This is a genomic window from Sulfurovum sp. (genome assembly GCA_026990595.1).
Taxonomy (GTDB): domain Bacteria; phylum Campylobacterota; class Campylobacteria; order Campylobacterales; family Sulfurovaceae; genus Sulfurovum.
Genome location: JALXCZ010000008.1, coordinates 115,344 through 173,014 on the forward strand (window position 1 = coordinate 115,344; position 57,671 = coordinate 173,014).

Sequence of the window (57,671 nt, forward strand, 5' to 3'; positions counted from 1 at the left end):
TGTTCTTTTTAGGGTATTTGCCAATATTTGAACCCATTTTTTTCTAAAGATCTTACTTTTTTTTCGCTTTTTTCCAAGCGTGTGAATAGTGAACGATTCAATAGAATACGAAACTGTATCTTCCAAAAGAATTATGTGTATATCTATACCTCTTTTCTGAAACATATTTGCGAGATTAAGCACTACCCGTTCCGCCCCGCCACCTGTCAGATTAAAAATTACAAACCCTATGCGTTGAGGTATTTGGACTTGATGTAACATCTACTGTTCCTTCAGTAATTTTACATACTGTTCAAAGATCGATACTTTACTAAATCGTTCAAGTTCATTCATATCAATTTCTATACTGCTTTCTAAAGCCTCATCTATCTTTTTTGCCAATGCTGCTGAATCATTTACAGGAACAAGCCAATGTGAAAGTGCTCCAACCAATATTTCTTTTGGTCCAGTAGGGCAATCTGTGGAAACAACAGGTGTTCCCAAAATAAGAGATTCTATCATCACTGTCGGTAAACCTTCCCGTTCTGAAGAGAGAACAAGTAGTTTTGCATGTTTCATATATTTATAGGGATTTTGCTGAAAACCTAAAATTTCCACTCTATTTTCAAGCCCGTAAGCCTGTATCATCGCTTGAGCTTCTTTCGTTTTTGCAGCTAAAATAATTAATTTGACTTGAGTTTTTGTTTGCCTGAGTGCTTCAAACAATATATCATAACGTTTTTGTCTTCTAAATGCTGATGGAGCTATCATATACGGCTCAGCCATATCAAGCACTTCCTTTCCTTTTTCTACAATAGATTCAAAATCAAAAGGATTATAAATTGTTTTTGCCTCAAGATAATCTATATTTAGTACATCAAGTTCTGGGATAATAGACTTTGCTACAGTAATAAGCTTTTCATTTTTATATAGCCATTGATATACTTGCAATTTTTTCTTTGCCCTTTTTTTTGTAAACTTTTCAAGTTCTGTTTTATAAGACATATGAATAACAAAATACTTATTTTCATGATCCAAGTATTTTACAACCCTATCTGCTCTTGGCAAATTAGAAATGATCAAATCGAATTTTCCAATTTTTTCCATTTTTGACTTTAAAATTTTTGCGTAGATACGATCTCCTGCTTTACCCAAAATTTTATATACATCTTTCCCTTTTGATAATGGTATGATTGGAAAATTATATTCAGAAGTTTTGTACTTTTTTACATTATCCAAAATAAATAATACAACAGAAAAATTGTTATCTTCAAATAATTTTGCTTGTGCCAAAGCAACCTTTTCAGCCCCGCTTCCTGCCAAATTCGTGACAACAATACCAATTCTTTTCATAAACATCCTTTTAATTGATCTGCTAATTTTTGCATATATTTAACTGAAGATGTTACAGAAGGAGGATAATCTTTCAGATCGGATAACTCCTCTATTTTAGATCTCATAATACACTTTCCCTCTTCAAACTTTTCCAAAATTTTTTGATAATCATTTTCAGGCTCTGCCTGCTTTGGCACTAATGTGACTACAGCTTTCCCTGATGACACCGCCTCACTGACCATCGAAGCACTCTCTTCTGTTACATAAACCTGTTGACTCAGTGTAAGAAATACCCCTACTGTCTTTAATGGTTTTTTGTGATAAGCAATGAACATTTCACTCTTCATCTGCTCCTGCATCTTCTCTTCAAAAATTTCAGGTGTTCTACGGGAAGTTGTTATCAGCCAATTTGTTTTAGCAGCCGTAGCATTAACAAAAGCAATAAGATGGTCTATCTCTTCTTCAGTATAATGGTACCCGGAACCATCTCCACCTATCAGCAGTGTATGGTAAGAGACATTTGGATCAAGTCCATACTTGATACAGAAATCCTCAGGATTACCAGTGTAGGGCAATGTCGGTGCCACATCAAGCACTATCTGGTTATTAAAACCAAGATCAAGTACTGTCAATACTTTTGTAAATAGTTTATTATCAAGTTTTTTGGGGTTTCCTATGAAGAGTGTAGTTGCACCAAACCATAGTCCGATCAAAGCATTCAAAAGAGAAGTGTCTTTCCCTGAAGAGATGACAACTTCAGGATGCTCGGAAAGGTCAATCTCTTCATAAAACCAAGAGATATTTTCCGGTCGAAACATATGTGTAAGTATCCATTTTCCCAATAAACTGTTTAGCAGCATACGCAAAAGGTATTTGCTAAACTTTTTTACCTTTACTTCAACATAACGTACTTCAACCTCTTCAATCTCCTTGATCGCTTCAGCTACAGCAAGACTCTGATTGTAGTGTCCTGGTTTCCCATCACTTAGAACTAAGACTCTCTTCAAGCATTTCTCCATATAATAATATTAATTTCTCATACATTTTTTCATATATGAACTCTTCTTTTGCAAATTCAAAACATTTCTCAAAGTTTTTTAGCACATCCGTATAATGTTTTTTAACATAAACTATTTTATCTTTCAAATCCTCACTTTTGGCTTTTTCCAACACATACCCTTCAGGCAATATCTCACTCATATCAGCTACATCTGTACTGATTACTGGTTTTTGAAGCAATAATGCTTCTGCCATTACATACGAGAAGCCCTCTTTATGTGATGTGATGACAAGAAGATCACTTTGTGCCAATAAATCAAGTGCATCACTCCTATATCCAGTAAATATTACCTTTTCTTCAATTCCTAATCCTTTTGCTTGCTTCCGCAAAGTAATCTCCTGCTCTCCTTCGCCAATCAATACCAATTCAACATCAATGTCTTTAATCGCATCAAGCAGAAGAGCGAAATTTTTGACTTCAACCAATCTCCCTATTGCACATATAGTGAATTTTGAATGGTTTATCCCTGTCCCGGACATACTATGTTGCTTTGGAAAGTCAACACCATTATAAATGACATGTTTATGTCTATGGTTTATGGGTGCAAGCACTGCTTTTGAAACACCTATGATATAATCGAACTTTTCATAATTTTTGATTTTTTTCTTTTTACTATGCACTGTCACTACAGTTTCAATAGACGATTGAATCCATTTTGAAATACTTGCCACAATATCAGCCGCTTTACTCGCATGTGCATGTAGGATATCAGGATTAATGTCCCTAACCATTCTCCATAACCTGAATAGAATAAACGGGTTTTTCCGTCCTTTGGAAAGATCAAGAGAATGGAAAAATACTTTTTCATCAAAACGTTCACGATATTTTTCATGAGCGATCACATGTAACTCTTCTTCTTGAGCCAAAGCATTACACAGTTCCTCAAAATGTTTTTCAAGTCCCCCCTCTTCATTACCCGCCATAACCTGAACAATTTTCATTTTTTTACTCCTCTTTTGCCTGTACGCAACTTAAGAAGAAAAGCTAGAAAATTATCTTTCCCACTAACCGTAATACGCTTGAGTAAATAGGGATTGGCAACTTTTATATTATCAATGCCAATATTTGTGGTAGTAGCATTACTGTATCCCGCATCTCGTACGAGTTTCCAATCGTCCTTCTTATAGAGCCCAAAAGGATAACAGAATGACTCACACTCAACATTGAAACTCTCCTCAATCTTCTCTTTTGATTCCCTGATCTCACTCTCCTTCCTCTCATCATCCAATTGTACAAGATTATCATGCGTCAATGTATGGGAGCCTATTTCTATCAACTCACTTTGAATCATCTCTTTGATCTGATCATCCGTAAGCTTGGGTTCTCTCATCAATTCACCACTGCTATTTTTAGCTTTACGTTTGCTTGACCACTCCCTGTTATGTCTATCTACAACCAGATAAACCGTCGCTTTGGCACCATACTTTTTCAGGATAGGCAATGCATGGATATAATTGTCTTCATAACCATCATCAAAGGTAATGGCTACAGAACGTTTAGGCAAGTGATCCTTTTGAACAATCAATTCACTCATTGTAAAAAAATGCCAGCCGTTCTCAACTAAATATTTGATCTGTTTTTCAAACATTCGGGGAGAGACTCTCAACCCTTTGAACTTGCCTCCCGTATGTTCTTTGATCATATGATACATCAAGATACGGGGATACTGGTAAGTTACAGGTTTCCCCCACCATGCATAACGATAGGAATAATATAAAATGACTAATAAAATTGTGATAATAATAGATATTGACATGCTACTCTTTTATATTATTCAATGATGCGCATTCTGTTTTATTATATTCAATAAATCCGTTACCTCCGTCAATAGATGTACCCTGAATATAATAGTTACTATCATCATTGGGATTTTCAACCTTATACCCCAAGGTATTAGCTACCAATTTACCTAATGTATAATGATTAAAACATCCTTCATCAGCATATTTGTGTTGAAGGGTTTCATCAATACCGTTAGAATATATAAGTATGGGAACTTTTGCCACTTCTTTGCTTAAAAATGCATGCCCGTATCGCCCTTCTTCTTCTGGAAGCCCCATCATCTCTGCATGATCAGACGTCATAAACATCACACTGTTAGGCATTTTTTTTATTCTATTGACTATCTGATTAATAATGTAATCTGTATAGAGAATTGAATTATAGTAGCTATAAAGCATATGCGTATGGAAATCTTTGGTTTCAAAAGGATATTTATAAAATGCCTTCGGGGTGGAATCTTCATACGGTGAATGGGAATTTCGTTGATGCAGAATAATAAAATTCTTTTTTGAAAAATCTATCGTATCCAATGCTTTGACCAATGCCTCATCTTTACCAATAAAACGCTTCACTACATCCGCATCACTGACATAAGGTGCCATAATATTAAGTTTCTGTGTTGTCAGGTAATAAACATTATATCCCTTACTTTTGGCAAGATGCAACAAGTTTGTAGCATTGTTTCCAAGTAAAGCGACATTCTCAGGCTCTCTTTTCAATAAGAAAAATGTAGGTACCGCTGTTAAAGTATCAACACCTGAAGCATATCCTTTCCTATAGATAAAATTTTCATCTTTTTTTAATCTATCTAGATGTGGAGTATCCTCTACCTTTGCACCAAATAGATGCATATGCTTACTACCAAGACTTTCCCCCATAATAACAATAATATTTTGTGGTAGTTTTTCATCCAAATTTTGAATGATATAGGGTTTAAAAAGCTTTATCTTTTTACTTTTCAAGAGATATTTCGGTATCTCTTTACCTATAAACAGGGAGATACTGTTTAGTGCATTCACAATAGATATAGTATGGTTATTTGGCATCATGCTTGAAATGTTATGTCGTTTATAGGCAGAATAAGGAAGCAATAACAATAACAACACCAGTAAAATAGCTGTATATTTCACCTTAATCACTTTGTTGTCACTTTTAACGATTATCCAATATCCGATCACAACCTGCATTGCCCAAAGGACTACTGGTAATATCATATATTGAGAAACACCTTCTACACTCTCCTTCACTTCAAAAAACTGTGTAAAGAAAAACATAATCTCATAATGCATCAATAGCCCATGAAAAAATGCATAATGCACAAGTTCAATAAAAGACAAAAATGTAAAAAAGATAAAAAAGATCATCTTAACTCTCAAAGAGCGCATAGTTAAAATCAAAGCACTTACTACAAAAATCGCAAATACTCCCCTCCATGTTTTTCCTGAAGACACAACAAAATGACTTTCATACATGGAATACACAATATCTGGTAAAAGCAAAACCAGGGTTAAAATCATAGAAAATAATAAATGTTTTCCCAGTGTATATTTTACTTGTCTATCCAAGAAGTACTCCTAAAAAATTTGTGTATTATAACCTGTTTTTTATATGCTTTTGTATACATCCACTATCTTTCCAACCATTTGTTTTAATGAAAAATTATGATCAATATACATATAACCGTCAAACTGAAGTCTTTTGGCATCCTCTATTTTCCGAGCCAGTTCCTGACTTGAACCAACGGTATAGAAATAACCATTTTCACCTTTTCTAATAATATCTAAAACTCCACCATGTTCTGTAGCAACTACCGGTGTATTCATGGCAATTGCTTCTGCTACACTCCTACCGAAACTTTCAGGTTTTTTAGAACTGCTGACCACCACATCACTCAGGGCATAGATCTCTGCTACTTGGCTCTGGCTTCCTGTAAAAATAATATGCTCTTCTATATTCAATTCTTTTACCAATGTTTTGAGAGATTCAAAATAATTTTGCTTGTCTTCACGTACTCCACCTACGACCAGACCTATGACATTAGGTATTGTATCTTTGGCTAGGGCAACAGCATGAATGAATGTCTCCAGGTCTTTTAACTGGGTGATCCTGCCTACTGAAGTGACAATAGTTTTATCATTTAGATGATATTTTTGTATGAAGGCATCTATAAAATCATGATTTACATTCTCAGGGTTGAATTTTTCAAGATCAATGCCTCTTGGGATCACAGTGACCTTTTTTTCATCTGTATGATAATGCTCTTGAATATAAGACTTGATCGCACTGCTTACACAGATCACGCTGTCACCTTTGGTCATAACAGCACTGTAGGCACTTACACTGTTAAACCCGTGTACCGTTGTTACAAAAGGCAGTTGCAGCTTCTTGTTTGCCCAATAGGTCAGCCAGGCAGGTACACGACTTCTTGCATGTAAAATATCCGGATTGCACTCTTTAAGCAGTTTACGCAGTTTGATCATTCTAGAAAAAGCGGTGAACGGATTTTTAGAACAAATATCCAAAGTAATATGCTTCCCGCCATCTGCTTCTATCTGCCTTGTAAGTTTCCCTCCTGCACTAATAACTATGCTCTCATGTCCCATTTTTAGCAACTCTCGGCTCAGCTCCATAGTACCGCGTTCTACACCACCTTCATTCAGCTCCGGTAATAATTGTACGATCTTCATAGACTCACCTTTTGAAGATATGTTCCAAAATCTATTTTTCTATTTCGATTCTTTACCGTACCGTCATAAATATGCAAATAGCCCTCTTTTTCCAAGCTTTTTATAAAACGTTCAAACTTATTGGTTTTTTGGCTCTCCAACGGCAATACGATCACATTTGTTCTACCATAGGAAACCGCCTCCGAGATCATAGATGTACTGTCTCCTGTAATGAACACTGTCTCGCACTGTTCCAAAAAATCAGGGATAGGATTGATCCTCTTCTTTGAAAAGATCACCTCATAGCCAAAATGATATGACTCTACTAATTGCTCTACCGCCTCAGATGTTCTCGGTGAAGTTGTAACAGCGATCTCATATCCTTGATAATGCTTTATAATAAAATCAAGTTGAGCCTGGAGCTTCTCTTTTGACATTGTAAATATTTTATTGTTACCGCCTATAACGATTCCTATGGACTTTTTTTTGGCTTTATATATCCCTTGAGGCTCAACATAGGCAAAATTTGCAGGGATCTCTATAATATTTTCCTGCTTTGGAGACATGTCATGGATTTGGGCAAAAATAATGTCAAAATCATATTTGTAACCTTGCGGAAGCATCATTACTACTGATTTTGCTTCTAACTCTTTGGCAAATACTTTAACCATATAGTAGGTTAAGGAACCTGTTCCAACAACCATTTCATATGCATTGTGAGGCAGCATCACAGAACGAAACAAAAACTTGGTTTTTAATCCCAGTTTATCTAAAATATATGTAAGTGGTTTACTCCAACTGTATTTAGGCAGTACTTCCATGACATCATACGGCACTTCCAAATACTTTGCCAATGCAACTGATTGATTGAGATGTCCCATACGTCCGTCATTGAGAATAAGTATACGATTCATAATCGCCACCTATTGTGCATCCAGAACCATTGTGCCGGGTATTCTCTGATCATCTCTTCTATTTCCAAATTGTATTTTGCTGTCATTAATTCCAGTTTCTTTTCTTTATCTTCCACCTCATCTGCTACATAATCAATAGGGTCATTAATGATAAGTTCATATGTTCCATCACTCTGTCTTGCAATAAAAACAGGTATGACTAAAGGATCAAATTTTAATTTAAGCATTGCCACGGACAATGTCGTTTCTGCTGGCATACCAAAAAAATCCACTTTGACACTGTTTAGATGACCTGATTTCTGATCTATAAGTAATCCAACTGCATTCCCTCGTTTTAGTACTTTTGCCATAGAAAGCATTGCATTGTCTTTGCTTGTTGCATGGTTTCCATACTTGTTTCTAAACGGGATTGTAATATTTCGATCAATTAATTTATTGTTTCCTTCTCTTCCTATGGCAAGCATAGGTAAACCGTATTTGGCTAAAAAGTGTGCTGCTAATTCCCAGTTGGAGAAGTGAGCTGTCATAACGATCACACCTTGAGGACTATTTTGGGAGATATATTCTAATTTTTCTTTTGCCTCTGCAAAATTTTTAATAGATCCATCAATATCAAACCGATCTACAAACATCAAAAGGATCTCTGAAACTGTTTTGGACAGTTCCGTATAAACCTCTTTTGAGAGTGTTTTTATCTCATCTGCACTTTTTTCAGGGTAGGCATTAGAGAGATTGCGGATTGTTAGATTTCGTCGTTTACCGTCTAATTTATAGAGTAACCGAGCTGTTGCTTTAAAAAAAGCATAAATAAATGATCTTGGTGCGATCTTAGCGATCCATAACAATAGTTTCACCAGTATGTATTCAACTTTTTCTCTCATTGGTAACCTATAGATTGTATTAAAACCTTATTTTACCCAAATAGACTAAAGGAGCATATAATACCTTTCAATTTAATTTGCTATAATCACGGTTACTAATACGACTGCAAAGGAATGATCTTCGTGATAGGAATTGTCGATTATAATATGGGAAACCTTGCCTCTGTCATCAATGCTTTCAAAAAAGTCGGTGCAGATGTTCAGCTTGAGAGTAATCCTGCAAAACTGGATGAATATGATAAACTTATCCTTCCGGGGGTAGGTGCATTTGGCGATGCGATGGATCATTTGAAAGCAAATGGTATGGATGTAGCAGTTAATACATTTGCTTCAAGCGGAAAGCCTTTGCTCGGTATCTGTTTGGGAATGCAACTGCTTTTTGACAGCTCTGAAGAATTTGGTTCTACCCAAGGTTTAGGGCTTATCCCCGGAGAAGTTGTAGCATTTGACGAAAGTAAGTTTGATCAGCCGCTTAAAGTACCTCATATGGGCTGGAATGAACTCTTCCGAAACAACGTAGGGGCAGACCCAAGTGTCTGCCCTTTGTTTAATGATTTGCCAAATGATTTCTACCTTTATTTTGTTCACTCATACCATGCTGTATGTGATGACAAATATGCCATAGGCAAAACACACTACGGTTACGAATTCGTAAGTGCAGTACAGAACGGAAATATTTACGGCATACAGCCACATCCGGAAAAAAGCCATGAAAATGGACTTAAAATTATAGAAAATTTTAGCAAACTGTAGGGTGTTGTACCCTTACAACACCACATTGATGTATGAATTTTATTAAATCGGTGTTGTCAGGAGACAACACCCTACAAGGAATAAACATGACAATACTTCCCGCGATCGATTTAAAAGACGGTAAAGCAGTAAGATTAAGCAAAGGACTGATGGATTCAGCCAAAATATACTCAGATGAGCCTTGGCAGGTTGCCAAAAAATTTGAAGAGCTCGGAAGTGAATGGGTACATCTGGTTGATCTTAACGGTGCCTTTGCTGGGAAACCTGAGAATTTGGAACAGATCAGAAAAATAAGAAAAAACTGTAACCTTAAGCTGGAACTTGGCGGCGGTATCAGGGATGAAGAGACGATCAAAATGTATCTTGATCTTGGTATCGACAGGTTGATCCTTGGTTCCATTGCTGTAAAAGATGCACAATTCGTGAAAGATATGGCTGCCAAATATCCCATCGTTGTTGGGATTGATGCCATTGATGGTATGGTAGCAGTGGAAGGATGGGCTGAGACTTCGGATATGAAAGCAACTGAGCTGGCCCATGAGTTTGCTGCCTGCGGCGTACAGGCGATCATCTGTACCGATGTCGGCCGTGACGGAATGATGACAGGGGTAAACATTGCATTTACCAAAGCTATACAGGAAGCTTCAGGACTTGAAACCATTGCTTCGGGAGGACTTAAAGATATGACAGATATTCATGCCCTCATTGAAGCAGGGATCGATGGAACTATTGTAGGTAAAGCTTTCTATGAAGGTACCTTGGACTTAGAAGAAGCATTTAAGGCAACAAAATAATGAATAAAACCTATTATGAACTAACGATTACTTTAGATAACAACTTTGAAGAGTTCATTGCCGACTTTATTGCCAACATCGCAGGAGATGGTGTCGAGTTGGGCAAAGGAAAGATCATAGTACGAAGCCAGTCTGATTTAACTTTTGTTAAAGATGCTCTTGTATCTTTAGAAGGTACTTTAAATGGTACAATCCACATGGATTATACTTTAAAAGAGAAAGAAAATGTAGACTGGATCAAAACCTATCAGGAATCGATACAACCAATAGAAGCAGGCAGGTTTTATATCTTCCCTTCCTGGTATGCACCTAAAGAGGGTTTGATCAATATCAAGATTGATCCTGCGCTTGCTTTTGGTTCAGGGCACCATGCAACTACTTTTTCATGTTTGGAGGCCATCAGTATTTATGTAAAACCCAAAGATCGTGTCATAGATGTTGGATGCGGCTCAGGTATTTTGGGACTGGCTTGTAAAAAACTGGGTGCAAATATAGAACTTTGTGATACGGATCCCCTTTCAGTAGAAAGCTGTAAAGAAAACTTTAAACTCAATGTTGAGAATTATGATAAACTTTGGGAAGGTTCTGCAAATAAAGCAGAGGGCACCTATGATGTAGTTATAGCAAATATCATTGCAGATGTATTACGATTTATTGCAAAAGATCTAAAATCTGCACTGAAAGAGGATGGATACCTAATACTTTCAGGTATCTTAGATAAAAAAGAAGAACTGGTCAAAGAGTCATTTAAAGACTTAACCTTAGAAAACAGAACACTGAAAGATGAATGGGTAACACTTATTTATAAGAAATAACTAGTAAAATCGCACAAGTGCGATGAGCTCACTGCTGAAGTGGTCTCAGCGACAGCATAGCAAAGATGAACTTTGTTCATTTTGCGTTATAATAAATCACAAGAGTGGGTCACACTTGTATATAAAAAGGATAGTAATTAATGGCTAATCAAAACAATCAAAACAATCAGAACGATAATAATAATAATAATAATTTTTTTAACAACAATCCCCTGCTTGCATTTGCAATATTTTCTATTGTGATCATTCTGATCTTCAAATCTTTTGTTGGGGAAGGTGAAGGGTTAGGCAGTATGCTTAACACTCAAAATGTATCTCTGACGAAACAGGTCAAATATTCCGAGATTAAAAAAGAAATTGAAGATGGTAATGTCAAAAGTGTTAAACTCACACCTACAAGCATAGAGGCTATCAGTGAAAAAGATGGACACAAAATACGCTATGTCGCACAAAATGTACCTACCTATGATGAGAAGCTTATTCCTCTTCTTGAAAAGAAAAAAATCTCTTATGAAGGTGTTATGGGAAATGGGTTAATGTCTGAATTGATTAGTATGCTGCTTCCTATACTTATCTTTTTCGCTATTTGGATCTTCCTTGCTAAAAAAATGTCAAAAGGTATGGGTGGAGGTATTTTAGGTGCTGGAAAAGCGGACAAACTCATAAACTCAGAAAAACCCGATACGCGCTTTGATGATGTACAGGGGGTAGAAGAAGCAAAAGATGAAGTCAAAGAGATCGTTGATTTCCTTAAATTCCCGGAACGCTACATAGAGCTTGGAGCTAAAATACCAAAAGGTGTGCTGCTTGTTGGACCTCCCGGTACAGGTAAAACTCTTTTGGCAAAAGCAGTAGCCGGGGAAGCATCTGTTCCGTTCTTCTCCGTAAGCGGTTCAGGCTTCATTGAAATGTTCGTAGGAGTAGGAGCAAGCCGTGTACGTGACCTTTTTGCCCAAGCTAAAAAAGAAGCACCTTCCATCATCTTCATTGATGAGATAGATGCCATCGGTAAAAGTAGAGCCAGTGGTGGACAGATGGGTGGAAACGATGAGCGCGAGCAGACACTCAACCAGCTTCTTGCAGAGATGGACGGTTTTGGTACAAATACTCCTGTTATCGTACTCGCTGCCACCAACAGACCTGAAACTCTGGATGCTGCATTGCTTAGAGCCGGACGCTTCGACAGACAGGTACTTGTTGATAAACCTGATTATGATGGACGTCTGGCTATCTTAAAAGTACACTCCAAAGATGTAAAACTGGCTTCCAATGTTGATCTGGAGATCGTTGCGAAACAAACTGCAGGTCTTGCAGGTGCAGATCTGGCAAATATCATTAATGAGGCTGCACTTCTTGCCGGAAGATTCAATAAAAAAGAGATTGAACAGTCTGATCTTCTTGAAGCAATTGAGAGGTCATTTGTCGGTCTTGAGAAGAAAAACCGTAAGATCAATGAAACAGAAAAACGCATTGTTGCCTATCATGAAAGCGGCCATGCACTTATGGCAGAGTTAAGTAAAGGTGCTACACGGGTTACCAAAGTCTCAATCATTCCTAGAGGACTGGGTGCTTTAGGCTATACACTGCATCTTCCGGAGGATGAGGATAGATTCCTAAAACAAAAACATGAACTCCTTGCTGAAATAGATGTACTTCTTGGCGGACGTGCTGCCGAAGACGTTTTCATTGGCGAGATCAGTACCGGTGCAGGAAATGACCTTGACCGTGCCACTGCTATTTTAAAAGACATGATCTCTGTTTACGGTATGACTGATGTTGCCGGACTCATGGTACTTTCCCGTAGTCAAAATTCTTTCCTTGGTGCCGGAGCAGTAAGTACTGACTACAGTGAGAAAATGGCTGAAAATATGGACAATTATATTCGCAATACACTCAATGAACGATATGCTTTTGTAAAGAAAACACTGAATGAATATCACCAGGCGATTGAAAATATGGCTGCTGTACTTCTGGATGTTGAAGTCATCGAAGGTAAAAAAGTACGCCAGATCATTGAAACATATGAGAAAGAGAATCATATGCAAAGCCGTCTGGCACATAAAGTACCTGGAGAAAAGGCAGAAAAAGATTCAGAAAAAAATGCTTCTGAAGATAAAAATGATCATAAGAATGAAGAAGACGCTTCTGAACATAATGAGGAAGAACCAAAATAACCTATGAAAAAAGCAAATCTTATCTATATCCTACCGAATCTCTTTACTGCAAGCAGTATTTTCGTAGGAGTGATAAGCATTGTAGAGGCAAGTAAAGCACATTTTATTCTTGCTTCATGGCTTATACTTTTAGCACTTGTTTTTGACGGTCTTGACGGTCGGATCGCACGTATGACCAATACTACAAGCCGATTTGGTGTCGAGTTTGATTCACTGGCTGACATCATCTCTTTTGGTATTGCTCCATCAATGCTTCTTTATTTTTTCATAGGCGATGAATATGGGCGTTTTGGCATACTGGTCTCTGCACTTTATGTCATTTTCGGAGCTATTCGTTTAGCCAGATTCAACATCTCTACAGCAAAAACAGACCCCAATGTATTTATAGGACTTCCCATACCTACAGCAGCAGTCTTTATCTCTATGTGGGTATTGCTGTTCCATAAATATACTTTGGAAAACTATAGTATCATGCTTCTCTTTTTGGCACTTGGCATAGCTATACTTATGGTCAGCAATTTTAGATATCCTTCATTTAAAAAGATCCAACTGGACAAGCCAATGGTTTTTAAAACGATGATACTTCTCATGCTTACAGCATCTCTGCTTTATCTCTTCTCAGCAGAAGGCTTTGCACTTGTCATACTAGCCTATACACTTTACGGTCCTATCCGTGCACTGCGAAACCTAACGATCAGAAAGATAAAAATTAAAAGATAATTTTTATCACTTGTAATTTATTTTAATTTACTGTATACTTCTTAAAAATTAAACAGGAGAACCTTATGAAAACCATTATTCATACAAACACTATTTTCAGTAAAGACAATTCTCTCCTGCTACTGCTCACACTTTAATAGTCTAACTATCCACTTTTTTATATAACATAACATTCTTTTCTAATACCTAACTAAGATTTAGGTAAAATTAGATAATTTTATACATATCAATTTTTTAGGAAGCGGGAAACAAACTCTCCACTTCCATATATCGATATGTTTTTATAAACAATAAGGTTAATACAATGAGTATTGAAACAATAAAAATATTTGACACAACATTAAGAGATGGCGAACAGAGTCCAGGGGCTTCCATGAACACTGAGGAGAAAATCCAGATCGCTGCACAATTAGAACGTTTGGGAGTAGACATCATCGAAGCGGGATTCGCAGCAGCAAGTCCAGGAGACTTTGATGCCATAGAAAAGATCGCACAGCGTGTAAAAAACTCAACGGTATGCTCATTGGCACGTGCCATGGACAGTGATGTCAAAGCAGCAGGTGAAGCCATAGCCAAAGCAAATATGAAGCGTATTCACACCTTCATTGCAACCTCTAAAATACACATGGAATACAAACTCAAAATGAACCCTGACGAAGTCATCAAACGTGCAGTTCGGGCAGTTGAATACGCACGCACCTTTGTAGAAGATGTGGAGTTTAGCTGTGAAGATGCAGGACGTTCAGATATCGGCTTTTTAAAAGAAATTTCCGATGCGGTTATAGAAGCAGGAGCAAGCACGATCAACCTACCTGACACTGTAGGATTCAGACTTCCATTTGAGATAGGTGCCATGGTGAAAGAGATAAGTGAATACACCAAAGGCAGAGCCATCATCTCCGTACATAACCACAATGACTTGGGCTTGGGTGTTGCAAACTCTTTAGAAGCTATTATACATGGTGCCAGACAGGTTGAGTGTACCATTAATGGACTGGGGGAAAGAGCAGGAAATGCTGCCTTGGAAGAGATCGTGATGGCGCTTAAAACGCGTTCAGACGTTTTTACCAATTTTAAAACCAACATCAATACAAAAGAGATCTACCCCTCATCAAGACTTATTGCTACTATCACAGGGATAGAACCTCAACCCAATAAAGCTATTGTTGGAAAGAATGCTTTTTCACATGAAAGTGGTATCCATCAGGATGGTGTCTTAAAAAATAAAGAAACGTATGAGATCATCACACCGGAGAGTATCGGATTGATCAAAGATGATACGCTGGTCTTGGGTAAACACTCCGGGCGTGCAGCTTTTAAAGACAAGTTGGCAAAACTTGGTTTTACTTTGGATAATGATGCATTGAACAGCTCTTTTGAGCGCTTTAAAATTTTGGCAGACAGAAAAAAAGAGATCTATGATGATGACTTAAGAGCATTAGTCACCAATGAAATGACCAAAGCGACACAAGTCTATGAATTGATCTCTTTACAGTTGATGGATTGCTCAGGCGGTGTACCCTCTGCTGCGGTGAAGATCAAAAAAGAGAATGACGAAATCATCGAAGCAGGTATTGGAGAAGGTACCATTGATGCTGTATTTAAGACCATTGACCGCATTTCAGGATACAACGGAAAACTGGAAGACTACAAAGTCAAATCTGTCTCAGAAGGCAAAGATGCCTTGGCAAATGTCACTGTAAAAGTTTCTTTCAATGATGAACCTGCCATCATAGGACATGGTTTGAATATTGACACTATGCTGGCAAGTGCCAGAGCCTACATTGGTGCTTTAAATAGTTACTTGAGCATGAAAGGAAAGTTAAAAGAGAGACCACATAAGGTCATGTTGTAACGCGTAGGGTGTTGTCCCCTGACAACACCTTTGCTTTGGATAAATAACACCTTCTTTGATACTGGGTGTCATCGGTGCTGTGAGGGCACAGCACCCTACATATAAGGTCTCAATACCTCTGGAATCTCAATACTTCCATCTTCATTTTGATAATTCTCCATGATCGCAATAAGTGTACGACCCACGGCCAGAGCCGAACCGTTCAGTGTATATACCAGTCTGTTCTTCTTCCCGTCTTTAAAACGTATTTTCGCACGTCTAGCCTGAAAGTCCTTTGTATTGGAAATAGAGCTTATCTCACGGTATCTGTTTTGCCCGGGGAGCCATACTTCAAGGTCAATGGTCCTTGCCGCAGAAAAACCAAGATCACCACCACAAAGTTCTACAACTCTGTGAGGTAGTCCTAGTGCCGTAAGTATATCAGAGGCGTTCTGAACCATCATCTCAAAAATCTCATCAGACCTATCAGGATGGGCAATGGCAACCATTTCCACTTTATCAAACTGATGTTGACGGATCATCCCGCGTGTGTCCCGCCCTGCTGAACCTGCTTCTTTACGGAAACACGGTGTATATCCTGTCATCAGTACCGGCAGCTCTTTTTCAGAGAGTATCTCATCATTATACATATTGGTAAGTGGTACTTCTGCTGTTGGGATAAGATAGAGATCCTCCCCTTCTATTTTAAAGAGATCATCTTCAAATTTGGGAAGCTGCCCTGTTCCCTGAAGCATCTGTGCATTGTTCATAAACGGTACACAAAGCTCTTCAAATCCTTTTTCTCTGTTGGTATCAAGGAAGAAGTTTATCAACGCTCTTTCAAGCCTTGCCGCATCACCGCGAAGTACTGAGAAACGGCTCTTTGCAAGTTTTACACCACGTTCAAAGTCTATCCACCCGTTCTTCTCTGCCAGAGCCCAGTGTTCTTTAGGCTCAAAATTGAACATTTTTGGCTCCAGTACTCTTTTTAACTCTACATTATCTTCTTCATCCATACCTTCCGGCACAGAGTCATCCGGGAAATTCGGAACAGCAAGTGCCACTTCATAAAGTGCTTCTTCTGCCTCTCTTGCTTTCTCCTGTAAAGGTACCATAGCTTCTTTATTTGCATCTACTTTTACCTTGAGCTCAGTAACATCTTTACCTTCACGCATATACTGCCCAAAAAGTTTTGACATACTGTTCTGCTCTGCTTTTGCAGATTCCAAAGCGGCATTGGCTTCTTTTAAAGTTGTAAAAAGGGTTTGAAGATTTTCAAGTGTAGCATTCTCTACACCTTTTTTCTGAAGTTTGGCACTGGCTTCTTCAAAATTGTTTTGGAGATATTTTAAGTCTATCATGAAATTTACCTAAGTTTGAAATATTTATGGAATTATAGTAGAAAGTATTAAAAAAATACAAATTTAAAAAACTATTGAGAGTATACTCTCAATAGTTAGATTTAAAAACTAAACTCTTTATCAACTTCACAATCAGATAAGACAAATGTTCCATCTTCTCCATTATTTGAAGTTGTCACTTTGTATCTTACATAAGGTCGTACACATGCATTTGGATCATTTTTTTCCAATGAAATAATAGTTATATTTTTACTTTTCTTTATTTCACAACTAAAAGTCGAATTCATTAATACCCATGTATCCTCTGTTCCAGTTTCAACTGTTCCATAAAGTGTTACTGTTTCTGTTGTACCTTTTGTTATAGTTTTTGTAATACCTGTAAGTCCAAAAGGACTATGTTTATGTAATGTTTCAAATTTAACTTCTCCACCTCTTAGCTGTTTACCTGTTTCAGGATTCTCACTTATCAGATTGACAAGGATTCCTACACGTTTACCAGGCATATAGGCTGCCGGGTATTTGACTGTAACAAACGTTTTTCCTTCAGCATCAAGTCTATATGTACCATCTGTAGAATCAACTTTAGTTTCATATTCAAGATATTCATCACTACAAATATCATTACGGTAGTTATGTCCAACTGCAAATCCAAGTGCGGTATAGTTTTCTCCTTCATATGTATCTGATAAGATCAACTTACTGGCACTGGATATACTATCTATTTCCCATTTCCCATTTACCTCATAAGTACGTACATTTCCAAAGATAGCTACAATATCTCTATTGAGATCTATTCCTTTTAAACTTACAGGATCAAATGCACTAAAAGGTGCTTTACCTACTACATCTAAATTTACTTGATTATTTTCTGTTACATTTGCATATACAGCAGGAGTATTTTGTCCGTAAATAATACGATCTCCATTTGCATCTTTTGCATATCCTGCCATAACACCCACTGATATTGTAGGTGATGTATTTATATTGTTGTTATATTTGTCAGATGCAGAAATTAAAAACTTTTGTTCAAACCATTTTGTATCAGGATTATATGCTGTTCCGGCATCAGTAATAGACAACGCTGTGGGAGGTCCTGATAATACAGTAATTGCATATGTCTTTGTTAATACTCTAGCAAATCCTTTTTTGTTCTTGTAATTAATAGTAATTTTAATATCAGAAAGTCCAGAAATCTCTTTTGCTGCTTTCAAGTATAGATTTATACTACTTTTCCCTGTAATTTCAAGTTTACCTACCGCTGCTCCTACAGCATCACTAGGATCAATCAATTTAAGCACATCCGGTTTATTTGATTCAATAGTAATCTTCTCTACCTGATTTGCAGGAATTACTGTTTGTGTATCTTTATCTATTAAAGATACAACATAAAGTTTTCTTTCATCAAGTCCTAAAGTATTACCTCCATCTGCAGTTACAAATGTCATACCATAATTTACAAAATCATTACCTACATCTGGTGTATCATTATTATCTGGTGGTGTTATTGTACCGGTTGTCAAATTAATCGTTACACTATCGCAAACAGCATTATCGGACTCCATACAAAACTTTACATCAAAACTACTATCTGTGATTGTATCAGGTGCTCTGTATGCAAAAGTTGCATTCCCCTGCTCATCTGTTACTACAGTTGAAGTGAAGAAGGAACCATTAGTTACACTATTATTGATTTTTATTTTCTCATTTGCAAGTGCTGTTTTACCCAATGCGAGATGCACAATGACAGATTTTTCAACATTCGATGTATTAATATCCAAATTTTTACTTGCAGGATCAATGATCGTCAGGACACTTTTTAAGGTTCCATCTATAATAGACGTTGCATTAACATCAACTCGAGCTGTCGTAAAAGAACGTGTTGCAGTCTGTCCATCTGCTGCTAGTGTATTGGTTCCGCTTAACTGATATGAAGTAGGTACACACGACGGGTCTGTCAATGTTCCTGTCAAAACAACATCTTTACTCGGTGTAGTTGAATCCAAAGAAACAGTATCAGGATTTGCCGATACAGAACCCGAGACAAGGGAACATCCGCCTAAAGATATATCCATACTATTAAGTGTAGCGACTACACTGCTTTCATACGTACTTGTCACTCTCACATTTGCTGCTATATTGCCGCTATTTTTGTCTACAGTAATATTCTGCAATGTTGTAGTGATTGTACCTTTTGTATTGCTTCCTCCTGTCCCATCTGGTTTACTGTTACTACCACACGCAGACAAAATCAAACCTATGACAAGCATAAATGCATATATACTATTTTTTTTCATTTTTCATTCCTTCTATGAATTCAACTATTCCATCATTAATAAAGGTAGTTAATACCAAATACCACGCCACCGGTATGATCAAATTTATCAGCACTTGACAGTGAATATCTGTATCCAAGATCTACATCAATATGTTCCATTACTTCAGCTACAAAACCGATCTGTGCACCATAAAGAAATCCACTTTCATCAATATCAGTACTTTCATAATTCATATATCCGGCATTCACTCCTAAATAGGGTTTGAAATAACTCTGTTCTTCTGTTGAATTAAGGAAGAAATAATCAACGGACACCATTAATTTTTCAGTATTCTGATCCCCCTCATCAAAGTAGTTTAAAAGTAGCATGCTTCTCCACTCATCTAACTGTGCTCCTACACGCAAACCATATTCAACACCAGTTTCTTTATGATCAAGTTCTCCAAAAATACCCCCAGTATCGCCTTGAACTTCTGTTGCACTTACTTCCAGACCAATGAACTTCTCACCTTCTGATATATCTCTTGCATAAAGTGAACTTCCCATTACCGCACATAACGCTACAATCGCTATTTTTTTTACCATGATAAACTCCTTGTCCTTGTTTAAATTATACATTTATAAAAATGCTTATGGCACAAGGATAACATATTTTTATATTTTTTAAGATTAAATATTTTAAAATATTACAGAAATAACTTATCATTGCAATATATTTGACCTATCGTCTAAAATATATCAATCTCTCATCTTTGCTCAAACTTTTGCATGATTATATGATAAAAATGTCAAAAAATGTCAAACTAATACTAAAAACCATAGTTGGAGGATAAATTATTTTTTAAAGATTTTGTATAATGATAAAAGTGGTAGTAAGAGGGGGACTTGAACCCCCGACCTCCGGCTTATGAGACCAGCGCTCTAACCAGCTGAGCTACCTTACCACTAATGAAGAGACGGAATTTTAGCTAAAGATGGCTTTATTGTCAATAGTTTTTTAAAAAAGTTACAAAAAAAGGTTTTTAAACTAGCTAAAAGAGTATTGTTTAGTCATAGTGACTCATATATATTAAATAATTTAGAATAACCTACTTGACATTTTTATAAAAAATGACTACAATATCACCATTAAAAAATAACATACAAATAAAGGAGCTGATATGGCATTTATACCATTAGCAAATCGTGTTCTTGTTGAAAGAGAAGAACAGACAAACACAACGGCATCAGGTATTATCATCCCTGATACAGCAAAGGAAAAACCTTTACAGGGGAAAGTGATCGCAGTAGGTCCGGAAGCAAAAGAAGCTGGGATATCCGAAGGTGATACCGTCGTTTTTGCTGACTTTTCCGGTATGGAAATAACGATAGAAGGGTCTGAGTACCTTATCTTATTAAGCAAAGAGATCTTAGGTCTTATAAAATAAATAGGGAGTAATAATTATGGCAAAAGAAATATTTTTTTCAGATACAGCAAGAAATGGACTTTATGAAGGTGTTACAAAGCTCGCAGATGCAGTGAAAGTAACCATGGGACCTAGAGGTCGCAATGTGCTGATTCAAAAAAGTTTCGGAGCACCACATATCACCAAAGATGGAGTATCTGTTGCAAGAGAGATCGAACTCACTGACTCATTAGAGAATATGGGTGCACAACTGGTTAAAGAGGTAGCCAGTAACACAGCAGATGAAGCAGGTGACGGTACGACTACAGCTACAGTACTTGCACACTCTATCTTCAAAGAGGGACTTAGAAACATCACAGCTGGTGCAAACCCTATAGAAGTAAAAAGAGGTATGGATAAAGCCTCCAATGCGATCATCGAAGAACTCAAAAAGATCTCAAAAGAAGTAAAAGACAAAAAAGAGATCGCTCAGGTAGCAACGATCTCTGCAAACTCTGATGAGACCATTGGTAACCTTATTGCCGAAGCAATGGAGAAAGTAGGTAAAGACGGGGTGATCACTGTTGAAGAGGCAAAAGGGATCAATGATGATCTTGAAGTGGTTGAAGGTATGCAGTTTGACAGAGGCTACCTCTCTCCGTACTTTGTAACAAACACAGAGAAAATGACCTGCGAAATGGAAAACCCTCTTTTACTCATTACTGATGCAAAAATCACATCTCTGAAAGATCTGGTACCGGTACTTGAGCAAATACAGCAAAGCGGAAGACCACTTCTCATCATCTCTGATGATCTTGAAGGTGAAGCATTGGCAACACTGGTACTTAATAGACTGAAAGGTGTATTGAACATCTCAGCAGTCAAAGCACCAGGTTTCGGTGACAGAAAAAAAGAGATGCTTAAAGATATTGCTATCTTGACTGGTGCAACAGTTATCACGGACGAGTTAGGACTAAGTCTGGATAAAGCTACACTGAATGATCTTGGTCAAGCTGCAAGAGTCGTCATAGACAAAGACAATACAGTTATCGTAGACGGTAAAGGTGACAGTGCCGCAGTTGAATCCAGAGTAAATGAGATTAAAGTTCAGATCGGGAATACTACAAGCGAGTATGACAAAGAGAAGCTGCAGGAGAGACTTGCAAAACTCTCCGGTGGTGTTGCGGTTATCAAAGTAGGTGCAGCCACTGAAACTGAAATGAAAGAGAAAAAAGACAGAGTGGATGATGCACTCTCAGCAACTAAAGCAGCTGTAGATGAGGGAATCGTTATCGGTGGTGGTGCCGCACTTATTAAAGCATCACAGGCTGTCAATTTTGACTTAGATGGAGATGAAGCAGTAGGGGCAGAGATCATTTTGAGAGCTGTGTATGCACCGATGAAGCAAATTGCTCAGAATGCCGGATTTGATGCGGGTGTTGTTGCAGATAAAATTGCAAATTCCACTGATGCAAATTTAGGGTTTAATGCTGCAACAGGCAACTATGTAGATATGCTTAAAGCAGGGATTATTGATCCGCTTAAAGTAGAAAGAGTAGCACTTCAAAATGCTACCTCTGTTGCAAGTCTGCTTCTTACAACAGAGGCTACTGTATCAGATATCAAAGAAGCACCAACTGCTGCACCTGCTATGCCAGATATGGGTGGTATGGGCGGAATGCCTGGTATGATGTAACAAGATTCCGGAGCTAAGCTTCGGAATCTTGTTACTCTTTATCTTAATAACTCTTGAAACTCAGCTGCAGGTAGTGGCTTAGAGAATAAATAGCCTTGTGCATGATCACAACCAAAATCATAAAGCAATCCTGACTCTTTTGAGGTTTCAACTCCCTCTGCAACAACTTCAAAGCCTAATCCGTGGATCAATGCAATCATCGCCTTTACAGTAATTTGATGATCAAGATTTGAATACATATCAAAGATCAATGATCTGTCTATTTTTATCATAGACAGGGGAAGCATCTGTAAATGTTTTAAGGAAGAAACACTCGCACCGAAATGATCAATTGCAATGGAAAGTCCCAATTCCTTAAAACGTTTAAAATCTTCCATTGTTTGCTCTATGTTTGACATTGCTGTACTCTCTCTAATATCAAGATTGAAATCTCTAGGGTCAACCGAATGATCTTCAAACAGAATTTCAAGCTTTTGGATCAGTTTATCGACATGCATCTCTTTCAGAGAAAGATTCAGTGTTGTTTTAAATTTTTTCAAACCATTATCATCCCAAAGTTTTCGTTGCTTGATGGCTTCCCTGAAAACATACTCTCCTATATCCACGATAAGACCTGTTTTTTCTGCAACATTTAAAAATTTATCGGCTGTGATCACCCCTAATTCCGGGTGTTTCCATCGGAGCAAGGCTTCTGCTCCTATCATCTCCTCTGTTTTTAAATTAAAGATCGGTTGATAATAGAGAAAAAATTCATGATTTTTTAATCCAGCTTGTATCTCTTCATTTATTTTAGCTTCATCTTTATGCATAGGTTGAAACTCTGTTGTGTAGAACTCTATATTTGAATCACTCTCTTTTTGTGCATCATTTAATGCAATATAAAGGTGGTTGACCAATTTTGCAGCATTCTCTCCGTCATTGGGATATTTAACCGCTCCTATGGATGCACTTAAATGAATATTATTCTCTTCCTTATGAAAGTAATTTAGATCAATGATCAGTTTTTTGGCAATATCTCTTGCTTTGTCTTCACTGGGTTCGTTATTGACTACCAAAAGAAATTTGTCACAATCCATACGATATACTTTGAACTCATCTTTTAGATTATCAGTTAAATACTTTGCTGTTCTTTTTATGATCTTGTTTGTATAATCATGTCCCAGAGTGGCTTGCAATTCTGTAAAATGGTCTATGCCAAGTAAAAAAAGTGTGAATGATCTTGAATTCTTTTGTGTCTCTATCGCTAAAGTATTAATATCTGTCAATGCCACAAACTGACTTGGCAACCCAGTAAGAAAATCTATACCACCGTCTTTATTTATAGTTTTTGCTTCCGCAGGAATAACCCTCTGCATATCAATAATACAGGTAATACTTTTATCAATATTCCATTGGCTTTTATCAACATAAATATTAACCTGTTTCATTTTTCCGGATATGACCAAAAGTACATTTTGCAAATGAAAATTCTCTTTATGTGCCGCGATCTGCTCTTTTAAGACTTCAAAAAAATCTCTAGGATCTTTTGTATCTATTTTTAATTCTATTTTATTGGCATTTAGAGGAATTTTATTCTCTTCCTCCAAAGAAAAAAGTTTTTTCGTTGCACCGTTCGCAAAAATAATATCAAAATTCTCAGACAATACCATCATGGCTTCATCATAATACTCTTTCTCTTTTTTAAAAAAATATAATTCCTTTGCAATAGCTTTTATTTTTTCTTTATATCTTTTCTGTAGCCAAAAGATCACTATCCCAAACAGGATGAGGATCAAACTTCCTACAACGATATTCATATCCATTTTTTCTTTTCCTTATCGTAATAATTTTTGAAATTCAAATACCGGCAACGGTTTTGAAAAGTAATAACCTTGCATAAAATCACATCCGTAAGATGCTATCAGTTCATACATTCTTTTATTTTCTATTCCTTCGACTACTATTTTAACTCCCAGATTATGTCCCAGTTCTATCATCGCTTTGACAATTCTCTGATCTTCTTTATTGGTCAATATATAATCTACCAAAGTTTTATCGATCTTTAAGACATCGGCAGGGAATTTCTTCAAATAGGAGAAAGAAGTATACCCTGTACCAAAATCATCCAACGCAATAGGGATACCCAGTTTTTTCAATGCAGTAAACTGTTTATGTGTCAATTCCTCACTGATCATGGCAGAACCTTCTGTGATCTCATACTTAATATTCTCAGGGTTTATCTGATGGAACTGCAGCTGTTTTGCGACATTTTCAACAAATCCTTCTGACTCTATTTCTAAAAGTGTAAGATTAATAGAAACTTCTATCTGTTTGAATTTAAAAAGTTCCCAACGCTTTTGCTGCTTTAACACTTCTTCCAGTATATATTTTCCCAGTTCAATAACAAAACCTGTTTTTTCCATCAGAGGGATGAATACAATAGGCGGTATAAGACCATATTTTGGATGATTCCATCGTATCAGTGCTTCTGCGGCCACAACTTCTTTATTTTTAGCATCTACAATAGGTTGATAATAAACTTCAAATTCATCTTTCTTCAAAGCCTCATGCATCTCGTTATGTAGTGTCAATTCATTATAATCATGCTGTATATCACTGGGAATATAAATATGTATCCGGCCATATCCATTCTTTTCTGCCTGTGCCAATGCTTTATAGGCATTATCAAATAGATTCAGAGTAGCTCCACTGTCAGGATAGATACTTATCCCGACAGAGGCTGTCAAGTGCAATTTTGCATCTTCCATTTTATAAAATGATGCCAGTCTTTTTTGTATGATTTTCACTATAGAAAGTACTTCATCTGAAGAATTTATATCCGGTATTGTAAGTAAAAAATTATTATGATAGGTATGATACACAGAAAAAGCATGTTCTTTTGCTAAAGCATCTAAATAGTCAGCTACTTTTATAAGAATAATATTTGCCTGTTCGTGACCAATAATAGACCGCAATTTTGAAAAATTGTCAATATCAAGCAATACCAATGCAAGTTTTTGATCTTTTAGATGTATTTTGGAATAAAGGGCATTCAAATCATGCAGTGCTTGCGCCTGATTGGGTAATTTGGTAAGTTTGTGCCGATAACCTAAAGCCGTTTTCTCTTCCTCTTTACTCAAATCATGTATTGAAACAATGGTGCACCACTGCCGATGGGTATCATCCATTGGAAAAGTATCTATATAAAGGTTTATAGGTATTTCATCAATATTTTTATTTTCTGTTAACAACTTTGATTGTAAAAATGACTGCATCTTTTCTTCTGTTTTTTTATAATTATCTTTTACCAATTGATCCAATGTTATCCATTCTCTTTTTACCTTTATCTTAAGTATGACATTAAGCGGTTTGGCAATATCATTTTCCTTAAGATCAAGTAGTCTCATCATTGACCTGTTGGCATAAACTACTTCATTTCTATCAGACAGCATTAAAATTGCATCTTCTGAAATATCAAATGCTTTTTGGAATGCTTCTATCTTCTTTTCTGTTGACTGTTTGATCTTTTCTTTTGATCTTTTAAGTGTATAAATATATATAAGTAAGGAAAGTATAATCAATACAAACAAAAAAATATTTCCTGCTGTCCATTGACTAAATAGTGGTTGTAATACAGATAGTATTTCCATTTATTTGCTTACCTTCCTTACCCTTTTTAAACTCAATTATATCATACAAGGTTGAAACCTTGTGCAATACTTTTTGTCAGCATTAATAATCAAATCTCTTTTTTCTCTAAACATATCGCTTCAATTTTTATAAAAGCATCCGTAAGCATAAATCTGTCATTTATAGCAATATTCTCCAGGGAAACAGGTTTTCCATGAGATGATACCTGTACCCAACCTTTTTTGCACTGTAATTTTGGATCATTCATCTCTGTTTTTTTACGCATATATTCTAAATATTGTTCTTTTTGCTGTAAAATAAAAGAGAGACTTTGTCTAAAACTCTTTTGTAAGATCGGCAGTTGTGATTCAAAACGTTCCAATCTATACCGTATCAGCCTTTTAAATTCTTCTTCAAGACGGTTGAACTCTGTTCGTACCTCTTTTAGTTGTTGTAATGGAGAACTTCTAACAAGAAGCTCTTCTATATGCTTTAATGCCAGCATTTTTTGGTAAATTTTCTGTTCTATGCCATAGATAAACCGCTGTGTACTCTCTTCCAACATATAGAGTATCTCCTGAGTATCAGGAAGAATCATCTCCATTGCTGCACTGGGAGTCGGTGCACGCAAATCGGCTACAAGATCACTGATCATTACATCTACTTCATGCCCAACCGCAGAGACTACCGGTGTCTGCATTGCAAAGATTGCATCTGCAACTACTTCTTCATTGAAGCACCAAAGATCTTCTGTACTCCCCCCACCGCGTCCAACAACAACAATGTCCATACCTAACCTGTCTGCATACTGTAGACTTTTTGCTATTTGTGCAGATGCTGATTCACCCTGAACCAAAGTATCAATGATCCACACTTCAACAAGAGACCAACGTTTTTCTATGATCTTGATCATATCATGTAAAGCAGCACTCTCTTTGGCTGTGACCAATGCTATTTTTTTTATATGTTTGGGAACAGCTTTTTTTCTCTGGGCATCAAAATAGCCTTTTGCTTTGAGTTTCTCTTTAAGCTGTTCATACGCCAAAGCCAAAGCTCCTTTGCCATAAGGTTCGATATGTACAGCATAAAATTGATATTCTCCTCTTGGTGTATAAACACCTACTGAACCTTCTACAACAATATGCATTCCTTTTTCCAAACGAAATTTCAACTTCAAGACATTGGAGCGCCACATTACACATTTGACAGAACTCTCTTTATCTTTAATGGAAAAATAGACATGCCCTGAAGTATGATAGGTCACTGAAGCAACTTCACCCTCAACAAGAATATGCATAAAGGTAGCTTCAAGGAGAGATTTTATTTTTGTGTTGAGTGAAGAGACGGTCATCATATTTTGTGACATAAAACCTCCGTAGGGTGTTGTGCCTTACAACACCGATATATAATTTATTGGTGTTGTCATGGAACAACACCCTACACTATTTTTTTTGTGCAACTAGAAGTGTACTTATCCCCATAGAAAAAGACTTGGTATACTTCATCTCAAATCCTGCTTCTTCCAACTCTTTTGCAAGCATTTCTGTAGTCAAAAACTCTTCAATAGAATCGGGAAGATATTTATACGCTTCGTAGTTCTTAGAAATAAAACCACCGACACGAGGCAGTACATTTTTCATTCCAAAATCAACGATTTTATCTACAAGCCCTCTTCTGTTTTGCTTGGTAAATTCCAAGATAACAACCAAACCTCCTGGCTTTAATGCACGGTTAAATTCTTGAAGTGCCTCTACTCTGTCAACTACATTTCGGATACCGTAACTGATAGAGATCACATCACTGCTCTCATCAGTAATAGGCAAGGCTTGGGCTTTCCCCTCTATAAATGTTGCAAAATCCACTTTGCCGCGAGCCACTTCCAACATCCCTACTGACGGGTCTACACCTACATATTTATCTATATTTACACCATTTTTAACCGCTTGCTCTCTCCAATAGATAAGCAGGTCACCAGTCCCTGTAGCAACATCTGTGATCTGTCCCAACTCTTTTTTACCTAGTATCTCAAAAGCTTTGTCACACCCTTTTTTACGCCACTGAATATCAATTCCCATACTCAATACTCTATTGGCTTTATCATATGTTGATGCAATGTCATCAAACATTGTGACTATTTTTTCTTGTTTTTCATCTTTATCTGTGAGTTTTTCAATGCCCAATTTGTCTGCTCCATATCATGAGATCTACATCTTTTTTTTCTATATGCAGAAACTCTAAATTCATTGTAGTATTATAGGTTAAATTATTGGTAGAAAGCTTAGGTATCTGGTAGATCAGCATCCAATCCACTTTATCATTCAGAGCCTGTAACATTCCCTCTCCACCTTCTACCATAACAAAAGAAGGATGCTCTAAAAAATCTAAATTATCACTTACTTTTACTTCTCTTTGGAGAACATGAAAAAGAGGGATATCTTTGTCAAAATCATCTTTTCTTGAATATATTATTATATTGGGAGATTTACCTTCTGTAAACCTGCTATCCAAAGTAGGTCTGTCAATTCTTACAGTATTACCACCTATAAGCAAGGTATCACACACTTCTCTTAACTGATGTACATGCTTTAAAGAACTTTTGGAGCTAAGATATCCTCCACCTATGCGTCCATTGGTTGTTTGCGCCAGCTTAAAAAGGACAAAGGCTCGCTTTTGCCATATCATAAATGGCTCAAGAAGGGCTTGACACGCTTCTTCCAATACACCTATTGTCGGGGGGGCAAGGATACCCCGACCTACAATATCAAGTCCACCACCATGCCCTATTATGGGGTCTTTGGTACCTATAATTATCTGTTTTAGATGCAACTTTTCCAACAATAGCGCACAAGAAGGGGTTTTACCTGTGTGGGCACATGGCTCAAGTGTCACATAAATGGTACATTCAGAGAAAAATCCTATGGGAAGTTCCAAAAGGAAAGCATGTCCTTTTTGAGCATCAAATCTGTCAAAATCGATTTTGTTTTGTGAAAGTATTTCATAGGCAGCCAGTAGTGCCAATACTTCTGCATGAGAAGTACCTGCTTTTTGATGTGCCTGGATAGCTAAAATTTTACCTTCTAAAGTAACGACCGCACCTACCGCAGGGTTTGGATAGGTAAGTCCCTGATATTTCCAGGCTTCATTCAGCGCAAGTTGCATATAGATTTCATCAATATTCATATGCAACTCCTTCAATATGTTATTATGACTAATTATTCCAGTCGTAATATGTTTTTGCTGTACCTACTTGGGAATATGTCACTGTTTCATCACCATGTTTGGTTTCAACAACAAAGCTGTTGCTATCAGCACTTTTTAACATACCTTTAAGTCTCTCTTCTCCCGGTATTTTTATCTTAACTTTTTCACCAATCGCATTTTGAAAATGCACGGGTTTCGTCAGTTTTCTTTCAATCCCAGGAGAGCTTACTTCCAATCTATAGGCACCGTTCATCGGAGGATGTACATCTAGAAAAGGTGAGAGTTCATTAGAAATAGTTGCACAAAGATCAAGCTCAATTCCACCTGTTTTAGTAATGTAGACACGAAAGATCGTCTCATCAAATTCAGTGACCACTTCAGTGTCATAAAGCGCGGCACCATTGGCTTCTATGATCTTTGCTATCTGTGATTCAAGACTCATTTGATCCCTCTTCTTTCTTGCTGATCTGTTTAAAAAGTTCTTCTATGCGGCTTACCTTTTCCAACTGTTCATCAAATTCAAATGTAAACCTTGGTGCTTTAAACCACCCTTCACTTTGCTTACAATGATTTTGGATATATCCTGCTACAGTTCTTAGCTGTCTCAGTGCTTCACCTTGTTCTTTGGGTGTTAAAAATGACTTCTCAAGGTAAACTTTTGCATCACTTCTACCTTTAGAACAAACTACATCTGTAACCAAAAGAGAATTTATACGACTATCATCAAGCGTAGCTAATGCTTCAGGGATGATCTCCTTAAGTACAGATTCTACTCTATGGCGTTTGATCTCTTCCTGTGTCATTTTAGAGTTTTACCTGCTCTTCTACATCTTTGAAGGTTTCAATCACATCACCCTCTTTAATATCATTAAAGTTCTCAAGCATAATACCACATTCATAACCATTTTTCACTTCTCTTGCATCTTCATTGAAACGCTTGAGTGAAGAGATAGAACTCTCATAGACTACTACACCATCACGTATAAGTCTGGCTTTAGAGTTTCTTGTGATCACACCATCAGAAACTTTACAACCTGCAATTGTTCCGACTTTACCGACGACAAACGTCTCGCGTACGTCTGCCTGACCAGTTACCTCTTCAGAGATAACTGGGCTCATCATACCACCAAGCAACGCTTTTACTTCATCCAGAAGGTCATAGATAATAGAGTAAGTACGGATCTCAATACCAAGTTCTTTGGCTTTCTTTTTCACTGCACCTGTTGGACGGACATTAAATCCTAAGACAACTGAATGCTCAGAAGCATCTGCAAGTGTAAGATCACTCTCGGTAACCCCACCTACACCTTCGTGAATAATGTTTACTTTCACTTCTTCATTTCTAAGTTTTTCCAAAGAACCTTTGATTGCCTCAAGAGAACCTTGTACATCTGCTTTAATAATAATCGGAAGAGATTTTAACTGACCTTCAGCGATCAGTGCAGACAGGTCATCCAGTGTTGCTTTAGTAGACTTAGAAAGTACTTTTGCTCTCTCAAACTCTGCACGTTTTTCTGCAAGCTCACGTACCTCTTTATCTGTATCCATAACAAGAAGTTCTTCTCCTGCTCCAGGTACATCATTAAGCCCTACAATGGCCGCCGGTGTTGATGGTCCAATTGCTTTGGTATTGGAACCATCATCAAGTCTAATTGCTTTAATACGTCCATAGGTCTTACCCACGATAACATTGTCACCAACATGGAGCGTACCGTTTTTAATGATAACATTTGCAACCGGTCCAAAACCTTTTTCAAGGGATGCTTCCACAACCACTGCTTTAGCATCTAATGCAGGGTTTGCTTTAAGCTCCATAAGTTCAGCTTGTAAAAGAATAGTCTCAAGCAGATCATCAATTCCTAAACCTGAATGTGCAGAGACAGGTACAAATTCATATTCTCCGCCCCAATCCGTTGCCATTACATCAATCTCAGCAAGTTGTGCTTTCACATTGTCCGGGTTTGCTGCTTCTTTATCCATCTTATTCACAGCAATGATCATAGGAACACCGGCAGCTTTAGTATGGGCAATCGCCTCTTTCGTTTGAGGCATAACACCGTCATCTGCCGCAACAACGATAATGACAATATCAGTTGCCTGAGCACCACGGGCTCTCATCTCAGTAAAGGCTTCATGACCAGGAGTATCAACAAAAGTGATTTTTTTACCATTTTTCTCTACCTGGTAAGCACCTACATGTTGAGTGATACCTCCCGCTTCTCTATCGGCTACTTTTGCTGTACGTATTTTATCAAGTAATGATGTCTTACCATGGTCAACGTGTCCCATAATGGTAATCACCGGTGGACGTTCTACTGCATTTTCATCTTCTTCGACATCATATGAATCTTTTACAGTAAGCTCATCAAGTGGATTGACAGTCGTTACTTCGACTTCAAACTCTTCTGCAAGAATTTCTATCTCATCTTTAGAAAGGAAATCATTTTTGGTTACCATCATACCAAGTGCAAAAAGGCAACCTATCACTTCACTCATCGAACGATTCACTTTTTCTGCAAACTCATAAACCCTTACATTTTCGGGGATTTCAACGGAAGTGATCACTTCCGTATTTTCCTCTTTTGTATACTTCTTGCGTTTACCACCACGCTTAAGAGAGCGTCTTTGTTGAGGACGGAACGGTTGTCTGCCTTTTACAGGTCCACCATTTGCTGCTTCTCTTTTTTTCATCTCTTCTTTACGTTTTTGTTCCTGACGCATCATCTCTTCATAAATATTCTTATCAGAGAAATCCAACAGTACGACTTCTTCATCACCAAATCCGCTATCAATATCAGTACTCATACTGTCATGATTGAAAATATCGATCTTTGTACCGCTCTCTTTTGCCTGAGCTGGTCCTTTTTTAGGTTTCTTTTTGCCTATGTAAGGTGTTTGGTCACCCATAGATATCTTGGTTGCAGCTCTGACCGGTGCTGGTTTTGCTTTTCTGACGATCTTGATACCTGAGCGCGAAAGTACTCTTTTTTTCGGTTTTTCTTCTGAGCCTTCATTTTTTTCCTCAGAAGAAGCTTCTAGCTCTGTTTTTTTACTGACGACGGAGATACCTTTACGTTTTTTAGCCACTGCTTTTTTAACAGGTTCTTCAACAGGTTCTTCTTTTGTAATTTCTTCATTTAGAATTTTTTCTGCTTCCGTTTCAACATTTACTGTCTCTTCAGTGATTTCAGGAACTACTTCTTCCCTGGTAATGGCTTCAGTTATCTCCTCCACTATTTCTTCAGGCACTTTTTCTTCTGTGCTCTCTTCTACTTTTTTCTTTGTTACAGTGATCTTTTTTGTTTTACTACCTGGTTTCTTAAACCCTTTAGGCAATGTTCCGCTGATCGCATAATCTACGAGCATACCGGCATCATCAAAACTGATCGTGCTGTTAGCTGCTTTGACATCAAAGCCTAATTCTTTAGCTTTTTCTATCAGGTCTTGGTTGGAAAGTCCTGCTTCAGCTGCTATTTCTTGGATCTTAACTTTATCCATTATTCATTAACTCCTTTAAAAGCTTAGTGAATTGCTCTTGATCTTGTTTAAAGCGTTTCACTAAGCCTTTGATTTTTTTTTCATTTTGACTGCACACAGTACAAAGGTAAAAACTTCTACCAATACCATTAAATGCTATAACATTCTCACTTTCTTGTTTCAAACGTATCAAACTGTTTTGAGGATGTCTGTTGCGGCAAGTGATGCACATTCGTATGGGCTGTGATTTTTTCATGCGTATTATACCTAAAAAGAGATTAAGAGCACTTCTTAATATTTGGTTGTGACACCATAGTTATCCAAAGAGAGTGTAAAAACTCTAAACTGAGGGAAACGTGTTTGCAGTACTTGTGCTATTTTATCTGCATCCTTATCGTACACCAAATTAAAAAATGTAGAACCTGAACCTGAAAGTGTACTCATAAGTGCACCGTGCTTAAGCGCCAGTTTTTGTACATCAAAAAGTTCAGGCATCATCTTCATGCGTCTTGCCTGATGCAGCTTGTCTTTAGATGCGATACGCAAAAGGTCCCAGGACTCACTCATGAAAAGTGAAGTCATATATGCTGCTCTAGAAAGCGAATAAAGTGCTTCCTCCTTTCTATACATTTTGGGCAATATTGTTCGGGATCTTGCAGTAGAGATTGTACGGTTAGGTACAACAACTATAGCTTTGAGGTAGTCGGGCATACGCCTTTTTTTACTATAAACACGATCTCCTTCAATACAGGCAACATTAAATCCACCCATGACAGCAGGTGTAATATTATCGGGATGGTGCTCATAACGAAGTGCCTGATTAAGTATCTCTCGTTTATTGTATCGTGTACCTGCTGCCATATAGGCACCACTTAATGCAGCTACGATAACAGCAGAAGAACTTCCAAGCCCCCGTGAAATAGGAATACGATTATGAAATTCAAATCTGAAATTATCATTTCTTCCAGTAAGGCGCTTATAATTTTCATTGAAAATACTTAGGAAGAGAGAGTTTTTCTTAATCTTTGGATTATCCGCACCTTCACCATTGGTAGAGATACTTAAAAATTTCGAAGGTTTGATAATGATCTCATTTTTGAGATCCAGTGCAAGTCCCAAAGTATCAAATCCGGGTCCAAGGTTCGCTGAAGTAGCAGGTACGCTTACAAACATAATATCTCTTTTCTTCTATACAGCCGGCAGTACATATTCAGGTGTTGATTCTTCATCCAATTCAAGATCTTGAATACTCTGGGGTAATGTAAACTTCATTATTACCGGTTGTTCAAATTTTTTTGTAATTATAGTCTCTTTTTCCTTGATAAAATAGAGATTGCCTATCGCTTTGATCGGTTTTCCCCCATTTAGAGCAAAACCACTGCACCCCACACACTTGATACAACGTACGATCTCAATGGTTTTAAGCATGATATAGGTAAGCTTGATCGCCATATATGAACCCGGACCTCTAGTGTAAATGATCTTTGAAATATCATAGTTATCCAGACATTCCATAATCAAAGGCAAAAGCACTTCAGAGGTTTTTAATTCGCTGGAGAGTGTTTTAATAAGTATGTCATCTTCATACAGCCCTATAAGAAGAGGAGTAGAAATAGAAATGATCAGAAGGGAATACCGCTTATGCGAAGGACTTTTCAAACGCTCTACTTTGCAACTCATCTACCGCTATAAGTTCATAACTCTTACTCTCTGAAAGCAATTTGGATGTAAGCTGATAATTAAGATTATGACTTCCTGCAAACGATTCGTATTTTGCTAAAATATTATGTCCGCTAACCATCATATCACCCATGGCATCAAGTATTTTATGTCTTGCAAATTCATTGTCAAAACGCAGTCCTTCAGGGTTGAGCACCTTGTGGTCATCCAATCCTATTGCATTCTGCAAAGTTGCACCGAGCGCAAGATTTTGACTCTGAAGATATTGGATATCTTTGGCAAAGCCGAATGTTCTTGCTCTTGCGATCTCTTCAACAAAATTGTGTGTACTGAATACAAATTTTTCACTCTGTTCACCAATGACCGGATGATCAAACTTAATTCTAAAATCAAAAGAGGCTGTATCACTCGGTAAAAGCCGTACAAACTTGTCACCATCGCGTATCTCAACAGCTTCTTTCACGCAAATGATCTTTTTAGGTGCATCCAGCTCTTCAATCCCTGCTTCATCAAGCAAAAGACAGAAGGAGATAGATGAGCCATCCATAATAGGCATCTCATTACCGTCAACGATTACACGAAGATTATCTATTCCATAAGCATAGATTGCTGAGAGGAAATGCTCGATCGTAGAGATAAAGCCTTTATCCCCGCCAATGACCGTTGCCATACGTGTATCTATAACAGAAGAGGGAGAAAGAGGAATGCTCAGTGCCAGATCTTCACGGTAGAATACAATACCTGCATCTGCTGATAACGGCTCAAGTCTGAGCTTAATAGGCTCGCCTTTATGTAGACCGATACCCACAACTTCAATAGGCTTTTTGATCGTTCTTTGATGCATCACTCTCTCCTTTCTAAAATTTTATATTTTTCAATATTATACTCAAATAACAAATATTATACAAGTATAGCACTTAACTGTGGATTATTTGTGAACCTAGCATAGATATTACTTCCCGGAAATAATCTTATCCGCAGTCTTGAACACATTGTCTATATTCGTCTTGATCCAACCTCCGTCAAACCACTCTATAGGTCTAACTTCGATACCTTGTACCAATATACCAAAGTGGAGGTGATCTCCCAGTGCCAGACCAGAAGTACCTGTTCTTGCAATAGTCTGTCCAGCTTTTACCTTATCACCCTCTTTAACAAAAAGTTGTGAACAATGTCCATAAAGTGTATAAAGTCCCAATCCGTGATCTATCATCGGCATATTACCATAAATCCCGTTTTCATTAGCATAGACAACAGTTCCTGCATTTGATGCCCTAATTGCTGCCATTTTAGTACTTGCAAGATCATATCCTAAATGAAAAGAATGTGAAACTTCATTCTCTTTATTATTATAATAGTAGTGTCTCTCATCTCCAAAACTTGCTACTTTTTTTCCGTTCTGGAGTGGATAAAATTTTCTTACTTTCCAACTTTTCAGCATTTTGTCTGAAACCTTAGAGGATAAAGTATGTATTTTTTCTTCATTCTTTAAACGCATGTTTTCATTGATCGCTTTAAGCTTTTCTATTTTATCATCTATATCTGCATATTCGGGATCACTTGAAGCAAGATCAGTAATCTTTCCATTAATAAATTTATCTGTAGCTCTGATCCATGAAACCCTGTAATGATGATTTTTCAAATACAGTGGGATTTCTGTCACACGCTTGTTTCCTGCTTTATCTGTAGCTATGATCTTCGCATTAAAGTGATCTTGATTAAACGGCCATGCAAGTAAAGAGACATAATATCCCTCTTTTTTATAAGGTTCTACTTTAAATTTTTTCCCTGTGGTCTGAATATAAAGCGTATTGAGGTTTTCATCTTCTGCCTGAAAAACAACCAAGGCACTTCCCCCCTGTGTAATACTGTAGGAGTTTGCAAGGACATTAACGTTAGGTCGTTTATGATCAATCTTGATGTGTATCGTTTTTTCAAGTTTGTTTCCCTGAAAAAAATTCCATAAACTACTATCATTTACAACTACTTTGAGGTTTAACTCTTTTGTTTTCGAATTAAGTGTATTGCTTTTGGGATATTTAACCAAAAGTGTCTGCTCTTTCGTACCTTTTTTAAACTTCCCCTGCCCTACTATAAGACTTTTCTGTCCATCATTTAAGATCAACTCAAAATCTTTAAGTCCTACATTGTCCGAAAGTTTGATCTTTAGAGGATCTTTACGATTCCAAAACACACTGTCACTACTATGCACAACTGGTGCTGTTCTCTCAAACTCAGGTGCTGTATAGATATATCCCGCACCTGCTAAACAAATCAATAAAAGCAATCCTCCTACGATTTTTGTACTACTCTTTTTCTTATAACTGTTTCTACGCTTCATTCAAAATTCCTAACTCTTCTATTTTCTTTAAAATTGTATCTATTGTTTCTTGTAAATTGGTTTGTTTCACAATAAACCCTGCTGCCACTTTATGCCCACCGCCGCCAAAGAAAGCTGCTACCTTCGATACATCCACTGTTTTGCTGCGTAATGATATACGTATACCATCTTTCAACTCCATGGCAAAAAGCCCTATTTCTACGGTAGCTAAAGAACGGGCATAATCAACAATGCCTTCCATATCCGGCATACGTGCACCTGTTGCAATAATGTCATCCTGTGTTACCATCAATCTTGCCACCTTGCCTTCACAACAAAGCTCCAAATGACTCAAAGCCCTTTCTAATATACGCAAAGAACTAAGTGACCGTCTTTGCGTGAAATGACAGGCAACTTCAGCAGGGTTCACACCAATATCAACCAGCTCTTTAGCTACTTCAAATACTCTTTGATCCACAGAGTTTGTTGTAAAATACCTTGTATCCGAGAGTAATGCAGCATAAAAGCATGTAGCACTCTCTACACCTATGGAGTAGAGTGCTTTAAAAAGTCCATATGCAACCTGTGAAGCCGAAGCATACTCCGGTATGACCACATTAACTGTACCATAGTGCTCATTACTTTCATGATGATCAATATTTAGTATTTCCCTGTCTTCAAGGTCGAACCCCAATCTATTTGTACTTCCGCAGTCACATGTGATCACAAGGCTCTTTTCAAAATCCATCGTATGTTTGATCTTTTCAAAAGAGGGAAGAAAATCCAAATAGTTTGGCAGCATATTGGAAGCATTGACTATCTCTACTCTTTTCTTTCTGTCTTTACTAAGCAGGTTAAATAGACCTAAACCGGTACCGATGGTATCTGCATCCGGATTCAAATGTGTCACTATCGTAATGGTCTTAAAACGTTCCAGCTGCTCTTTTACTTCCGAAATATAAAATCTCTTTTCTCCTGTCATGCTTGTACTTTCTTACGTACCGGGAAGTGTAGTAAAACTCTATTACCCATCTGTTACTCTACCCTCATAGAGAGATCGATCCACTTCGCCTGGTGGATCACCGAACCCGAACTGATGGCATCCACTCCTGTAGCTGCGATGTTTTTGATCGTATCCAGCGTCACGTTGCCGCTTGCTTCAAGCAGTATATGTGAATATTTTTCATTTCTGAACTTTACGACTTCTACTGTCTCTTCCAAACTCATATTGTCGCACATAACGATATCTGCTCCAGCCTTCATAGCACGTTTGGCCATATCCAGACTTTCACACTCTATCTCTATCTTAGAGGTAAAAGGGATCTTTTGTCTAACTTCTTTCATAAAAATATCAAGGTCATCTATGGTTTTAAGGTGTGTATCTTTGAGCATCAGACAATCATCTAGTCCCATACGGTGGTTGATCCCGCCACCACAACGTACGGCATACTTCTCAAACTCTCGAAGCAGCGGTCTGGTTTTTCTTGTATCAAGCAGTTTCACCCCGGTATCTTTAATGGCATCTACATAACGTGCCGTCAATGTTGCAATGGAACTTGCATGCAAGACCATATCTAAAATAGATCGTTCCAAAGAGAGGATCGTTTTGGAATCTCCCGTAATAAAGAGCAGTTTTTTATCTTTAGTAAAGAGGTCACCATCTTTCACTTCCCACATAAGATTCAAATCATACATCTTTGCCAGTGCATCCACATATTCACGTCCGGCAAACACGCCATCACTTTTGGCAATGACATAGGCACGTATCTTTTTACTCTCAGAAATACGGGAAAAAAGATCACCTCTTCCTAGATCTTCTGCGATAAGTTTTTTTAAAAATACTTCTTTTAACATTATTTGATCGCCAGCATACGTTCAAGTGCAAGGTTGGCATACTTTACTGTATGCGGATCCACCACGATCTCATTAATCGGTTTATTATCTTCAATAGACTTGAGTGTTCTATAGAGATCTTCAAGTGTTGTTTCATTCATGGTCGGGCACTCAGGTTTTGTTGATGAGAGTACATATGTGTTGCCCTGTCTCATTCTGTTTACCAGGTTGTACTCCGTTCCTATAGCAACTTTCTGCTCAGGATCAAGCTCATTCACATATTTGATAAGCTGCGAAGTAGAACCTGAGAAATCTGACGCTGCCACGATCTTCGGATCACACTCAGGGTGTACAGCTATTTTGATACCGGGGTATTTGTTTCGATAAAATGCTATGTCATCCAGTGTAAAAAGCTGATGCACAGAACAGAAACCGTTAAAACAGATCACATCTGCTTCTTTGGGATCACACTCTCCTTCTCCGATAATACAGGACTTCAATCCCATCTGAATGGCAAAGTTCTGCCCCAGACATCTGTCTGGAACAAAAAGGATCTTCTTTCCGCTCTCCAACCCTTTTTCAATAATCTTGAATGCATTGGATGACGTACATACCATACCACCCATCTCACCTACTTTGGCTTTCACTGTTGCATCTGAGTTGATGTAGGTGATAGGCAAAATATTTTCTTTGGGTACACCCCTGTCCACCATATACTTCACAGAGTCATCAAAATAGCTTCCGTCTATCATACGCGCCATAGCACAACAGGCAATCTTTGGCATCAGTACACGTTTTTCGGGAGCAATTACTTTGACACTCTGTCCCATGAACCCTACACCACAAAAGACTACCCAGGGGTTCTCATCTGCTTTACATTTGCGTGCAAGCTCTAAGGAATCCCCTGTAATATCTGCCATCTCAAAGACTTCATCACGTTGATAGTAGTGTGCCACTACCGTAACATTAAGCTCTTTTTTGAGTCTTTCTATTTCAGCTTTATAATCAATACTCATACCCAATCCTTCGTAAATTGTAGCTATTTTAGCAAAATTCGGTTAAAATTGCAGAATAAATTAAAATTGTGGAAAAATTATGAATATTAATATAATGCTTTATCTTGCAGCGTATCTCATCGCAGGGATTCCTTTTGGGTATCTATTGGCAAAACAGTTTGCCGGTGTAGACATTAAAAATGAAGGCAGCGGAAATATCGGTGCAACCAATGTACTTCGTGTTGTAAAAGAAAAAGATCCGAAACTTGCTAAAAAGTTAGGTGCTGCCACACTCTTTTTAGATGCGATCAAAGGTATTCTTGTGATTCTTGTTGCCAAAACACTGGGTGCCCCGGAAAGTGTACTCTGGACAATCGCTGTACTGGCAGTTGCCGGACACTGTTTCTCGGTATTTCTCTTCTTTGAAGGCGGTAAAGGTGTAGCTACAGGGTTTGGGGTATTACTTGTGATGATGCCTGTACCTGCCCTTATTGCGATTGCGGTATGGCTAGGTGCAGCAAAGGGCTTAAAGATATCTTCACTCTCCTCGCTCATAGGATTGGCTGCCTTCATCATAGCCTCCTATGTCATGTATCCGGAAGTACCGGGGATCGGTTCCCATGCACCTATCTGGATCATTGCTTTCATCATTTTTTATAAACATATCCCCAATCTTGTACGACTCTTCAAAAAAGAGGAAGGCAAAGTCTAATGACCATTCATATAGAAGCACTTACCTTTGATGTGATCATAGGTCTGCTTGATTATGAGCGTGAGAGACCACAACGTGTCATCATTGATCTGGATGCTTCTTATGACTATAGTGATGAAAACTTTATTGACTATGCCGATATGGTATTTCTTATACAAAAAGAATTGAAAGAGAAACGTTATAAACTTCTTGAAGAGGCACTTCTTGGCATGAAGCATATTTTATACGCCACTTACCCCCAATTCAAAGCACTCTCACTTAAAATTACCAAACCGGATATCTTGTCTGAGTGCTCTGTTGCATTAAGTAACTCATGGAAATTTTAAATCTTAAAAAAACTTTCAGAAACCTCATTTTTATGTTATAATATTAAATAAATCTTAAAAGACAAAGGGTCACTTATGAGAGTATTGATCATAGAAGATGAAGTTGGACTGGGAAAAACACTTTCCCAATTACTTACAGAAAACAGTTATCAATGTGATGTGGCAGAAAATCTTGGCGATGCCAAATACTATCTTGACATTCGTAATTATGACCTCGTATTGCTCGGCTGGGCAAAGATAAATGGCAATGATATCGGTCTTATATCTGATATAAAAAGAGATGCACATAAAACTTCTGTGATCGTACTCTCTGAACGTGAAGACAAAGAGAGTGAAATAGAAGCCTTGCGTGCCGGTGCAGATGATTTTATCCGTAAACCTTTTGATAATGACATACTCCTTGTACGTATTGAAGCAAAGCTGCGTTTTGGTGCCTCCAATATCATTGAAATAGAAGATCTTATTATAAACCCTGAAGAAGAAAAGATCATCTATCAGGGCGAAGAGATAGAACTCAAAGGAAAACCTTTTGAGGTTCTGACCCATTTAGCAATGCATAAGGACCAGATAGTCTCTAAAGAGCAGCTTCTGGATGCCATTTGGGAAGAACCTGAACTTGTCACACCAAATGTCATTGAGGTTGCCATTAACCAAATACGTCAAAAAATGGATAAACCTTTGGATATCACAACTATTGAAACAGTTAGAAGACGCGGTTACAGATTCTGTTTCCCTAAAAAAATATCCTAAATACTCATATGGAAGCGTAAGAATGCTTCCACTTCTTCAAAAACAACCCATAGTAAAAAGAATTATTCACTTTTAAATAAAGCATAAGCTTTCTTGGGTTATAACTCGTATAAATAATAAAACATGAGGATAATATGGCCCTTTTAATAACGGATGAATGTATAGCATGTGATGCTTGTAGAGAAGAGTGTCCCAACGAAGCGATCGAAGAGAATGATCCAATCTATCTTATAGATTCAGACAGATGTACAGAATGTGTAGGTCACTTTGATGAACCACAATGTATTGCAGTATGTCCTGTAGACTGCATTATCTCAGATCCGGACAATGTAGAAAATATTGAAGAATTAAAATTTAAATTTGAAAAACTTCAGGAAGAAGAGTAAGATTTAAGATGGCAAAACGAACCGCGATCATTGATATCGGTTCTAATTCAGCCAGACTGGTTATTTTTGAAAAAACAAGCAGATACGGTTTTCATCTTATCTGTGAGCAGAAATCAAAAGTACGCATCGGTGAAGGAGCTTATGAAAAAGAAGGCTACCTTCAACCCCTCGGTATAAGAAGAGCCTATTTTGCACTACAGTCCTTTCTCCATACAATAGAGAAATACCAAGCCTATAAAACCATATGTGTTGCTACATCTGCATTAAGAGATGCTCCCAACGGAAAAATTTTTATAAAATGGATCAAAAGAGAATTAGGGCTGTCCATTAATGTCATTGACGGCAACAAAGAAGCTATATATGGAGCTATAGCTGCAAAAAATCTACTTCCTGTTAATAATGTCATCACCATAGACATTGGAGGAGGTTCATCAGATCTGGCACTCATTAAAGATGGAAATATCATTGATACTTATTCTCTTAATTTGGGGACAGTCAGACTCAAGGAACTCTTTTTTGATAAAGCTATGCCGATGAAAGAGATCAACCAAAAAGCTAAAGTATATATAGACAGAGTATTTAAAGACCTCCCTGAACATTTTAAAAGCAATTTAGCTATTGGTATAGGTGGTACTGCAAGAGCACTAAGTAAAGGGATTATGAAGCAAAGTGAGCATCCTCTAGACAAACTTCATGCTTTTACCTATAAAATAGATGATTTTTCAGACTATTTACATGCTATACCACTCAGTTCGGCAAAAAATCTAAAAAAATTCACATTGAAAAAAAACCGTTATGATACCATTCGTGAAGGTACTCTCATCTGGAATGAAATACTCTCTTTTATAGAAGCAAAAGCTGTCATTACAAGTTCTGTCGGGGTAAGAGAAGGCGTATTTTTTGAGCAGTTTCTCAAACAAGACAATCTGAAGTTTCCACAACATATTAATCCGAGTATTACCTCTATTTTGGATCGCTTCAAGCCTTTCATCTATACAGAATCAAAGAAAAAGAATAAACTGAAGATAGCCACAACACTATATACTGTACTGCAAAAAGAGATAAAAGACAATAAACGATACAGCAGTGAACTTTTATGGGCGTTGAAACTCTCTTCTATTGGGAAAACTCTGACTATCTATAAGTCACATCAACATGCATTCTATATTGCTATGCAAGAGCTGAATTACGGTTTTACACATAAACAGATTGTTCTTATCTCTTTTCTGCTTCGTATGAATGGAAAAGAGCTCCTTCATAAATCTCTTTTCCAGAGTTTTAAACCTTTACTTCCTGGAAAAGAAGAACTGTATTGGTTAAGTTTTATCTATACACTTACAGTATTACTGCATGAAGCATCTAACAGTGCAAAAATTGATTTTACTTACAAAAACAGCACTTTACTGATTGCTTCTGATAAACCATTGTATCTTGTAAAAGAGAGAATAAAAGCATTAGAGAAACCTATACCCTTTGCTATTATTATAGAGGATAAAGAAAAATTACCTAAATGCAAGAGATTGGGGATTTAAATATATGGGCGGGCGGATATAGTGATCCACCCCTTAGAGAAGATTAAAACTTCGTTCCCATAGAGAATTCGAATGTTGATGTTCTGTCACCTGCCTCAGGGTTGATCGCTTTAGCAAAAACCAGATTGATCGGTCCGAATGCAGACTGCCATTCTATAACTGCTCCTGCTGAAGAACGCTTAATTTCATTGAAACTGTCTTCACCTATCATACCGTAATCATAGAAAAATGCCAATCGCATTTTTGCTGCTTCAGAGAGAGGGATACTTGCTTCAACTGTTGCAGAAGCACGTTTTTTCCCACCAATACGACTGTTCAGGTCATTTGGATCTTTAAGTGGTGTCAGTGAATATGGGTCATACCCTCTTACGGATCCAATACCACCCATATAAAGTTTCTCACCTATAGGCAATTTCTCATTCGTTCCACTACTGATCACTGTAGCTCTTGCCTTAAATCTCAAGATAAGGTCATAATCGATCCAGTCATTCAAACCATAATAGAGCCCCAGTTTACCTGCTGTTTTTATAAATGTACCATAACCATCCTCTTCACCACTTCCTGCAGTCGCATTAAAATCATCTCCGTCTAAACTGGCATATTCAACATTTACTGCAGCGATCATCCCTTCTCTTGGTACATAGTAATCATCCGTATTATCAAAAGATAAGTTAAAGAAGAGTGAAGTTTTCTTATATTTGTCATTGTAGAAACCATAGCGATCATAGAATGTAACATTCCCATCAGAGGCAACAATTTGTTTATCATTTTTTTCTGATTTGTTATCTACATACCCTACACCTACAGATGCATGAAAATGTCTTAGGAATTCTCTACCCAGCATGAGAGAACCACCTGTTTGGTCTTGTGTAAAGTTATAGTATTCATATTTTTTCTTATAGACATTAAATCCTAAACTATAAAGGCTGTCCCAAAGTCTAGGGTTTGTAAAAGAAAGGTTATAATTTGTTGATATTTTGGAGATATCAAAACCTACACTCCCGTTGATCCCTGAACCAAAAAGGTTTTTATCGGAAACAGAAGCATTAAGCATAAGTCCCTCATAACTTCCATATCCACCACCCGCAGAGATCGTACCGGTTGCTGTCTCTTTTACTTTTACAAGAAGGTTGATCTTGTCAGCAGAGATCCTTTGGCTCTGAATATCAACCTTTTCAAAGAATCCTGTTCTTCCTAAAGCATTCTTACTGTCTTTAAGATCCGTTGCATTAAAGGTATCTCCCGGAGCCAGATAGATATATCTACGGATCACCCTGTCTTTTGTACTGTCATTTCCTGAAATAAGCACATCATTAACTGTTACCTGCATACCCGGTTGAATAACATATTGAAGATCAATCGTTTTGTCTTCAGGGTTTTTATGCATACGTGGAAGTACCTTTGCATAAGCATAGCCCTTATTTCCCGCTGCTTCTTGAAGCATCTTCATATCTTTACGCATTTTGGAAATATTGAAGATCCTACCCTTTTTCAAAGAAAGATCATTTGCCAATGCTTCACTGTCCAACCCGTCTATATCTTGTGCTACACTCACTTGTCCCACACGATACTGATCTCCCTCTTTTACCTGATAATCGATCTCCGCACTGTATGAACTGTAATCTACACGCATCAGAGGTTTACTTACGTATGCATCTAAATAACCATGTTTCATATAAGTATCTTTTACTCTATAGGCATCATATTCGAGTTGATCTACTTTAACATCCCCACTGTTTAAAAATGGCAGCCAACCAAGAAAGTCTTCTTCCTGGTTTGCCAAACTTGTTTCAAGTTCACTTTTGCTTAATGCTGAAGCACCGATAAAGTTAAGCTTTTTGATCTTGATCTTCTCACCCTTGTTCACATTAAAAACAACAGAAACTGCACCTTTCCCGACAGGAGTGGTCGTTACTTCAACCACAGAGTCATAGTTACCCTTACTCTCAAGTCTGGATATCAAGGTTTTTTTTGCACTTTTAATACGTGCCTCATCATAAAGATCGCCTTTTTTAAGACCAATACTCTTTAAAAGCTTTTTACCGTCATCCCCTGTGCCGTACCCTTTTATCTCAAGATTGGCAATTGCTGCTTTTTCTTTAAAATGGTAAATGAGTGTTCCACCCTTTTTATCAACCCAGACATCCTTAAAATATCCCTGATTAAAAAAGTTCTTGATGGATTGATTGATCTTTGCACTATCCATTTGGTCACCGACGTGTATACCAGCAACTTCTTTTGCAACAGAAGGAGAGAGGTGAGCCAGTCCTTCAAACTTGATCTGTGTTATTTTTTGTGCCAACAGCAGTGAGCCTATTAACAGCCATACAAAAGCTATCTTTTTTATCATACTTCAACCTTAACATAATTTGCTAATATTTTATCTTTATTCCTCTAAGAGATTCATAATAAACAAAAAAAACAAAAAAAATCATGCTATAATCCCCTAAAAATATTCTGGATAACATATGGCAACAAAAATAGGTATCATAGGTCTTGGACTGATGGGAGGTTCTTTAAGTATTGCGCTCAAAGAGACTTCAGACAAATTCCACTTTATAGGTCTTGATCATAATGAACAACATTGCCAACAGGCACTCTCTTTGGGTCTTGTAGATGAGATCGTCCAAACTTTAGATGAGATCAGTCAATGTGATATTATTTTTCTTTCTATCCCTGTTGATGGGATCATTGCCATTTCCAAGCAGTTTAAAAACCTTGATACACAGTGTACTATCATCGATCTGGGAAGTACAAAAGAGAAGATCTCAAATGCTATTCCTGCGGAGATAAGAGAGAATTTTGTAACAGCACACCCTATGACCGGGACAGAAAAGTTTGGACCATCTGCTGCAGTAGCTGATCTCTACAAAGATCAAGTCGTTGTACTCTGTGATCTGGAAAAAAGTGGAGAGCATCAGAAGAAAATCGCCAAAAAACTCTTCACAGACATACAGATGAAACTGGTCTTCATGGATGCAAAAGAGCATGACAGACATGCTGCATTTATCTCCCACATGCCCCATGCACTCTCCTACGCTCTTGCCAATGCAGTGATGAAACAGGAAGCTAAAAAAAGTATTATTGCCCTTGCGGGGGGTGGATTTAAAGATATGAGCCGTATCGCCAAATCAAGTCCAAATATGTGGGAAGATATTTTCAGACAGAATAAAGAGAATCTCCTTGAGTCTATTTATGCTTTTCAATCTGAGCTGAAAAAGTGTCAAAAAATGATTGAGAATGAAGAGTGGGAAAATTTAAATAAATGGATGAAAAAAGCCAATACACTGCATGATATTTTAAATTAGCACTTCGACAAGCTCAGTGACTGAAAATAATATACTATAACAGTATCTAAGCTTGCAAAAGTGATCATAATCTGTATCTAAACGTTACGATCACCGTAGCTTTTTTATGTATACTTTTGAGTATCGCCTCTTTGAGTCTTGCTTTTTCATCTTTGCTTAATATCCCGGTACTGATGACCTCGCAGCGTATTTCATCTCTCTTTGGATGATGCAACAGGTTAATATGTGTTAATTTTACCTCATGCTCACCTACATTAAAAACCAAATTAGAAAGTGTTCTTTGTACTTCTATATCTTCTTTCATTTGCGAAAATGCGCTATAAAGAGGTATCGCAACGATAACGACAATACCCATCCATGTCATCATTCCTTTTTTTGCGATATGAATAGGTGAAAAACCCAATATTGTAAAGGTTAATGCTGCTGCCAGTACAATACCTACAAGGTTGGTAATGAAAAGTAGAAATGCTGTGAAGAACATATGCCAGTTTCCCCAACCCAAACCTATACCAGCTACAGCTATAGGAGGCACCAATGCCACAGCAATAGCAACACCCGCCAGACTTCCGAGTATTTTCTCATTGCTCTTTGCATACGCTGCCGCAGCACCTGAAACAATGGCTACAAAAAGATCAAGGATGGTAGGGCTCAATCGCCCTGCCATCTCTGTGGTCAGTCGTTCTATGGGCGTGAAAACAGCAATGAGTGCTGCTGTAATTACTACAGCAATCACACCTATCAAGATTGTTTTTGCACCATTGAACTGAAGTGTTGTATCTTGTCTGAGTACCCCCATACTCAGACTTACAATAGGCTGCATCAAAGGAGCAAGAAGCATGGCACCAATGATCACAGAACTGGAGTTGATAAAAAGTCCAAATGTTGCGATCATTGTTGACAAGATCAGCAAAGTCATAAATGTAGAACTTAATTTACTCTCTTCCCTTAAACTGGTGAACAAGGAAGCATACTGCTCCTGGGAAGCATGGGAAAAAAGAGGAATACTCTTTGAAAGATAATTTGCACTCTCATCATCTGAAGGGAGATGGTCTATCTTAATACTGTCTTTAGTTCCCGACTCTTTACCTTGTTTCTCCCAAAATTTTTCACCTGCTCCCAAAGCTAAAGCTTTCTCCTCTACTTCCAATTCTATGGGGGTGAGCTGTTTTTGAGCCGAGTCTATGAGCACATTCATTGGCTCTTTTGGCTCTATGGTGATCTTGCTACTGCGTATATACCCTACCGATCGGGGTAGTTGCTGCGGCGTTAAATGGGAAACCAAGGACTTAAACAGATAGCCAATATACTGCATGATGGAAGTAGGAGAAAGAATAACAATGGAAAATTTTCCATCCGTAGAACATAATTGTGAAGCAATGAGTTTAGAGGCAAATGTGTGGTTGGGATATTCTATACCCACAATTCCAACAGCAGAGAGTTTAATTTCATTGCTTTGGGCAACAGTGATCTTCATCTGTGTATGCTTAAGTTCTTTAACACGCTTCATCGTACGCCAAAAGATCTTTACTCTGTCAAAAAAACTTTTTTGGTTGAGTGTAGAATCGAACCTGTCAAGAGGCGGCGCATCGCCCACAACTACCTCTTGCAGTACGATCTCCCCGTTGCAGTAAAGCAAGTCGATCTTCTTTTCATTTACTTGGAGTGCCTGAGAAATCGCCTCCTCCCTTTTGGCAGGAAAATCAAACGTCCTTATCAGCTCTTTTTGTTCCTCAGTCGGAATGATCCCCAGAGGAAGGCCGTTTTGATGGGCGATCCCCATTAAAATTTTGATCTCATGCAAACAACCTGTTACCAAAAGATGGATTGCCTGATCCACATTCATTTCACCCAATTTGGAAAAAGGAAGGTAAACGATCTTCTGTTCTTCCAAGAAGGGATAGCATTCTTCAATGAACGCTTTTTTATCATCGGCATATATATAATAAATCATAAGAGTATTATAACAACCCTACCTAAAACGCTCCACCATCTCTTTAAGTTCTTTTTTGATTTTAATTGTAGATTTTTTTTGGCTAGTAATACCGTGAGGTTTTGCATGAATTACTCCATTTTTATATGGAACAATTATAGCAAGTTCTATCAACTAATTAGGTTGTATCTTTGGTTCTACACAATTATCTATAGTATCATTTTCATGTAATTATGAATATGAACTGCAAGATACTAATTTCATAGTAAAATAGAACCACTACAAAGTCAGTAAATTACAACTCACTCTTGCATTGTCTCACAGATTCAGAGAGCCTCTTACATTACAATCCTGTTGGTTTACAAGAGTTAATATGATAGTTTTCCTTATCCTCTCCAGTAACCCTACAGTTAGAATTTTTTGTAAAGACAACACTATCTCCATTTTCATTTAGCTTATCAAGTTCCACCATACCGTCTGAAATTGGATGATCACTTCCAACACCTAATGCTATAGATTTTGCAGAACTGACACCGTTAAAAGTATATGCCATTAAAGCATCTAAAGGCTTGAGAACATGCTGTATATTAGCAACACGATCTTTAAATGATTCACCAACTATATGATTATCTTCAATATAATGATGCCCCTGTTTTTCGTCATATACCTGATAATCTTTTTGGTCACTAGGAATAGAAGTCAATAAACTATATGTTTTCAAAGGTATTCTTGGTGATTCTCCGGGTCCAGGAGATTTTCCATCTTTGGTAGACTGAAACATAATTACATTGGTATTGGTTGGTAGTGCCTGTAACTCATTTTCATGCATACCCTGGATATGATACGGATCGAATGAATAGATAAATCTACCATTAGAACCATACTTTTCTTTATCTGAAAAATGCTTAAGCACATTGAAGGCATGTGCACCTCCTGTAGAATGACCAAAAACACCGATTTTTGTAGTATCTACTTCGTTATTTATAGCTAAATCTATTATACCTTTTTCTAATCTATCAATAATATGATAAGCACCATAACTACTTTTTGAGGCTAAAACTGCATTTCCATGGCTAACCATAAATTTAATAAGTGTTGTATATCCTTTAGCTGTATTTCCATTCCCACCTGGTACCATGAATATTAAAGGTGGCTTTGGTCTCATATTGGCTATATCTTTAGGGTAATAATAAGTGTATTCACGATTTTTATTTTCTTTCATCCTCATTTCATATTTCCCTGCTTTCCCATAGTCATCTCCCCCTCCAGAACTTACACTTGCCATAATAGTATGTTCAACAAAATTATTACATCCATCAGTAGGAGCGTATACAGCAATATAGACATAACCATTTTTATTCACAGACACAGAACAACTATCAGGTATTGCACTGTGCGTGTGTCCACCCTTCACAGACTTGCAATCAGACCTCTCCTTGGAAGCTTGTGAGCCCACTCTGACATATAAGTTGCCATTTGCATCCATATCGTACAAATCTACCTTAACTGTATCACCCGCATCTGCTTTGATTTTATAGTATTTATATTTACCTTTATCAACAGTACGCACTATTGGTTCACCAGAACGTAAGCGTGTAGTGTTATTTGGTCGTATAATACTTGCTTTTATACTATGTTTTACTTTTGAATAAGACCCATAAAGAGGAGCATGTACAGCTATATACACATAGCTATCCTTATTCACTGGCACAGAACAACTTTCATTCATTGGATTATGTGAGTGTCCACCATTTACAGACTTGCGATCAGACCTCTCCTTGGAAGCTTGCAAGCCTACTCTGACATATAAATTAGCATTTGCATCCATATCGGTCAAATCTACTTTAACTGTATCACCCGCATGTGCATAAATTTTATAATATTGGTATGTGCCTCTACTAACAACCTGTTTCTCTTTTTTTTGACCAGAAGATAATTCCACATCTCCATGGGCGCTTGCATAAACTTGGGGTGAAAGTAGCAATGTTGTTAAAAGTAGTATTTTACTTAATCGTTTCATTGTATTCTCCTTTTTTTAATATACTTCATCATACACCAAAATAAAACCTTTGTCATTCATCTATCTTAATATTTATGATTTTTTTATTTTTGATTTGGTTTTGGTTGAGGGTGGTTTTTTGGCTAAAAGTACCGTGAAGTTTTGCATGAATCACTCCATTTTTATGTGGAGTGATTATAGAAAAATTATTTTCGTACCTTGTTTCTATAGATTTCTTCCATCATACCTTTCCAAGCAGGGTCAAGACTAGGGTTTAGAATATAGGGCTTACCCTGCTTATCATGCGCATTAGGTTCATCAACTTCAAGCCAATCCAAGTGAACAAGTCCACCTTGTTTACCCGCTTTAGAGGCAGAAAAGAAAACAACATATTTATCACTCTTATCTAGCGCACGTTTTAGTGTTATATTCATATCTTTAAGACTTACTTTATTTGTAGTATCCCATCCGTGATAAAAGCTAGTCAAGGGTTCATTGGAAACCATAAAATCTACATGCACTTCTTTTGCCCATGAAGCACGCTCATCCACTGGTACTATCCAGTGCTTGGTAGAATCTATCTTTTTTTCATTGGTATCATTAGAGGCAATGGTATATTTACGCCATTCATAGGCATCATCAAAATGTTTTTGTGTACGAAGTTTATAATCTTCTCCCATATCATGCAATGTTGCCTGATGAGAGAGTCCTTTTTTTAGCCCTAGGAACATTGCACCCTGCCATTCACTAGTATGCTCTGTTGTATCCACCACAACAGGATGCGTTTCACCATCCTCGTCAACAATGCCATGGTCACCTTTTTGATGCCCTTCTACAGGAGAATGGTAGTAAAGCACATCTATTGTTTCATAATTACGTACCATCGCTTCCATAATTTTCTTGAAAAGAGCTGTTATCCTTTCTGAATGTTGCACAAAAGTATGTTTAGGATTTTTATACGACACATATCTTTTATCATACTTAGTAATATTATGATCGTAGTTAATCATTTTACGATCTTGATCGTGGTAGGCTTCATTGTCATAAATAATCCCTCTGAAACCTAATTCATTGGCTACACTTGCTAAAGTTCCAAAATTGGCTATAACATTATCCCATGTATCCGTATTATCCCAAAAGTCACCAGGAAAATGCATACGCACTTCTAGAAAGTTTGATTTTTCAGTGTATAGATCTTTCATAACTTTGAGTTCATTAAATATAGTTGCACGTGATATTTCAGTTGCATCGTGTTTCATAACTTTATCAGTAAACGTGTCACCAATTATGGTAAATCCAGAAAAAGGCAAAGTGTTAATATAGTCAGCATGTGAAGCATAATAACTTGGATATAAATAGTGCCATCTTGATTTTGGGTGAAGGATTAACTCTTTTTTATTTACATTTTTATGAATACTTGCCATAATAGTATGTTCAACATTATTATAACATCCATAAGTAGGAGCATAGACAGACACATAGACATCACTATCCTTATTCACAGTCACTGAACAACTATCAGGTATTGCATCGTGTGAGTGTCCACCCTTCACAGACTTGCAATCAGACCTCTCCTTGGAAGCTTTTGAGCCTACTCTGACATACAAATTAGCATTTGCATCCATATCATACAAATCTACTTTAACTGTATCGCCTGCATGCGCATAGATTTTATAGTACTTGTATGTTCCCCTATCAACAGTACGAACTTTTGGTTCACCAGAAGTTAATACTGTAGTATTCTCTTTTACTTTGTGAACATGCAACGTAGTATTATGCGTACCGTGAATAATAGATTTGATTGCATTATGACCATAAACGTTTAATTTATTTGCATTATTTTTGTTTTCATCATCAGTATAGATTGTTCCACTTGCTAGAGATTTAGAAAAATGTTTAGGTGCAAAAACACCATATGCTATCCCTATATCAGGGAAAGAATCCATACCCTGATCTCTCCCCTCAAAATAACAGAACTTTAAACGGGTATTACGTCCAACACTATTTGGATAAATATTACCTGTAAAACTGTTATTATTATGTGTATTTTCATTATCAAAATATCGGTAAAAGCTAATACTATCGGCAGGACAACTTTCACTCAATTGTAACACGGCATAATCTTCTCCATTTGACAAGGGTTTAAATGCTTCACTATTTATACGACAAAATTTAAATTTTGTTTTTCTACTTGTATCCCCTACCCAACCTGTTAATTTACTGGCATTTGATGTATCTTCATCATCCATATAGATTGTGATTGTTTTTGAATTTGCAGGACATTTTTTATCAGGAATCACACCAATATCTGCAGCAAAAATACTCGAAGATAACACTAAAGCGCATATACCCACTACGGTTTTATAATTAACTTTCATTTGATCTCCTTCATTTTATTTAAGTTCAATTATGATTCCATCATACAAAAAAACAAACGCTTTGTCATTCAACTATATGAATATTTGCACTCTTTTTTTAATTGACTAAGATATTGAGGAGTCATACCCAGATAGGTTGCTATATGATATTGTGGGACTTTATCCAGTAGGTATGGGGTGGTTTGCATAAATGCATCGAATCTTTCTTGAGATGATTTCATCTGCCGATCTATTATTTTTTCATAAAGAGTTGCATAGGCTACCTCAGTCATAAGACGACTAAGTCTCTCTTCTTTTTGCAGTATTCCATGTAAATTCTGTACATCTTCATACGACACAGCCAACAATTCGCAATCTTCGATGACCTCTATAGACACTATAGATTCCTTCTGTGTAATAAAACTGTAGTAATCTACCACAAACAGATTATTGACCTTTGAATTTTCATCATTAAACATAATATTCCATGTATAATCTTTGCCATCTTCTCCTATCATGTATGCTCTTGCCAAACCTGAATTAATGAAAGATATTTTATGGCAAACATTACCTGCATGATGTATAATTTGACCTTTTTTATAATGTTCAATGTTTATTTTAGTTTTATATTGCTCCCATTCTTTTGATGTTGTATCTATATATTTTTCGATAAATCTTTTATATTTAGTATACATTTAAATTATTGTAATTTCTTTTTCTTATTTTTAATCGATTAAACTCTCTGAGAAACCCAAAGAATTCATTTGATTTCGGATATTATAGCATCTAAAAAAATTAATTTGTACAATACTGAGGAGACTGAACGGTTTAATAGCCCCCCCTATTTGTCTTTTTGTTTTCATTCTTTTTCCCTTAAAATGATGTAATAGATACACTCATTTTAGTGCAGAAGTATTACTGGTATATTACCTCATCCTCTAAAACACTCCACCATTGCTTTGAGTTCTTTTTTGTCTATCTGCACGGACTTGTCTCCACTCTTTTTGGCATAGAGTTTGCGTACCATCTCCTCTACTGCTTTGTCTTCACTCATATGTCCATAAAGCAATTTAAGGGCTTCCTCCTCTTTGAACGGGCTTGGTTTTCGTTTGAATGCAGGCAGGAATTTAGTCAGATACATCACCAGCATACCAAGTACAAAGGAAACAGCGATCATCCACCATGCTACAGTCTGTACGCTCTTAGCTTTTGAGCCAGCATTATCCTGACCTTTTGGTGTTACTGGTTTTATATCTGTCTGAACAATACCTGCAGCAGGTGAGCTTTGAGACACAACTGCTGCTTTGTTTCCTGCTACTTCTACCTTATAACTTGGTACATGAAGCTGTTTCACCTCTTTGGTTTTTGTATCATACACAGAAATCGTTTTTGAAGGTATGGTAAAATCATGATCTGAGATAAAAACAAACTTTTTCACATAGCTGCTCTTGATATGTTTGTTTACTACCTGTGTCTGCACTTTGGCATCATCGCTGTAAACAGTTACACCGTCAATATCATAGGCAGGAAATTCAAAATCTTCAAGATTTCCTTCGCCTTCTATCCTGACAGTAAGGTTCACCGGTTTATTTGCTTTGGTTTTTGGTCTGTCCAGACTGCTTTGGAGTGTAAAATTCCCTACCAGATCTGTATCATCGGGTATCGGTTTGACTTCTATATCTATCGTATTGGAGGCAATAGGCGTCCATACTGTACCATAGTTACCAAATATATCTCTTCTGCTCATATCAGCTACCCCTACTTTTGCAGTGGCAGGTCCTACAGTAAAATTACCCTCTTTTTCCGGTGTTAACAGATAATCCAGTTGGGTCACCTGATAGTTGCCCTGCATATAACTTTTTTCGCTGCCCAGCTCTTTAGTGAAAAATCCTTTGAAGTCAGGTTTCTGATACTGGGGTTGCTGTGAAAGTCTTACACTTCTGCCTACTTTAAAATAGACACTCACAAGCAACGGCTCTCCCACCATCACACTCTGTTTGTCTGCTTTTAATGCCAAAGCAAAAGGCTGACTGCCTCCTGTTTGAGGAGCATTGGCTTTTACCACTTTTAATGTGATAGGGTTTGTTTTATAGATTTTTCCGTCTATATTCACACTATAGGCAGGAATGGTCATGTCATGCTGTGGTGCAAAAGTAAGCACAAGACTTGTACTGCGGTCTGTTGTCATCTTTCCGTTAATATAACTGATAGAGTTATTGGAACGTTGAGAACTTCCCAATACTTTTGCATCTCCTATCATTTTAATGTTGGGAAATGCTGCCCTGTTTCCATGCGCAACAATACGCAGCTGTGCCATATTGCCCTGTACCACTTCACTGTTTGCAAGCTGTGCTTCAACGGAAGCGGCAAGTAAAAGCGTAGTGGGCAAAAAAAGAGTGGCTAATAAAAGTAATAGTTTTTTCATATTTTTTCTCCTAAATAAAAGTAGTTTATCTCTACCATGGCTTAACATTGTCGTCCCTTTTGTGTTTTTTGTTTTCACCCATCTGATAGATCATTGTCGGGGTCTTCTTGGCTCCCATCTTTTTAAGCAGTCTTTTGAGCTCCTGTGCTTTCAGCTTCTGCGCTTTGCTCATCTTTTGCTTTTTAGGCTCTCCTGAAGTTTTATCACCTTTTTTCTCTTTAGGCTTTTTTTCTTTTTTTGAGTTGGAAGGCTTTTTATTTCCCTCTTTTTTCTTCTCATCTTTTTTCTTTTGACCATTTTGTTTTTTCTGATCCTGTTTTTTCTGATCTTTTTTCTTTTGATCAGACTTCTTTTTATTTTGTTTGTTTTGGTCTTGTTTCTTATTTTGTTTATTTTGGTCTTTCTTTTTTTGCTGATCTTTATTTTTCTTTTGATCTTTGTTTTGTTTGTTTTTATTCTGTTTTTTCTTATCGTTTTTTTTCTTGTTGTTTTTCTTTTTCTTTTGGTCTTTTTTCTGTTGTTTCTTTTTCTTCTCTTCTTGCTTTTTCTTCATCTTTTTTGCCAATTCCAAATTGAAACGTGTATCTTTATCTTCTTTGATCTTCAAGGCTTTTTCGTATGTTTCTATGGCTTTATCCCACTTCTTTTTCTGAAAATAACTGTTTCCTACATTGTGAAGACGCTGATGTTCATCTACACCTTCGGCCTGTGTATATGCCTTAAGCGCTGCATCATACTTACCTGCTTTATAATAGGCATTTCCTATATCATACTCTTTCTGGGGTGTTTTAGATTCTAATCCACCCAAAAGTGCTGCACTCTTTGTATATGCTTTGCTATCATATGCTTTTTTTGCATTTTCTATCGTTTTAAAATCAGTAATTCCTCCATAGAGGAAAGTGAATAGTACATAAGGAATAGTGAATAGTATTATCAGTTTTTTCATATTTCACCTCCATTTTTCATTTTTAATTTTTCATTTTTACTTCTTTTAGGCATAGAACTCAAAGCGATCAGCAACAACAGTAAACCCAGTCCTAACGGATAATAGAAAAGTTCTACACGCTGTCTGATCTTCACTTCTCCCTGCTGCTGATTTGTATACTTGCTCTTAATAAGAGAGGCGAGCTTCTGCATATCTTCTTTTCCATTACCTGCTACCACATAGGCACCACCATTGGCTTTTGCCAGTTTCCCCAAAGCATCATTTCTTTGGGTAATAGCGATTGCACCACTCTTAAGACTCATAGGTTTACCATTCTTGTCCAATACCGGAGCCCCCTTGGTCGTACCCACCAAAACGACATACAGATCAATATGGTTCTCTTTTAAAAGATCACCAAATCCTGCGATCGCTTCTTCATCTCCACCGTCTGTAAAGAGTATGAGTATTTTTGGATCTTTCTTTTCCAACAGTTGAGCTGCCTGTTCTGCCAATGCTCTAAAATCAGTAGAACCCATATTGATATAGCTGTCATCTACCCCCGCTGCCATCATCTTCAATGTCTCTTTATCTGAGGTGAACGGTGCCAGCACAAAAGGAGAGTAGGCAAATGCCATGATCCCTATTTCATCACTTGGCATCGCATCAAAAAGTTGATTCATCTTCTTTTTGGCAAACTCTAAACGGTTGGGGTAGACATCTTTACTACGCATAGAACCGGAAATGTCCAAGGCTGTCAAAAGAGTCAAGCCCTGTATCTCTACTGTTTTATCTCCTTCATCAATGACTGGTCTGGCGAGGGCTACGATCATTAAAAATATCGCAGCGAACATCGTAATATTCCGCACCATCAAAGGCATACTCTCATTCGCTGCACTCAGCCTGTTCAGTACCTTTTCATCAAAGATGCGGGAAAGCCTCTCTTTGTTCGTACTGATGAGAAAGGCAAAGAGCACAAAAGGGATGATAAGTATCCAAAATAAGTAAGGATTAACAAATTCCATTTACACTCCTTTACTGTTTCTAAAATAGACAAACAACAACAGACTCAATACTGCCAGAAAGAGCGGATAAATATACAAATAGGTATGCTCTACTACTTTCTTATCATTAAGTTTACTTGCTTCAAGTTTGTCGATCTCATTATAAATTTGATTTAATGCTTGTGCATTTCTTGCCCCAAAGGCTTTACCTTTTCCTGCCTGAGCCAGTGCCTGCAGATACCTGCCATCATAGTCTCTCGATCCTCCTATACCAATGGTATAGAGTTTCACATTCCTCTTTTCGATCATACTTTTTACATCTGAAAAAGGGATCTTACTCATATTGTCTATCCCATCAGTGAGAAGTATGACTATTTTTGACTTGGCTTTACTCTTGCTCAGCAGATTATATGCCTGTACCAATGCATCATTGATCGCCGTACGTTTTCCTGCCATGCCGAGTTTTTGCATTTTTGTAATA

The 57,671-nt window shown here is 37.3% G+C and carries 52 protein-coding genes and 1 tRNA gene (2 of these 53 cut by a window edge); 14 read left to right on the forward strand and 39 right to left on the reverse strand.

The window, feature by feature from the left end; all coding sequences use genetic code 11:
- The 9 genes from MVE01_RS02770 to MVE01_RS02810 form a co-directional block, all read right to left on the reverse strand.
- Positions 1-261 carry the start of a glycosyltransferase gene (locus MVE01_RS02770; protein WP_472560634.1) on the reverse strand. 870 nt of this gene lie to the left of the window's left edge, so 261 of the gene's 1,131 nt are visible here — the first part of the coding sequence; its start codon is at positions 259-261; the stop codon falls past the left edge of the window.
- Positions 262-1,332: a glycosyltransferase gene (locus MVE01_RS02775; RefSeq protein ID WP_472560635.1), complete on the reverse strand. Its 1,071-nt coding sequence runs from the start codon at positions 1,330-1,332 to the stop codon at positions 262-264.
- Positions 1,329-2,321: an ELM1/GtrOC1 family putative glycosyltransferase gene (locus tag MVE01_RS02780; RefSeq protein ID WP_472560636.1), complete on the reverse strand. Its 993-nt coding sequence runs from the start codon at positions 2,319-2,321 to the stop codon at positions 1,329-1,331. Before MVE01_RS02780 ends, MVE01_RS02775 begins: the two co-directional genes overlap by 4 nt.
- Positions 2,296-3,315 (reverse strand): glycosyltransferase, encoded by a 1,020-nt coding sequence (locus tag MVE01_RS02785; protein ID WP_472560637.1) that lies wholly within the window; start codon positions 3,313-3,315, stop codon positions 2,296-2,298. The genes MVE01_RS02780 and MVE01_RS02785 overlap by 26 nt, the downstream gene beginning before the upstream one ends.
- Positions 3,312-4,130: a polysaccharide deacetylase family protein gene (locus tag MVE01_RS02790; RefSeq protein WP_472560638.1), complete on the reverse strand. Its 819-nt coding sequence runs from the start codon at positions 4,128-4,130 to the stop codon at positions 3,312-3,314. Before MVE01_RS02790 ends, MVE01_RS02785 begins: the two co-directional genes overlap by 4 nt.
- Position 4,131: 1 nt before the next feature.
- Positions 4,132-5,445 (reverse strand): sulfatase-like hydrolase/transferase, encoded by a 1,314-nt coding sequence (locus tag MVE01_RS02795; protein ID WP_472560639.1) that lies wholly within the window; start codon positions 5,443-5,445, stop codon positions 4,132-4,134.
- Positions 5,446-5,760: 315 nt separating this feature from the next.
- A complete protein-coding gene (locus tag MVE01_RS02800) occupies positions 5,761-6,843 on the reverse strand; it encodes a glycosyltransferase family 4 protein (protein WP_472560640.1) in 1,083 nt (360 codons plus the stop codon).
- On the reverse strand, positions 6,840-7,736 hold the full coding sequence (locus MVE01_RS02805) for an ELM1/GtrOC1 family putative glycosyltransferase (protein ID WP_472560641.1): 897 nt from the start codon (positions 7,734-7,736) through the stop codon (positions 6,840-6,842). The genes MVE01_RS02800 and MVE01_RS02805 overlap by 4 nt, the downstream gene beginning before the upstream one ends.
- A complete protein-coding gene (locus MVE01_RS02810; protein ID WP_472560642.1) occupies positions 7,733-8,617 on the reverse strand; it encodes a lysophospholipid acyltransferase family protein in 885 nt (294 codons plus the stop codon). Before MVE01_RS02810 ends, MVE01_RS02805 begins: the two co-directional genes overlap by 4 nt.
- Before the next feature lie 123 nt (positions 8,618-8,740).
- Here MVE01_RS02810 and hisH point away from each other — a divergent pair, with 123 nt between their 5' ends.
- The 6 genes from hisH (at position 8,741) to MVE01_RS02840 (ending at position 15,728) form a co-directional block, all read left to right on the forward strand.
- Complete coding sequence (gene hisH / locus MVE01_RS02815; protein ID WP_472560643.1) at positions 8,741-9,370, forward strand: imidazole glycerol phosphate synthase subunit HisH; 630 nt, start codon at positions 8,741-8,743, stop codon at positions 9,368-9,370.
- Positions 9,371-9,456: 86 nt separating this feature from the next.
- Positions 9,457-10,164 carry a 1-(5-phosphoribosyl)-5-[(5-phosphoribosylamino)methylideneamino]imidazole-4-carboxamide isomerase gene (gene hisA, locus MVE01_RS02820; protein ID WP_472560644.1) on the forward strand — a complete coding sequence of 236 codons (708 nt, stop codon included), beginning with the start codon at positions 9,457-9,459 and terminating at the stop codon, positions 10,162-10,164.
- Entirely contained in the window at positions 10,164-10,979 is an 816-nt protein-coding gene (locus tag MVE01_RS02825; protein WP_472560645.1) for a 50S ribosomal protein L11 methyltransferase, read from the forward strand. The genes hisA and MVE01_RS02825 overlap by 1 nt, the downstream gene beginning before the upstream one ends.
- 140 nt (positions 10,980-11,119) lie before the next feature.
- Positions 11,120-13,153 carry an ATP-dependent zinc metalloprotease FtsH gene (gene ftsH, locus MVE01_RS02830; protein WP_472560646.1) on the forward strand — a complete coding sequence of 678 codons (2,034 nt, stop codon included), beginning with the start codon at positions 11,120-11,122 and terminating at the stop codon, positions 13,151-13,153.
- A 3-nt stretch (positions 13,154-13,156) separates the two neighbouring features.
- Positions 13,157-13,873 carry a CDP-diacylglycerol--serine O-phosphatidyltransferase gene (gene pssA / locus MVE01_RS02835; RefSeq protein WP_472560647.1) on the forward strand — a complete coding sequence of 239 codons (717 nt, stop codon included), beginning with the start codon at positions 13,157-13,159 and terminating at the stop codon, positions 13,871-13,873.
- 304 nt (positions 13,874-14,177) lie between these two features.
- The gene (locus MVE01_RS02840; protein WP_472560648.1) at positions 14,178-15,728 is read left to right on the forward strand and encodes a 2-isopropylmalate synthase; all 1,551 of its coding nucleotides are present in this window, start codon (positions 14,178-14,180) and stop codon (positions 15,726-15,728) included.
- Positions 15,729-15,823: 95 nt separating this feature from the next.
- Here the strand turns inward: MVE01_RS02840 and serS are convergent, their stop codons facing one another.
- The 4 genes from serS to MVE01_RS02860 form a co-directional block, all read right to left on the reverse strand.
- Positions 15,824-17,068 (reverse strand): serine--tRNA ligase, encoded by a 1,245-nt coding sequence (gene serS / locus MVE01_RS02845; RefSeq protein ID WP_472560649.1) that lies wholly within the window; start codon positions 17,066-17,068, stop codon positions 15,824-15,826.
- A gap of 101 nt (positions 17,069-17,169) precedes the next feature.
- Positions 17,170-19,362, reverse strand: coding sequence for a hypothetical protein (locus tag MVE01_RS02850; RefSeq protein ID WP_472560650.1), 2,193 nt, complete (start codon positions 19,360-19,362; stop codon positions 17,170-17,172).
- Between the two features lie 35 nt (positions 19,363-19,397).
- A complete protein-coding gene (locus tag MVE01_RS02855) occupies positions 19,398-19,928 on the reverse strand; it encodes a hypothetical protein (RefSeq protein ID WP_472560651.1) in 531 nt (176 codons plus the stop codon).
- A 282-nt stretch (positions 19,929-20,210) separates the two neighbouring features.
- Positions 20,211-20,287: transfer RNA gene (locus tag MVE01_RS02860), tRNA-Met, on the reverse strand.
- 216 nt (positions 20,288-20,503) lie between these two features.
- Between MVE01_RS02860 and groES the strand changes: the two genes are divergently transcribed.
- A complete protein-coding gene (gene groES / locus MVE01_RS02865) occupies positions 20,504-20,770 on the forward strand; it encodes a co-chaperone GroES (RefSeq protein WP_472560652.1) in 267 nt (88 codons plus the stop codon).
- Positions 20,771-20,786: 16 nt separating this feature from the next.
- The gene (gene groL / locus MVE01_RS02870) at positions 20,787-22,424 is read left to right on the forward strand and encodes a chaperonin GroEL (protein ID WP_472560653.1); all 1,638 of its coding nucleotides are present in this window, start codon (positions 20,787-20,789) and stop codon (positions 22,422-22,424) included.
- Between the two features lie 38 nt (positions 22,425-22,462).
- On the opposite strand, the gene MVE01_RS02875 is transcribed toward groL, so the two are convergent.
- The 16 genes from MVE01_RS02875 to nadA form a co-directional block, all read right to left on the reverse strand.
- Positions 22,463-24,226, reverse strand: a complete 1,764-nt coding sequence (locus tag MVE01_RS02875) for a putative bifunctional diguanylate cyclase/phosphodiesterase (protein WP_472560654.1) — start codon at positions 24,224-24,226, stop codon at positions 22,463-22,465.
- A 12-nt stretch (positions 24,227-24,238) separates the two neighbouring features.
- Positions 24,239-26,053 carry a putative bifunctional diguanylate cyclase/phosphodiesterase gene (locus MVE01_RS02880; RefSeq protein ID WP_472560655.1) on the reverse strand — a complete coding sequence of 605 codons (1,815 nt, stop codon included), beginning with the start codon at positions 26,051-26,053 and terminating at the stop codon, positions 24,239-24,241.
- An 89-nt stretch (positions 26,054-26,142) separates the two neighbouring features.
- Positions 26,143-27,399 carry an exodeoxyribonuclease VII large subunit gene (xseA, locus tag MVE01_RS02885; protein WP_472560656.1) on the reverse strand — a complete coding sequence of 419 codons (1,257 nt, stop codon included), beginning with the start codon at positions 27,397-27,399 and terminating at the stop codon, positions 26,143-26,145.
- 76 nt (positions 27,400-27,475) lie between these two features.
- Positions 27,476-28,213, reverse strand: coding sequence for a bifunctional demethylmenaquinone methyltransferase/2-methoxy-6-polyprenyl-1,4-benzoquinol methylase UbiE (gene ubiE / locus MVE01_RS02890; RefSeq protein WP_472560657.1), 738 nt, complete (start codon positions 28,211-28,213; stop codon positions 27,476-27,478).
- Positions 28,203-29,213 carry a bifunctional diaminohydroxyphosphoribosylaminopyrimidine deaminase/5-amino-6-(5-phosphoribosylamino)uracil reductase RibD gene (gene ribD, locus MVE01_RS02895; RefSeq protein ID WP_472560658.1) on the reverse strand — a complete coding sequence of 337 codons (1,011 nt, stop codon included), beginning with the start codon at positions 29,211-29,213 and terminating at the stop codon, positions 28,203-28,205. Before ribD ends, ubiE begins: the two co-directional genes overlap by 11 nt.
- 28 nt (positions 29,214-29,241) lie before the next feature.
- Positions 29,242-29,676 (reverse strand): ribosome maturation factor RimP, encoded by a 435-nt coding sequence (gene rimP / locus MVE01_RS02900; protein ID WP_472560659.1) that lies wholly within the window; start codon positions 29,674-29,676, stop codon positions 29,242-29,244.
- Entirely contained in the window at positions 29,666-30,037 is a 372-nt protein-coding gene (gene rbfA / locus MVE01_RS02905) for a 30S ribosome-binding factor RbfA (protein ID WP_472560660.1), read from the reverse strand. Before rbfA ends, rimP begins: the two co-directional genes overlap by 11 nt.
- Position 30,038: 1 nt before the next feature.
- Positions 30,039-32,732 (reverse strand): translation initiation factor IF-2, encoded by a 2,694-nt coding sequence (gene infB, locus MVE01_RS02910; RefSeq protein WP_472560661.1) that lies wholly within the window; start codon positions 32,730-32,732, stop codon positions 30,039-30,041.
- Positions 32,725-32,967 carry a DUF448 domain-containing protein gene (locus tag MVE01_RS02915; protein WP_472560662.1) on the reverse strand — a complete coding sequence of 81 codons (243 nt, stop codon included), beginning with the start codon at positions 32,965-32,967 and terminating at the stop codon, positions 32,725-32,727. Before MVE01_RS02915 ends, infB begins: the two co-directional genes overlap by 8 nt.
- Before the next feature lie 35 nt (positions 32,968-33,002).
- Complete coding sequence (gene thrB, locus MVE01_RS02920) at positions 33,003-33,884, reverse strand: homoserine kinase (protein WP_472560663.1); 882 nt, start codon at positions 33,882-33,884, stop codon at positions 33,003-33,005.
- Positions 33,885-33,899: 15 nt separating this feature from the next.
- Positions 33,900-34,391: a hypothetical protein gene (locus MVE01_RS02925; protein WP_472560664.1), complete on the reverse strand. Its 492-nt coding sequence runs from the start codon at positions 34,389-34,391 to the stop codon at positions 33,900-33,902.
- Positions 34,351-35,235, reverse strand: a complete 885-nt coding sequence (gene lpxC / locus MVE01_RS02930; RefSeq protein WP_472560665.1) for a UDP-3-O-acyl-N-acetylglucosamine deacetylase — start codon at positions 35,233-35,235, stop codon at positions 34,351-34,353. The genes MVE01_RS02925 and lpxC overlap by 41 nt, the downstream gene beginning before the upstream one ends.
- Positions 35,236-35,343: 108 nt before the next feature.
- On the reverse strand, positions 35,344-36,732 hold the full coding sequence (gene pgp6 / locus MVE01_RS02935) for a peptidoglycan metallopeptidase Pgp6 (protein WP_472560666.1): 1,389 nt from the start codon (positions 36,730-36,732) through the stop codon (positions 35,344-35,346).
- On the reverse strand, positions 36,722-37,693 hold the full coding sequence (locus MVE01_RS02940; protein WP_472560667.1) for a DHH family phosphoesterase: 972 nt from the start codon (positions 37,691-37,693) through the stop codon (positions 36,722-36,724). Before MVE01_RS02940 ends, pgp6 begins: the two co-directional genes overlap by 11 nt.
- Positions 37,694-37,746: 53 nt before the next feature.
- A complete protein-coding gene (gene nadC, locus MVE01_RS02945; RefSeq protein WP_472560668.1) occupies positions 37,747-38,565 on the reverse strand; it encodes a carboxylating nicotinate-nucleotide diphosphorylase in 819 nt (272 codons plus the stop codon).
- Positions 38,565-39,560 carry a quinolinate synthase NadA gene (gene nadA, locus MVE01_RS02950; RefSeq protein ID WP_472560669.1) on the reverse strand — a complete coding sequence of 332 codons (996 nt, stop codon included), beginning with the start codon at positions 39,558-39,560 and terminating at the stop codon, positions 38,565-38,567. Before nadA ends, nadC begins: the two co-directional genes overlap by 1 nt.
- A gap of 79 nt (positions 39,561-39,639) precedes the next feature.
- Here nadA and plsY point away from each other — a divergent pair, with 79 nt between their 5' ends.
- The 5 genes from plsY (at position 39,640) to MVE01_RS02975 (ending at position 43,245) form a co-directional block, all read left to right on the forward strand.
- Positions 39,640-40,251 carry a glycerol-3-phosphate 1-O-acyltransferase PlsY gene (gene plsY, locus MVE01_RS02955; protein WP_472560670.1) on the forward strand — a complete coding sequence of 204 codons (612 nt, stop codon included), beginning with the start codon at positions 39,640-39,642 and terminating at the stop codon, positions 40,249-40,251.
- Positions 40,251-40,577 (forward strand): dihydroneopterin aldolase, encoded by a 327-nt coding sequence (locus MVE01_RS02960; protein WP_472560671.1) that lies wholly within the window; start codon positions 40,251-40,253, stop codon positions 40,575-40,577. Before plsY ends, MVE01_RS02960 begins: the two co-directional genes overlap by 1 nt.
- A gap of 75 nt (positions 40,578-40,652) precedes the next feature.
- The gene (hsrA, locus tag MVE01_RS02965) at positions 40,653-41,327 is read left to right on the forward strand and encodes a homeostatic response regulator transcription factor HsrA (protein ID WP_472560672.1); all 675 of its coding nucleotides are present in this window, start codon (positions 40,653-40,655) and stop codon (positions 41,325-41,327) included.
- 134 nt (positions 41,328-41,461) lie between these two features.
- Positions 41,462-41,713 (forward strand): YfhL family 4Fe-4S dicluster ferredoxin, encoded by a 252-nt coding sequence (locus MVE01_RS02970; RefSeq protein ID WP_472560673.1) that lies wholly within the window; start codon positions 41,462-41,464, stop codon positions 41,711-41,713.
- A gap of 8 nt (positions 41,714-41,721) precedes the next feature.
- Positions 41,722-43,245: a Ppx/GppA phosphatase family protein gene (locus tag MVE01_RS02975; protein ID WP_472560674.1), complete on the forward strand. Its 1,524-nt coding sequence runs from the start codon at positions 41,722-41,724 to the stop codon at positions 43,243-43,245.
- 43 nt (positions 43,246-43,288) lie between these two features.
- Here the strand turns inward: MVE01_RS02975 and bamA are convergent, their stop codons facing one another.
- Positions 43,289-45,595 (reverse strand): outer membrane protein assembly factor BamA, encoded by a 2,307-nt coding sequence (bamA, locus tag MVE01_RS02980; RefSeq protein ID WP_472560675.1) that lies wholly within the window; start codon positions 45,593-45,595, stop codon positions 43,289-43,291.
- Between the two features lie 118 nt (positions 45,596-45,713).
- On the opposite strand from bamA, the gene MVE01_RS02985 reads away from it, so the two are divergent.
- Positions 45,714-46,553, forward strand: coding sequence for a prephenate dehydrogenase (locus MVE01_RS02985; protein WP_472560676.1), 840 nt, complete (start codon positions 45,714-45,716; stop codon positions 46,551-46,553).
- Between the two features lie 64 nt (positions 46,554-46,617).
- Here MVE01_RS02985 and MVE01_RS02990 read toward each other — a convergent pair whose 3' ends face one another.
- The 9 genes from MVE01_RS02990 to MVE01_RS03030 form a co-directional block, all read right to left on the reverse strand.
- A complete protein-coding gene (locus MVE01_RS02990) occupies positions 46,618-48,504 on the reverse strand; it encodes a TIGR00341 family protein (protein ID WP_472560677.1) in 1,887 nt (628 codons plus the stop codon).
- A gap of 18 nt (positions 48,505-48,522) precedes the next feature.
- Complete coding sequence (locus MVE01_RS02995) at positions 48,523-48,657, reverse strand: hypothetical protein (RefSeq protein ID WP_472560678.1); 135 nt, start codon at positions 48,655-48,657, stop codon at positions 48,523-48,525.
- Between the two features lie 169 nt (positions 48,658-48,826).
- Positions 48,827-50,503 (reverse strand): alpha/beta hydrolase family protein, encoded by a 1,677-nt coding sequence (locus MVE01_RS03000; RefSeq protein ID WP_472560679.1) that lies wholly within the window; start codon positions 50,501-50,503, stop codon positions 48,827-48,829.
- A gap of 185 nt (positions 50,504-50,688) precedes the next feature.
- Positions 50,689-52,860 carry a hypothetical protein gene (locus MVE01_RS03005; RefSeq protein WP_472560680.1) on the reverse strand — a complete coding sequence of 724 codons (2,172 nt, stop codon included), beginning with the start codon at positions 52,858-52,860 and terminating at the stop codon, positions 50,689-50,691.
- Between the two features lie 68 nt (positions 52,861-52,928).
- Positions 52,929-53,534: a Crp/Fnr family transcriptional regulator gene (locus tag MVE01_RS03010; protein ID WP_472560681.1), complete on the reverse strand. Its 606-nt coding sequence runs from the start codon at positions 53,532-53,534 to the stop codon at positions 52,929-52,931.
- Between the two features lie 236 nt (positions 53,535-53,770).
- Positions 53,771-55,264, reverse strand: coding sequence for a BatD family protein (locus MVE01_RS03015; RefSeq protein WP_472560682.1), 1,494 nt, complete (start codon positions 55,262-55,264; stop codon positions 53,771-53,773).
- A gap of 31 nt (positions 55,265-55,295) precedes the next feature.
- Positions 55,296-56,210, reverse strand: coding sequence for a tetratricopeptide repeat protein (locus tag MVE01_RS03020; RefSeq protein ID WP_472560683.1), 915 nt, complete (start codon positions 56,208-56,210; stop codon positions 55,296-55,298).
- Positions 56,207-57,211, reverse strand: coding sequence for a vWA domain-containing protein (locus tag MVE01_RS03025; protein WP_472560684.1), 1,005 nt, complete (start codon positions 57,209-57,211; stop codon positions 56,207-56,209). The genes MVE01_RS03020 and MVE01_RS03025 overlap by 4 nt, the downstream gene beginning before the upstream one ends.
- On the reverse strand, positions 57,212-57,671 hold the 3' portion of the coding sequence (locus tag MVE01_RS03030) for a vWA domain-containing protein (protein ID WP_472560685.1). Its footprint extends 458 nt past the window's final position; only the last 460 of its 918 coding nucleotides appear in the window; its start codon lies off the right edge, out of view; the stop codon is at positions 57,212-57,214.

Coding starts and splice junctions, on each gene's coding strand:
- MVE01_RS02775 (WP_472560635.1), bottom strand. CDS start 1,332: ATGAAAAGAATTGGTATTGTTGTCACGAATTTGGCAGGAAGCGGGGCT.
- MVE01_RS02785 (WP_472560637.1), bottom strand. CDS start 3,315: ATGAAAATTGTTCAGGTTATGGCGGGTAATGAAGAGGGGGGACTTGAA.
- MVE01_RS02790 (WP_472560638.1), bottom strand. CDS start 4,130: ATGTCAATATCTATTATTATCACAATTTTATTAGTCATTTTATATTAT.
- MVE01_RS02795 (WP_472560639.1), bottom strand. CDS start 5,445: ATGCATTATGAGATTATGTTTTTCTTTACACAGTTTTTTGAAGTGAAG.
- MVE01_RS02800 (WP_472560640.1), bottom strand. CDS start 6,843: ATGAAGATCGTACAATTATTACCGGAGCTGAATGAAGGTGGTGTAGAA.
- MVE01_RS02805 (WP_472560641.1), bottom strand. CDS start 7,736: ATGAATCGTATACTTATTCTCAATGACGGACGTATGGGACATCTCAAT.
- MVE01_RS02810 (WP_472560642.1), bottom strand. CDS start 8,617: ATGAGAGAAAAAGTTGAATACATACTGGTGAAACTATTGTTATGGATC.
- hisA (WP_472560644.1), top strand. CDS start 9,457: ATGACAATACTTCCCGCGATCGATTTAAAAGACGGTAAAGCAGTAAGA.
- MVE01_RS02825 (WP_472560645.1), top strand. CDS start 10,164: ATGAATAAAACCTATTATGAACTAACGATTACTTTAGATAACAACTTT.
- ftsH (WP_472560646.1), top strand. CDS start 11,120: ATGGCTAATCAAAACAATCAAAACAATCAGAACGATAATAATAATAAT.
- pssA (WP_472560647.1), top strand. CDS start 13,157: ATGAAAAAAGCAAATCTTATCTATATCCTACCGAATCTCTTTACTGCA.
- MVE01_RS02840 (WP_472560648.1), top strand. CDS start 14,178: ATGAGTATTGAAACAATAAAAATATTTGACACAACATTAAGAGATGGC.
- serS (WP_472560649.1), bottom strand. CDS start 17,068: ATGATAGACTTAAAATATCTCCAAAACAATTTTGAAGAAGCCAGTGCC.
- MVE01_RS02850 (WP_472560650.1), bottom strand. CDS start 19,362: ATGAAAAAAAATAGTATATATGCATTTATGCTTGTCATAGGTTTGATT.
- MVE01_RS02855 (WP_472560651.1), bottom strand. CDS start 19,928: ATGGTAAAAAAAATAGCGATTGTAGCGTTATGTGCGGTAATGGGAAGT.
- groES (WP_472560652.1), top strand. CDS start 20,504: ATGGCATTTATACCATTAGCAAATCGTGTTCTTGTTGAAAGAGAAGAA.
- groL (WP_472560653.1), top strand. CDS start 20,787: ATGGCAAAAGAAATATTTTTTTCAGATACAGCAAGAAATGGACTTTAT.
- MVE01_RS02875 (WP_472560654.1), bottom strand. CDS start 24,226: ATGGATATGAATATCGTTGTAGGAAGTTTGATCCTCATCCTGTTTGGG.
- MVE01_RS02880 (WP_472560655.1), bottom strand. CDS start 26,053: ATGGAAATACTATCTGTATTACAACCACTATTTAGTCAATGGACAGCA.
- xseA (WP_472560656.1), bottom strand. CDS start 27,399: ATGTCACAAAATATGATGACCGTCTCTTCACTCAACACAAAAATAAAA.
- ribD (WP_472560658.1), bottom strand. CDS start 29,213: ATGAATATTGATGAAATCTATATGCAACTTGCGCTGAATGAAGCCTGG.
- rimP (WP_472560659.1), bottom strand. CDS start 29,676: ATGAGTCTTGAATCACAGATAGCAAAGATCATAGAAGCCAATGGTGCC.
- rbfA (WP_472560660.1), bottom strand. CDS start 30,037: ATGACACAGGAAGAGATCAAACGCCATAGAGTAGAATCTGTACTTAAG.
- infB (WP_472560661.1), bottom strand. CDS start 32,732: ATGGATAAAGTTAAGATCCAAGAAATAGCAGCTGAAGCAGGACTTTCC.
- MVE01_RS02915 (WP_472560662.1), bottom strand. CDS start 32,967: ATGAAAAAATCACAGCCCATACGAATGTGCATCACTTGCCGCAACAGA.
- thrB (WP_472560663.1), bottom strand. CDS start 33,884: ATGTTTGTAAGCGTACCTGCTACTTCAGCGAACCTTGGACCCGGATTT.
- MVE01_RS02925 (WP_472560664.1), bottom strand. CDS start 34,391: ATGAGTTGCAAAGTAGAGCGTTTGAAAAGTCCTTCGCATAAGCGGTAT.
- lpxC (WP_472560665.1), bottom strand. CDS start 35,235: ATGCATCAAAGAACGATCAAAAAGCCTATTGAAGTTGTGGGTATCGGT.
- pgp6 (WP_472560666.1), bottom strand. CDS start 36,732: ATGAAGCGTAGAAACAGTTATAAGAAAAAGAGTAGTACAAAAATCGTA.
- MVE01_RS02940 (WP_472560667.1), bottom strand. CDS start 37,693: ATGACAGGAGAAAAGAGATTTTATATTTCGGAAGTAAAAGAGCAGCTG.
- nadC (WP_472560668.1), bottom strand. CDS start 38,565: ATGTTAAAAGAAGTATTTTTAAAAAAACTTATCGCAGAAGATCTAGGA.
- nadA (WP_472560669.1), bottom strand. CDS start 39,560: ATGAGTATTGATTATAAAGCTGAAATAGAAAGACTCAAAAAAGAGCTT.
- plsY (WP_472560670.1), top strand. CDS start 39,640: ATGAATATTAATATAATGCTTTATCTTGCAGCGTATCTCATCGCAGGG.
- MVE01_RS02960 (WP_472560671.1), top strand. CDS start 40,251: ATGACCATTCATATAGAAGCACTTACCTTTGATGTGATCATAGGTCTG.
- hsrA (WP_472560672.1), top strand. CDS start 40,653: ATGAGAGTATTGATCATAGAAGATGAAGTTGGACTGGGAAAAACACTT.
- MVE01_RS02970 (WP_472560673.1), top strand. CDS start 41,462: ATGGCCCTTTTAATAACGGATGAATGTATAGCATGTGATGCTTGTAGA.
- MVE01_RS02975 (WP_472560674.1), top strand. CDS start 41,722: ATGGCAAAACGAACCGCGATCATTGATATCGGTTCTAATTCAGCCAGA.
- bamA (WP_472560675.1), bottom strand. CDS start 45,595: ATGATAAAAAAGATAGCTTTTGTATGGCTGTTAATAGGCTCACTGCTG.
- MVE01_RS02985 (WP_472560676.1), top strand. CDS start 45,714: ATGGCAACAAAAATAGGTATCATAGGTCTTGGACTGATGGGAGGTTCT.
- MVE01_RS02990 (WP_472560677.1), bottom strand. CDS start 48,504: ATGATTTATTATATATATGCCGATGATAAAAAAGCGTTCATTGAAGAA.
- MVE01_RS03000 (WP_472560679.1), bottom strand. CDS start 50,503: ATGAAACGATTAAGTAAAATACTACTTTTAACAACATTGCTACTTTCA.
- MVE01_RS03005 (WP_472560680.1), bottom strand. CDS start 52,860: ATGAAAGTTAATTATAAAACCGTAGTGGGTATATGCGCTTTAGTGTTA.
- MVE01_RS03010 (WP_472560681.1), bottom strand. CDS start 53,534: ATGTATACTAAATATAAAAGATTTATCGAAAAATATATAGATACAACA.
- MVE01_RS03015 (WP_472560682.1), bottom strand. CDS start 55,264: ATGAAAAAACTATTACTTTTATTAGCCACTCTTTTTTTGCCCACTACG.
- MVE01_RS03020 (WP_472560683.1), bottom strand. CDS start 56,210: ATGAAAAAACTGATAATACTATTCACTATTCCTTATGTACTATTCACT.
- MVE01_RS03025 (WP_472560684.1), bottom strand. CDS start 57,211: ATGGAATTTGTTAATCCTTACTTATTTTGGATACTTATCATCCCTTTT.